Source organism: Streptomyces sp. NPDC017520 (assembly GCF_044329855.1).
Taxonomy (GTDB): domain Bacteria; phylum Actinomycetota; class Actinomycetes; order Streptomycetales; family Streptomycetaceae; genus Streptomyces.
Window position 1 is genome coordinate 305,654 of the sequence record NZ_JBIRKB010000004.1, and the last position, 57,671, is coordinate 363,324.

Sequence of the window (57,671 nt, forward strand, 5' to 3'; positions counted from 1 at the left end):
ACCCCCCCCCCCCCCCCCCCCCCCCCGCCGGCGCCCCCCCCCCCCCCCGGGCGGGGGGGGGGGGGGCCGCCGGGGGGGGGGGGGGGGGCCCCCCGCCCCCCCCCCCCCCCCGGCCCCGGCCGGTGCGGTCCTGCCGTGGCCCTCGCGGGGCCCGGTGGATCAGAACCCGTGGACCGGCTCCACCTCGTTCGCGGGCGGCGCGAACGGCCCCCAGACGAAGGCCGGCATCCAGGTCACCGACGGGTCCCCGGACCAGCGCAGGTCCTCGATCTGGTGCCGCGTGCGGCGGCCGGTCAGCGACCGGAACACGTCGAAGGCCGGGCCGTGGACCGTGGCGACGGGCTCCCCCTCTCCCACCACCCAGTTCCGCTCCGGGGTGTCGATCCGCAGCGCCGGCAGGTTCTCGCCGTGCAACGCCAGGCCGAAGCCCATGGTGGCCAGATCCAGCGCGCCGGGGAACGCCGGATGGCCGGACGGCGCGACCGTCTCGCCCAGACCGACGCGCAGGTCCATCTCGTGCGAGAACACGTCGAGCAACAGGATGCGCCGCCGCAGTTCGGGGGTGCGGTCCAGTGCCTCGCGCAACTCGCTGTCCAGGACGTCCCACCGGTCCAGCAGGCCGGGCAGGTCAACGCCCTCCGACGGGCGCAGATCTATCTGGTTGTCCTCCAGGGCGACGAACGACTCGCATATGTGGACCAGGTGCCCGATCAGGTCGCGCACGGTCCAGTCGGGGCACGCGGGCACACCGGCGGCGGCCGTGTCCGGCGTCCGGGTGACCAGACCGGTGATGTTTCTCCTGGTCCGCCGGTAGGCGTGGTACTGCTCGGCCGGATCGTGTCCGGTCCCCGCCGCCGTCATGACCCGCTCCGCTCGCCCGCGGTACCGGCCTGGCGCCGCGTCAGCAGGCCGGCCCGCCGGAGCCAGTGAGCGGTGTCGGCCATCGTCGTCGCGACGGGCCGCGCTGTGAGGACGTCGGCCGTAGCGGCCCGGGCCACCGGCACCGCGTGCACGCAGGTGTAGGCGGCGCCGAACTCGGCGGGTATGTGCCACGGCCACCACCGCTGGACCTCATCGGCGACCCGAGCGGCGGGAAGCATGGCCCGCCCCGGCAGCCGCAGAGTCGTGAGCCTGCGGCCGGTCGCCGCGCGGAGCTCCGTCAGGTAGTCGGCCGTCGTCACGTACCGGTTGGGCCCGAAGACCCGTACCGGCTTGTCCGGCGGCGGGCCGAGGGTCAGTTCCCCGAGTACCGCGGCGGTGTCACGCACGTCGCCCAGCGGGAAGCCGCCGGTGGGCCACAGCGGCATCAGGCCGCGCAGCGCATCGCGCAGCCGACCGGTCTGGTCACCGAGCCTCGGGTCGTCCGGGCCCAGCAGCGCCGGGGGGTAGACGATGTGGACCGGCGCCCCGTCGTCCTGGTGCCGCCGGGCGAGCGTCTCGCAGGCCGCCTTGCTCGCCAGGTAGGGCTCGTCGGGCTCCCCCACCGGGCTTTCGGCGCGCAGTTCGGATTCGGTGGTGGGAATCAGCGCGCCAACGGTCGAGACGTACAGCACCATGCCGGTCCCGGCCCGGACCGCCGCCTTCAGGACCGCTTCGGTGCCCGCCACATTGGTGCGGGTGATGTCGTCACGGCGCCGGCGGTCGAAGGAATAGACCGATCCCAGGTGGAGCACGGCGTCGGCGCCGCGTACCGCGCGGGCCGCCGCCGCCTCGTCGGCGACGTCGCCGGTGACGGCTTCCACCGTGTCCGGGTCGATGCCGAGCGGACCGAGCGCGGGCGCCAGCCGTGACGGGTCGCGCACCAGCAGCCGGATCCGTGCTCCACCGGCCGCTAGGGCGGCGACCGTGTGCGAGCCGAGGAAGCCGGTGCCTCCTGTCACACAGACCAACATGTCGTTCCTCCTTTTCCGTCCCCTGCTCGACGTGCCGCTTCGCCCGCCGGCGCGGCCGGCCCGCAGGCGTGCACAGTCGGTCCGGCAGGAGCTGTCGGGTGATGTCCGCCATGCGGCGGATCGTGCCGTCCGGCCCGGGCCACACGAGGGCGCGTACGGGCGACCGCTGACCGTGCGGGGGGGGCGGCGGGGCCGGCACGGATCTCAGGCGGCCCACCCGCCGGAGGGGCCGTTCTCGCGGCGCTCGGAGTCCGCTTGGACGTCCTTGGCGAAGGAGGCCATGAGTACGGGAACCGCCTCGGCCTGGAAGTCGACCTCGGAGTCGAACTCCTTGATCATTCCTTCCAGCACCAGCAGCGACAGCAGCGGAAAGGCGAACTCGGCAGCGGCGAAGACGCCGTAATCCTTCTGGAGCTTGAACAGCCGCGGAGCGAACGCCCCGAGGTCGAAGTCCTTCGACAGCGCCCCGGCCACCTCGTCCACCAGCTCCGTCACCGCGCTGCGGAAGCCGTCCCGGTCCATGTCCGCGGGGAGCCGCGCGGCGCTGTCGAGCACGATGTCCGCACACTTCGGGCCGTTGCCCTGGGCCATGTTGAGGAAGAAGCCGGCGAAGGAGCGCCGCACCGCGTCGGGCAGCTGCACCACGAAGCCGGCGTCCAGCACCACGACCCGTCCCTCACCGTCCAGGCATAGGTTGCCCGGATGCAGGTCGCAGTGCACCACGCCGTCCACGAAGAGCATCCGGTAGACCGCCCGGAGCACGTCTCGGACCACCTCCTGGCGGCGGGCCATCGACATGCCGTGGGGCCTGAACCGGCCGATGTCCGGGACGAACTCCATGGTGAGCACCGTCGGTCCGCACAGTCCCTCGACGGGCGCGGGGATGCGCAGTTCGGTGTGGTCGGAGAGGTTCCCGCGCAGCGCGAGCAGGGAATCGTGTTCGGCGGTGAAGTCGAGCTGGCGCAGGACGGCGCCGCCGAGCTGTCCGATCATCTCCTCGGCGGGCAGGTCCCGCATGCTCGGCAGCAGCCGGCCGGCCCGCGCGCCGAGCAGGGCCAGCCGCAGATCGGCCTCCAGCACCGGGCGGATGCCGTACCGCTGCACCTTGACGGCGACCTCGGTGCCGTCGGCGAGCCGTGCGCGGTGCACACTGGCGATACTGCCGCAGGCCACCGGCTCCCAGTCGAACTCGGCGAAGGCATCAGAGAATCCGGCCTCGGCGAGGGTGCGTGCCACCGCCGCCCGTCTCGGCTGCCGCACCTCGTCGGCCAGTTCGCCCAACGCGTCGCACCAGCGTTCGGGGACCAGGTCACGGCGCGTGCTGAGCAGTTGCCCGGCCTTGACGAAGAACGGCCCCAGCGCGGTCAGGAGCCGGGGAGCGCGGTGCGCCAGCCTGGCCCGGCCGCCGCGGGTCATCGCGTGCGGCACTGCGGCGATCAGATGTCCGGTGACGATCAGGACGGTGGCACAGGCGCGCTTCGGCAGCAGCCACCAGCTGGTCCGTTGTTCTCGCACGGCAACCCCAGATCCCTCGTGTCGGGCGGACCGAAGAAGGCCCGCCAGCTAAGAAAGCAGCCCCCGGGCCGTGAGCTGTACGTCAAGTTGCTCACTGCGGTGCCCGGCCCGTGCCAGGCGGTCCGACGTAGGACTGTGCGATGTCCAGCCAGTGGCCGGCCTCCGTCCCGACCCCTGTCAGCGCGAGGTCGTCGCGGTGTCTGCGCCGGGTGACGAGCAGGCAGAAGTCCTGGGCCGGGCCGGCGATCCGCTGCCCGGCCTCCGGCGGGCCGAAGGCCCACAACTCCCCGGACGGGGCCGTCAGCTCGAAACGGAACGGTTCGGCCGGAGGCCGCAGACCCCGGGCTCGGTAGGCCAGGTCCCGGGTGCGGGTCCCGAGGAAGACGATGTGGCCGATCCGGTCGGTGAGCACGCGCGGACGCCCGAGGGCGTCGCGGATGTCCTGGCCGTGCGCGAACAGCTCCGTCAGCGCGACCGCAGCGAGCACACTGGCCGACAGCGGCCCGGCCGGCCACGGCACCGGGTCATGGCGCTCCAGTGCGTACAGCCCCTTCTCGGCGGCAGCCCGTTCCTCGGCCCAGCGACGCAGTAGACGGGGGACCGGCTCCGCGACGTACTCGGCGAGCCCGGCATCCATCCCGGACTGGAAGTCCTCCCGGACCTGCGCGGTCTCGGCCGCGAAGGCTTCCTCGTCGCTCACCGCGAGCCGTACCAGACGGGAGACGTACGCCAGGTGAGCCACCTGGTGACGGACCGTCCAGGAGGCGGCGGGGGTCTCCGCCGCCCATTCCTCGGGACTCAGTCCTGACACGAGATCACCGAGTTCGGTGCCCTCCACAGCCAGATCGGCGTACACGTCCTGCATCGCGGTCACGTGGCCATTCCTTTCGACGCGCCGAAGAACGCAGCGGGCGAACCGCGTCCATCCTCCGGGCGCGGGCGGACCGCCGCTTCTTCGCACGTGCTCTCCGCGCCACCTTCGACGCCCTGGAAGTGACGGACTGATTTGTCCTCCACGGCGAGGCGCCGCAGCGCGAGCAGCACCGGTTCCAGCAGGAGAATCACCAGCACGGCGCGTTCGGCGGCCTCCCCGGGCCCCCAGTCGCCGTTCAGCTGCTCGATGTCCAGCTCCGATGCGCGGTCCGCCAATCGCGCGTACGGCAGCAGCGTCCGCCAGTCGATCCCCGTACCCAGCTCCGACAGGGCGTGCAGAATCTCGCCGAGACTCCGGGCGGCGGCGGTACCGGTGTCGACGTCCCAGCCCATCTCGGTAATCAGCCTCCGCGCGCCGGCGACGCCCGGAGCCTTCGCCCGCTCGTGGTCCCCGTCCGGCGACTCTGGCCCGGCGTCGATCGGCGTTCCGAGGATCCGGTGCGCATCCGGCTGCCGCGCCATGGTGCCGAGAACCCTCTTGGCCGCCACGACCGACAGCCGGCGCACACCTATCAGCGCCCTAATCAACCGCAGTCGGTGAAGGTGCGCCTCGCCGTACTCGGCGCGGGTCGCGGTGACACGCCTGCCCGGGGACAGCAGCCCTTCCCGGAGGTAGTACTTGATCGTCGCGGCCGGCACCCCGCTGAGGCTGCTGAGTTCCGCCAACGTCATGGGGGCCCCGCCGATCTGCCGCGATGCCGCCGGAGCGCCGGGTCCCGTCCTCACGTACAGACTCCCCCGGCTGCCGCCGGGCTCCTCGGCGAGGTGGTGCGGGCGTGATGGCGTGGGCGGCTGCCGCCGCTCGTCGTCCGGACCGGGCGGCGGTCCGGTGCCCTCACCCTCGGCCACCGGATCCGCGCATGCCTGAAGTGGTTTCGTCAAAGGGGGTCCCTCCTCGGAGAACGCGTGCCTGACCAGGCCGGTCGACGCGGCGGAACGAGTCTCTCGCCGGACCCGGCGATCTGTCTTCTCGTCCGTTGCTCGGTGCGGATCATCTCCACATCGGTGCGGAACCGACCGGCAGTCACGAAGGAGCGCGCTCTCCGGGGCACGGACGGCTGAGGCGCCCTGCGTTTCTCGGACAGCGACTTCGAGGGATTCCTATGCTGGGACCTGCAACTGTTCTGTCAAACGAGCGGTGTAGCCAGGTGGTTGGGGTTACTGGCGGGCTGCGGAGAGCCGGCCGTCGAAGGTGATGTCGAAGGCGTTCAGGGCGGTCTTCCAGCGCATGGTCCAGCGGGCCTGGCCGTTGCCGGTGGGGTCCAGGGCCATGATGGCCGTGTAGACGCACTTCAAGGCGGAGGTCTCGTTCGGGAAGTGCCCACGGGCCTTGACCGCCCGCCGGATCCTGGCGCTCACGGACTCGATCGCGTTCGTGGTGCAGAAGATGCGGCGGATCTCGGTGTCGAAGCGGAGGAACGGGGTGAACTCCTCCCACGCGTTCTCCCGGAGCCGGACAATCGCCGGGTACTTCTTGCCCCAGGCATCGGCGAACTCGGCGAACCGCTCGGGCGCGGCCTCTTCGGCTCACTCTCCAGGCGCACCCCGCATCGCTCGGCGGCCTGGTCGAGCAGGGCGGTGCCGGCCAGAGCCCAGCCGTGGACGGGTGGCGGCCTCGACGGAGGCACTCGGGACCGTGCGGCCCCGGAGCGTTTCCCGCAGGAACTGACGCAGGAGGTGAGCGAGACAGCAGCAGGGCGGGCAGGCCGGTGAGAGCGAGCTGGACGGCGGTCTGCGGTGAGCAAACTCTTTGGCAGGCCACCGCGTTCCCTGGTCTCTTCCGCGACATCTGACGGGCGGGGTGTTGTGCCCCTCGGGGGCACGGGGCGATGCCCCTGGCCGGCCACGTGCGATGGCGTCACCGACAGACCGACGGATCAAGGCAAGGACACGAGACGCCGGTCAGTCAGCCCAAGGGACAGATCTGTCGGTGACGCCATGAACCATCATCAATGTCCGCCCAGCACTTCAGACCAGCAGCGGCGAGGGCGCCGATGATTCCGTGGGTGCGGGCGGCGGCCAGGTCGTGGGTTGCTCCGGGCAGCGCGGGCGAAGCCCACAACAGACGCCCGAAGGGGTCGGTCAGGACCTGGACGTTCATGCTTCATGGCCTCGGCCAGGGGTCGGCGCGAGGGCGGCAAGTACCTTGACGGCCTCGCGTATGTAGCGGAACACGGTCGCGACTCCGATGCCGAACTCTGCGGCGAGCTGGGCGTACGTATCGCCGCACCGCAGGTGGGCCAGGACCAGCAGTGCCTGGCGGCCCGTCGGCAGACGGCACCACCGCGTCCCGATCTCTTGCCGCCGGGCCGGAATGACCGCGTACGGGCCTCAGGGCAGTATCGTGAACAGCTTCTCGCGTACGGCGATCAACTCCGGAACCGGAATCGGCTCGAAATGCCAGAAGGGACATATCGGTGGTAACGCTTTCAGAGATCATAGCTCTGTTGGGCGAGCCCCGGTTCAACTGGCCGGATCCAGCACCATGGATCGAACTGGAGCGGGACATCGGTGCCGAGTTCCCGGCAGACTTTCGCGAGATCGTGAACGCCTACGGTTCGATCGAGATCAATGGACAGCTGTATCTCAAGCACCCCGCCAGCCATCTACTGCACGACCTCGGGAGATTCATCAGGGAGTATGTCGAGCTCTGGCGCGATGAGGACATGGCAGAATTCCTGCCCAGTCCGGTAGGGGCGAACCCCGGCGAGCTGATCCCGGTGGCGACGGCAACAACAGGGGAAGCGGTATTCCTTCGCGTTCCCGATAGCTCTTCGCCGTCCTGGCGCGTCGTCGTCCAGGAGTTCGACAGTCCGGCCTGGACTCTTTACGAGATGACGTTCAGCGAATGGCTGCTGGATTACCTCAAGGGGCAGGACGTGACGTTGTGCTCTCGCGACCGCGCGCCTGAAGGCCCGTCCTGGGAATTCCTTCCCTGAAAACGAACGCGGCGGCATCTGCTGTTTTGACGAAAGGAGATGCCACCGCGTTCCGTAGCTTCGCATCGAACGCTTCGGGCGACCCTTTCCGCTGATGGCGGGCGATCGACGGCAATGCGGTCGAGTCGCGCATGCGTCCAGCAGCTCACCCCCGGGACGGACTGCTGATTTTCCACGCCGTGACCAGCCCGGCGAGGGCGTCGGCGGCCTCCTCGGTGTCACGGCCTCCTTCCGCGCGGGCGTGCCGGGCCAGTTCGACGTGGACGAAGCCGGCGTGTTCGCGCTGCGCCGAGCGGCCCTGGACGTTGTTCCTGCCCTCCAGCGGGCAGCGTGCCTCCCAGGCCCGGCAGACCCGCAGCCCGTCGTCGTCCATGCGGTCGGCCAAGGCGACCACCTCGGCGGACGCGGTCTCGACGGCGCCGGTGGAGACGACGGCGTCGTAGGGGCGGTCGGAGGAGTCGGTGAAGCCGTGCAGTTGGACGCCGGGCACCCCGCGCTTCTGCAACTCCACGACGACCGCATGGAAGGCGCTGTCCTCGCGGTGGGCGACATCGGCCGCGTCGCCTTCGCCGGCCCGACGGTGCGCGCCGGCAAGGACGAGGGCGCCGCCGGGATTCTGCTCCAGGAGCCGGATGCCGAGGGCCTCCGTGTCGCGGTCGGCGACGGGGTGCGGGACCTGGACGTTCCAGCGGACGGTGGAGTCGGCGTTCAGATACAGGCGGCCCCAGCCGGTGCTCTCGCCGGTGCCGGTGGCGGCGATCTCGTCGTAGCGGCGGCCCGTGTCGGTGTCGGTGAGGCGGGTGATGCCGAGGCCGAGCGGGGCAAGCTGCCCTTCCGCTCTCCGGGTATCGCCCGACAACAGGCTCCCGACAGCCTTCGCGAGCCGCGCACGCTGTGCCCGGCCGGGCGGGGTGTAGGAGGAGTCGGCCTGGAACTTCGCCGTGTACCCGAGGATGCGGCTGCGCACGTCGACCAGCTCCCGGGCGCGCGGAACGGGGTCCTCCGGGGTCGGGGACGTATCGGCCTGGCAAGCGACCAGGGTCAGGAGCAAACCCGCTGGTAGGCAACCGCGCAGAAAGCGTGACCATCCCGTGACGGCGATTGCATGGTCGCTTTTGAGGTTCATGCAAGTATGGATCGGTGACATTCCGTAAGTCTCTCGGTATAGGTCGTTCACTGGCGGTCCTGGCGGTAACCGTTGGCCTGACCGTCTCGTGTGGTTCCGAGGCCGCGCCGCCCCAGGCCAAGGCCGCCGGCCGCAGTTTCACCGTTGCCGCGGCCGGCGACGTCCTCATCCACCCGGAACTCGTGGATCAGGCCGCCAAGGATGCCAAGAAGAGCGGGCAAGGACAGGCCGGACTGGACTTCGGGCCGCTGCTCGCCGGGGTGAAGCCCGTGATCAGCAAGGCCGACCTTTCGATCTGCCACATGGAGACGCCCGTCGGGAAGCCCGGTGGGCCGTTTCAGGGGTACCCGGAGTTCCTGGTTCCGCCGCAGATCCTGACCGCCCTGAAGGACGTGGGGTACGACACCTGCTCGACGGCCTCCAATCACACCTTCGATCACGGACTCAAAGCGGTGCGGCGCACGCTGAACGCCATGGACGAGGTCGGCCTCGGGCACAGCGGGTCGGCGCGGACCCCGGAGGAAGCAGAGCAGATCGACATCCGTGACGTCAACGGCGTCAAGGTCGCCCACCTCTCGTACTCCTGGGAGTCCTTCCTCAACCCCACGCCCGAGAAGCAGCGCTGGGCCTTCAACCGGTCCAGTACGGACGAGGTCAAGAAGGCTGAGAAGCTGGCCCGCGACAAGGGTGCCGAGGTGGTGCTCCTCTCCCTGCACTGGGGGCTGGAACATTACAACGAGCCGAGCGTCCCCCAGTTGGACATGGGCCGGCGGATCACCGAGGAGACCGGGATCGACCTGGTGATCGGGCACCACGCCCACGTCGTGCAGCCGATCCAGAAGGTCAACGGCACCTGGATCGCGTACGGCCTCGGCAATCAGGTGGCCCGGCACTCCTCGCCGACCGGTCTCACCGAGGAGGGGGCCATCGGCTGGTTCGAGTTCCGTGAGACCGACGACGGCTGGGACGTCTCCGCCCGCTACCGCACCACGCAGATGGACATCCCGCCCGAGATCGAGGCCGGGGAGAAGGCGCCCGAGGGTGCGGTCGAGGACCTCAGACTGGTGGACGTCCAGCAGGCGCTGGAGGACCCCGAAGGGCTTTCCGACGACCGAATCGCACGTTACCGGCTGGCCGAGGACCGCACACGCGGCTTCCTCTACAACCGTGGCGCGCCAGGCGGTGACGGCCTGAAGCGGCTGTCACTGGAGAAGTGACCAGGCCCACACACCTCCGCATGCCGACGGACACAACCTTGGCGCCGTTTATCAGTCTCTGCTGTGACGGCGTCTCAAAGCCACGCGACAGCGGTGCTTCCTCCGGGCACTGAGCACCCGCAGCGACCAAGGAAGAAGACCGGTGACATCGACTCCTGCCGCGCCCCTCGTGCCGAGAGGCAGGCGGCGCAGCCGCAGACGCGCGGACATGCCGCTGCTGGGCGGCATCCGGCCCCCGATCGCGCTGCTGTGCGTCCTGCTCCTCGCCCTTGCCGGCCTCACGGCCAAGGTGCTGGGCCCGGACACCGAGCCGGTCGCGTCGAAGGCGGTGCTCTCCTCCCAGGAGTACTTCGCCCAGGACGGCGCCATCGCCCTGCGCGCCTCGATCGACGAGCGGGTCACCGACCTCGAACGCACCGCCACCGCACTGACCGCGGGCGGTCCGGCAGATCCCGAGCGCGTGCTGTCGGACCTGAGCAAGGCGTACCAGAAGTGGACCGGCACGACAGTGCTGGACCTGGGGAGCGGCAAGGTGCTCGCCGCTCGTGGAGAGCGCATCCCGCTCGCCTGGCTGGACGAGGACGTCCTCACCGGTGACAAGGCGCTCACCCCGCGCATGGTGCGGCTGGAGACCGGCGACGTGCGCCTGATGACGATGGCCGTGCTGGACGGGAAAGAAGGGGCGCAGCAACTGCTGATCGCCTCCAACAGCCTCTCGGTGCCCTCCATCAACCTGGGCCCGTTCCGCAGCATGGCCGTCGTCGCGCAGGGTGGCGAGATCCTCGCCACCGCCGGCTTCGAGCAGTCCGAGGCGCTCAACTCGGACGCGGAGCGCAAGGAACTCACCTTCCTGCAGAAGCAGATGACCCGGCTGTCCGACCGAGCCGCCAAGGAGACCGAGCAGAACCCCATCAGCGCCCGGGAGCCCGGGTCCCGCGGCTACCCCGGCGTCAGCGGGACCCTGCTGGGCGAGGACTACAACGGCCGCGTAGCCACCGCGGGATACGCCTCCCTCGCCGCCTCGGACCCGGAGGACGGGGAGAGCGTCGCCGCCGGCCTCGGCCTCACGGTCGTCGCCATGCTTCCCGTGGTCCAGCAGCAGACCGTCACCGAGGACGGACGGCAGCTCTTCGGCCTGCTCGCGGCGGGCGCCCTGGTCCTGCTGGGGCTCCTCGCGGTCGCCGTGCTGTGGATGACCGTGCAGCGTCCGCTGCTCGGGCTGTTCCTGGAATCCCGCCGGCTCGCCCGCGGCGACCTGATCCGCCCTGTCACGGTGCCCCGCTGGGGGGAGGCCGCCCGCATCGGCGCCGCCCTTGAGCGCACCCGCTGCCAGCTCGGCGTGAGCGCCCCGGACGGTGGCGCCGACGCCCGCCCGGCCCGCAAGTTCCGGGGCGGTGCTCGTGGGCCGCTGGTGCTGACGGCGGTGCTCCTGCTGCTGTGGTGCATCCCCGTCGGATTCCTGCTCAACCGCACGGACGGGACCGTCAGCATCCCCGCCGTCATGGTCAACGACCAGCGCGACCGTACCGACCTGGTCGCCGACCGGGCCCGCCGGGCGCTGAACGAGGCCCAGGCGGACCTCGTCTCCATCTCACGTCTGATCGACATCGAGAACCCCGCCGCCACCGAGGCGGTACTGAAGGACGCCCTGCGCGAGCACACCCGCTACCAGGCGCTGTACGTCGTGGGTGAGGGCGGCGGCGTCATCGCCCGGGCCGGCGACGACCCCCACGACTGGAGCGCGGAGAAGGACCTGTCACTGGTCCGTGTCTCCGGCAGGGGCGAGAAGAAGCCCGTCGTCCAGGCCGGGACGCCCGTGCCGGAGCACAAGGGCATGGTCCTCGTCGGCGAGGTGCGGGTGGAGTTCCTCAACTCGCTGCTGAAGCGGCCCGGCCTCGGCGAGGTCCGGATCGTGAACGCCGACGCGCGGACGCTCGCCGCCAGCGACGGTTTCCTCGCCTTCGAGGGGCTGCCGAACGATACGCTGCCCGACCTGGTGCGCGCCGCCAATGTGCAGGTGGGTGCCGGGCCCGTGGAGAACGGCCTGCTCATCCGGGACGGTGGCGCCGTCACCGTGGCCGCGGCGGCGCCGTTCACCGGTGGCGGCGTCGCGTCCGACCTCGGCTGGACCATCGTGAGCTGGCAGGACGCCGGCCACTTCCAGATCACCGCCTACGAGCGCGAGGACCGCAGTGTGCTCGCCAGTCTGCTCGGCATCGCCCTGATCGTTGTCTGCCTGGGCTGGATCCACCTCGTCGTCGTACGGCCCCTGCGGGCCCTGGCGGCCGGTGCCGAGAAGCTCGCCGCGGGCGACCTGAAGACCGTGCACTACCCCCGCTACCAGGACGAGGTCGGCGCTGTCGTGCGGAGCCTCGAACTGATCCGCCAGCAGTTGCAGGCCCGCCGGCAGGACCAGGTGCGCCGGCCCGCCGAGTCCCGGCCCGGCGCCGGAGGAAGGTGACCAAGCGTGCTCTACCTCTACTTCGTCCTGTCCATAGGCAGTCTGTTCCTGCTCGTCGCGGGCATCGTGGAACAGCGTCGGCACTACGCCGCGCTGCACACCATCCCCTCGCGGGTGCTCGTCAACGGCATCCGCGGCAAGTCCTCCATCACCCGGCTCTGTGCGGGCGCGCTGCGGGGCGGTGACCTGATCACCGTCGCCAAGACGACCGGGACGGCGGCCCGCTTCATCCACCCCGACGCCACCGAGGAGCCGGTCTACCGCAAGTTCGGCATCGCCAACGTGGTGGAGCAGATCGGCATCGTCCGCCGGGCCGCCACCTACCGGCCCGACGCGCTCGTCATCGAGTGCATGGCCGTGATGCCGGCGCTCCAGGAGGTCAACCAGAGCAAGCTGATCCGCTCCACCATCGGCGTACTGTGCAATGTCCGCGAAGACCACCTTGCCGAGATGGGCCCCACCCTCGACGACGTGGCCCGCTCGCTGTGCCGCTCGATGCCCCACGACGGCATCTGCGTCACCGCCGAGAAGGAGCGCTTCGACATCCTCCAGGAGGAGGCGGACGCCCGGAACTGCCAGTTGGTGTACGCCGACCCGGAGATGGTCAGCGACGATGAGCTGCGCGGCTTCAGCTGGTTCACCTTCAAGGAGAACGTGGCGATCGCCCTGGTCGTCGCCGATCTGCTCGGCGTGGAGCGCGACGTCGCCCTCCAGGGCATGTACGACGCCCCGCCGGACCCGGGCGTGCTCTCCGTGGAGCGCTACGTGGCCCCCGACGGCAACCGGCTCGCGTTCGCCAACGTCTTCGCGGCCAACGACCCCGAGTCGACGCTGATGAACATCAACCAGCTCCTCGACCTCGGTGCCATCCGCCGCCCTCTGAACGTGGTGATCAACTGCCGCCCCGACCGCGTGGAGCGCAACGGGCAGATGGGCGAGATCATCCCCGACCTCCAGCCCGAGCACGTCTTCGTCATCGGCACTCCCACCAAGAGCGCCATCGACGCCATCCCCGCCGAGTGGCGGGACCGGGCGGTCGACCTGGGCGGCGAGAAGCGGTCCGCCGAGGAGTTCATGCCGACTCTGCTCGGCCGCATGTCCGACGGTGCCTCTCTGGTGGCCATCGGCAACATCCACGGCCAGGGCGAGGAGCTGTTGGAGTACCTCGCCGAACTTCCCGCCGACGAGAGTGACACGGACGAGGAGACACCGGGCCCCGCCACCGCGGCGACCCCGGCACAGGCTCCCCGCCTGGACCCGTTCGCCTCGTACCCCCCGGCGTACGAGGAGCGCTACCAGGCTTCGCAGACGCAGGAGATACCTGTGGTCCGCATCCCGCCCCAGGGGTCAGGGCCGTCCTGGCAGCAGCACGAGCCGCAGGAGCGGTACGCACAGCAGGACCAGTACACACGGCAGGACCAGTACGCACAGACGGACCAGTACGCACAGCAAGAGCAGTACGCACGGCGGGACCAGTACGCACAGCAAGAGCAGTACGCACAGCAGGACCAGTACGAGCCCTCCGGGCGGAACGCCGACGCGCCGTGGCAGCAGCCGTATGAATCCGCCCAGCAGACCTGGCCGCCCTACGAAGAGCCGCACGACGACGCCCGGAGACCCCGTTGACCACCGCCGCACTGACCCCCGAGATGGCCGCCCTGGGTATCGCCATAGGGCTGTTCTTCTCGCTGGTGTGCTACCTCACCACCAACCTCTCCCCCGGCGGCATGATCACTCCCGGGTGGCTCGCGCTGACACTGATCGAGGACGTCCAGCGCGCGGCCATGGTGGTGGGTGTCACCGCTCTCACCTACGGCGGCACCAAGATCATGCAGCGGCTGATGATCCTCTACGGCAAGCGGCTGTTCGCCTCGGTGGTGCTGCTCGGCGTGCTGCTCCAGAGCACGGTGATGATCCTGCTGTCGCTGGAGTTCCCGCTGCTCTACGGCAACCAGACCCTCGGCTTCATCGTGCCCGGCCTGATCGCCTACCAGCTGGTGCGACAGCCGAAGGGCCCCACCCTGCTGGCCACCGGCACGGTCTCGCTCATGGCCTACATCGTCGTCGCCGCCGGGCTGTTGCTCGGCATCATGCCCGTTGTCTGACAAGCCGACCAGAACGACCGAGGAGTAACCGATGGCAGGGAAGAAAAAGTCGCGGCCCGTCGTCTCGGGTCTGGTGGTGCTGGTGCTGGTCGCGACCTCCGGCTACCTCACCTTGGAACTGCGCAAGCAGGAGGCGCCCGGGGTGACGGAGGTCCGCAACGTGGGCGTCCTGGACGGCGGCGAGAGCTCCGCCGCCGCGGACGAGAGCGAGGCCAAGTGGTCCCGACTGGAGAACCCGGCGCGGTCGGTGCTGCGCGGCGCCGACGGCCAGATCAAGGCGGTGTTCACCGACGGGGCGCGCCTGGCCACACTCACCGGCCCGGCCCGCACCTTCGCCGAACCGGCCTCGACCTCGTCCAAGGTCTCCACCACGGACTGGGTGCGGCTGATGCCCGAGTCCTGGGAGAAGGGCGCCGAGAAGGAGAAGTGGTTCACCGAGTGGTACGCCGAGTACGGGGACAGCAAGGAGGACGACCTCTTCGCCACCTCCTTCCAGTACGTGACCGGCGCCCCACAGAAGAAGGACGAACAGGGCCTCGCCTACGCCGGTGACGCCAACTTCGGACCGCTGAACACCAGCGGCGCGGAGGGCGGCGACCTGCGCCTGGAGCAGTCCGACTTCTACGACTACCTCGGCACGCCCTACCCCTTCCGGGACGGCCGGACGGGTACCCCTGAGCCCATGCGCGCCAAGTCCCTGGACTGCTCGGGCTTCATACGGATGGTGCTCGGCTACCGCACCCGCTACCCGCTGATGTCCTCGGACACCTCGGGCGACGGACTGCCGCGCACCGCCAACGGCATGGCCCGCTCCGACGAGGGCGTCGATGTGCTCCCGCTGACCGGGGTGACGCCCGACGACCGGCCGTCCGCCATCGACCAGCTCCAGCCCGGCGACCTCGTCTTCTTCAAGCTGGACGCCCGCACCAAGGACCGGCTCGACCACGTCGGCATAGTCCTCGGCTACGACACCGAGGGGCACCTGATCTTCGTCTCCAGCCGCGAGGAGGTCAACGGCCCGACCATCGGCAACGTCGGCGGGGTCTCCCGGCTCGACGGCAACGGTTACTACGCCAAGACGCTGCGCAGCGCCAAGCGGCTGTGACCGTGCTGCGGGCCGGCGTCCCCCGGGCCCGCAGCACGTGTGGTCGGCAGAGAAGAGCCGGGGCCCTCCTTCATGGGAGGGCCCCGGCTGCCTGCGTGAGGCGTGCGCGCGTGGCGCTCGCTAACGGCTGGAGTCCTCTACGGGTGGAGCACCTTGCCGATGCGCGCGGCCGCCGGAGTGCCCAGTTCGGTGAGGCCGTAGAAAACGCCCGAGGTGGTGACGATGCCCGATGTGCTGCTGTTGTCGAGCTGGAGGACGGTGCCGTTGCCGGAGTCCTCGCCCTCGGCGCCGATCGCCACGTCCGCCCGGCTGTACCCGGACAGGTCGGTCAGCGAGACCGCCGAGCCGAAGCGGTCGTCCTTCTCGGACGTGCCCGGCACACCCTTGGTGTCCTGCGAGTGGATGACGGCGCCCGTGCCGGTAGGTCCGGTGGAGGTGGAGCGCAGCAGCAGCGTCGAGCCGGCGTTGACATACGAGACGTCGCTGCGGGTCACGTTCTCGCCGGGCAGGCCGGCCAGGATGTCGGCGTACCCGTCGAGGTCGACGTCACCGATGGAGACGGACGCACCCATGTCGTCGCCGCTCTCGCCGAGGCCGGGAACGTTGGTTGTGTCCTGGTGCACGGTCTTGGTCCCCGTGGAGGTGAGCCCCGTCGACGAACCGAAGACCGCGGTGACGGCACCGCCCACGGCGGTGTGACCCGACTCGGCGGCGGACGGCTGTCCGACGGCGAGGTCGGTGTAGCCGTCGCCGTTGAGGTCGCCCGAGGCCAGCGAACGGCCGCCGGGCGCAGTCAGCATGCCGACCCGCTGCAGACCGGTCGGTGAGCCCTTCAGCCACACCAGGCGGCCCTTGCCCTCCGTGTCACGGAACGAGACCGCCACGTCGGCGTAACCGTCACCGTTGAAGTCGCCGCTCGACGCCGAGGAGTAGGAGACGCGGCCCGTGTACGACGTGGCCGTGTTCAGATAGTCCCTCGTACCGACGCCGGTCGCGGAGTCCCAGGCGTACCAGCGGCCCGGCGCGCCCGGTGCGACGGAGAAGATGTCCGCCTTGCCGTCGGCGTTGAAGTCGCCGGACGCGACGGTCGTGCCGAGCCCCTCGTCCGCGGTCCGGGTGTCCGAGTTGGTCCAGTACAGCTTGCCCGTGGTGAGCGCGGGGCCGTACAGCGCGGTGACGGAACCGGTGTTGGCCTGCCCGGTCACCCCGTTCTCACCGGGGGCGCCGACGATCAGGTCGGCGAAACCGTCACCGTTCAGGTCGCCGTACGCCGTGGAGGAACCGAACCGGTCGTCGCTCTCGGAGGTACCCGGCACACCCGTGCTGCTCTGGTCAAGCGTGCGGCGCGCCGCGGCGACGGGGCCGTCCGTGCCGCCGGGCAGGATGTGGACGCTGCCGTCGCTGCTCGCGGCCTTCGGCGTACCGATGACGAGGTCGGTGATGCCGTCACGGTTGAAGTCGGCCGTCGGGATCGCGGAGTTGCGGCCCGCGCCGGACGCGAACTTACGGATCGCCGGCAGCTTGCTGTAGAGGTTCACGCCGGGGCAGAGAGTGGCGAAGCCGTCGCGGTGACCCGAGATGGTGTTCAGCGTGGCCTTCTCGCCGGCCTCGTACTTGCCGGTGTCGGCTGCCGCGGTCAGCGTCACCGTGCCGCTGGGGCTGACACCGTACTGGCCGAGCTTCCAGGCGGCGACGCGCGCGGCCGAGTCCAGGGCGGCCCGGCTGGGCTTGCCCGTCTCGAAGTTGCCGAGCAGCGCGACGCTCGTGGAGTAGGAGTTGAAGCCGTAGGTGTGCGCGCCGAGGACGGGCAGGTCGGCGCCGCCCTCACGGCCCTCGAAGATCTGGCCGCACTTGTCGACGAGGAAGTTGTAGCCGATGTCCTTCCAGCCCTCGTAACCCGGGCGGGGCGTCACGTGGTACGCGTAGAGCGCGCGGACCATCGCCGGGGACTCGGAGCAGCTGTAGTTGTTCGAGTCGACCGTGTGGTGAACGAAGACAGCCTGGATCCTGTCGATGTACTCCGGGTCGCTGTAGTTCGTGGCCAGCGACTTGTCCGGGCCCCAACTGGTACGCAGCGTCATGGGCGGCCGCGTCACCGTGGAAGGTGGCGCGGTCGGGGTGGTGGTCGGAGTGACCGTATCCGTCGGCGTGGCGCTCGTGCTCGCCGTCTGCGTGGCCGCGTCCGTGGGCGTCGGGGACGCGGTTTCCGTCTCCGTGGCGGCTGCGGCCGGCGCAGGCGCCGCTGTCTCTTCGAGGGCGTACGCCGCCGGCTGCGCGTCCGCGCCCCGCGCCTTGGCCTCCTTGGCCGTGACACCCGGGTCCACCAGGGTCAGTTCCAGCCCCTTGGGCAGACCGGCGCTCGACGTACCGTCCGCGCTCAGTACGCGTCCCTGAACGGCGTCGGACGGCCCGACCCACAGCGGCTCCGACATGCCGGGCAGATCGGCCTTGGCGTCCCGCTTCTCGGCGAGGTGCTGGTCGAGGTGCACCTCCAGCCAGTCGCCCCACTCGCCGGTCTCGCGGTTGCGCGTACGCACCTCCGCCGTGCCTTCGATTTCCGCGTCCGGGTTCGCCCAGGTGACACCGACAAGTGAGAACGGCTCGGTGCTGGTGCGCGGCACATCGCGCTTCTCACTGCCCGTCCCCTTGAAGTCGAGCGAGTGCACCTCGGCCCTGCGTGGCTTCAGCCCGTCCCCCACCGGGTCCGTGCCGGGACTGGCCACAGCGGTTGTGACGACCCCCGCACCACCGAGCACGACGGCCCCGACGACCCCGACGGTCAGCCAGGCGCGGCGTTTCATGCTCAGCGGTCTGTAGGCATGCGACTTTCGTGAACTCAAATCCCTTACCCCTTATTGGAGTTCTGTTTCGGCTCACCCCCGAAAAGAGGCGTGCCCCTATACCCAGCGCCCCACTCTCCTGAAACGTCACACTGGAGGCCGGGCGGACGGTCAACCGATGGCGCTGCGCGGCCGGCCGGCCGGTGCGACCCCGCCCGTGATCCGGTCCATGGTCGAACGCGGTGAGGAGAACGAACACCCGTCGGCCGTCGACGTGACGCCCGTCGAGCCCTCCGGGGGTGTCAGTCGTATGCCGCTCGGTAGCGGCTCAGATGCCGGAGTCGTCGACCGCCGGTGCGCAGTGCACCATGCCCTGCGCGCATTGCCGAACACACCGATACGTCTACGCCGGCGACGCGGGAAACACGACCACCGAGCCGTCCTTGTCGCGGGCGATAGCAATCGCCACGTCTGTCGTACGACGATTGACGGTGACGCCACGGCCCAGCTGGTGAATCCGGTGCGTCGCGCTCATGAGGCGATCCACTTCACCGGTCGTGAAGACGGGCGCCCGCAAGCCGCTCGGGCGTGCCAGCTCCAGTGCCGACAGGCGCACCAGGACACCGGCGATGCTCGACTCCAAATCATCGAGGCGCTGCTGATCACGCCTGAGTTCGCGGGTGAAGTTCTCGAACGGATTGCCGTCGTTGCTCTGTGCGTGCTCTACGGCCTGGAGGACAACCACCCGCCGCTTCAGCGCGATGGCCAGGAAAGCGAGTTCGATGTGGGTGCGGAACGTGCCGCCATGGTCATCGACTCCGGGGAACGCCTTGGTCAGCGTGCCGAGTTCGACGGCCTCGCCCTCGCGCAGTCCGTCGAGCGCGCCTTGCCACCGGGTAGAGCGGCCGTCGGCCTTGCTCAGCGCCGTGTCGATGGCATGCACCGCCGAGTCGAGCCCCAGGGAAACACCGAGCTTGCCCTGGTCGAGCAGGATGGCCGTGGCTTTGTCGATGGCGCCACGACAGCCGTCGAGTGTGCTGCGCTCGTCGTCGAGCTTCTCCTCGTGAAGTCGCTCAAGCAGTTCCGTGATGTGTTCGACGGCCTGTTGGCGCCTGCGATCGGCGTGCGCGCTCACTCCCACCGCCACGGCCATGAGTACGAGCGGAGCGGCCACGGTGAGCGCCGTGCCGCCGGCGGCCGCGGCACCGGCGGTCGCACCGGCTCCGCCGACCGTGCCCGCCGCTGCCGCGCCTCCGACCGGCACGAACGTCGCTTTGGAGGCGATCCTGCCCGTCGAATCCACGAGCTCACCGTAGATGCCGCCGACCGCCCCCCTCGGCACCATCGAGCAAACGGTGCCCTGCCCGAACTGGGCGGCGACCTTCGCCGGGACCACCATGCGATACAGATTCTCGCCGGAAGCGGTCGCTCTGGCCGCCGTCAGGGAACTCCGCGTCGATTGCGTGATGAACTGCGACAGGTGCTGCGCCAGGGGACTCGCGGCGTCGAGCGGGATGCCACGGCCTCGGGCGATCTTGTCGGGCAGCGGGTGTACCTCAAGGGTGACGATCGGCTCGTCGGCCAGAGCGGCCAGCGCTCCGCGCAGTTCAGCCAGGCGTTCAGCGGTCATCGACTCGCCCGCGGTCAATCCCGGCACTCGGACGTCAGCGGTCGCCAGCGTCCACACCGGCACGGTCGTCTTGCGGTCGTCAGTCATCGTCTCCCCCTTGTTCCCGACAGCAGCCTACGTCTGACATCGAACGCGACGGTCCCGACCCGCGAATCCGCCCATCCGTCCCCCTCCGGACGCCGGACCAACCGGCTCTCCTGCCGGCCCCGCAACAGCCGCTGCCGGGCGCGGGTGATCATGACCTGGTACGCCCCATGCGCAGGGTCGCGGCCGTGGGCGAGGCCGACGCGTTCCAGGAGCCGCATCAAGTCGGCTCGGGCGCCTGGTGGAGCGAGACAGCAGCAGGGCGGGCCGGCCGGTGAGGGCGAGGCGAACGGCGCGGTCCGCGGTGAGCAGCTCCTTGGCAGGCCCTCGCGCTCTCCGGTCTCCTTCCCGACAGGTGAGTCGAGGTGGTACGCGTCCTGGGCCCGGATGTGCTGGAGTCCGCCCACACGTGTCCGGCAGTTGCTGAACGCCGGACTGTTTCGCCGAGGGTGGCCGGGCCCCGTCCCTGGCCGGCGGATCACCGCGTCGCCGGCCAGGGGCGGGGCCCGGCCTACCTGCTGATCCTGCTCTTCGCCTTCGCGATGTCCTGGGTGGGAGCGGCGATCGGGCTGCTGGCCCGCAGTGTCGAGGTCGCGCAGAGCGCGGGGCTGATCTGGCTCTTCCCGGTCACGTTCGTCTCCTCGGCCTTCGTCTCCACGCACACCATGCCCGGCCCGCTGCGGACGATCGCGGAGTGGAACCCCCTGCCCTTGACCTCTTCGTGAGCCTCGCCCGGACGAGGTGCACGGCAACCCTAGAGCCCGTTGACGATGTCAACACGATCGTGTCATGCTGGCGATCAGGTCAAGGTATACGCTCCCCGGGGGTATGTCTGCCTCGTGTGCGACAGGTGAAGAAAAGGGGGAGGCGCGGTGAGCCTGGAGAGGGTCGACGCACGGTTCCGGATCACGGGAATCGTCGGGCGCGGGAACATGGGCGAGGTCCACAGGGCCGAGGACCTCCGGGCGGCGCCCGACTCCCCGCACCGGGAGGTCGCGGTCAAGACGGTGTTGCGCGGCCGGACCGGGATCGCCGTCAACGCCTCGGAATCCTCCGGGGAGTTCGACCGCTTCCGCCGCGAAGTGCGGATCATGCGCATGCTCTCCCAGGGCCACCCGAACCTCACCCTGCTCATCGACGGGGGCATCGACGGGGACATCGACGGCACCCCGGGCGGCAGCGGCCTGCCGTATCTCGCCATGGAACTGCTGGACGGCCACCCGCTCGCCGACCTCATCGACGAGGAACCCCAGCTCCCCGTCTCCTGGGTCGCCGCCATCGGCGCGCAGATCGCCGCCGGGCTCACCGCCGCGCACACGGCCGGGGTCGTCCACCGTGATCTGAAACCCGCCAACGTCATGCTGACCGGGGACGGCACCGTCAAGATCCTCGACTTCGGCATGGGCACGATCGTCGACGACCCCGACCAGACGCGGCTGACGAGCACGGGCGTCAGCGTCGGCACAGCTCGTTACATGGCACCCGAGCAGTTCCGGGCCGAGCGCGTCTCCGGTCTCGCCGATCTGTACGCCCTTGGCTGCATCCTGTACGAACTGCTGGTCGGGCAGCCGCCGTTCTCCGCCAGGACCCCGTACGAACTCTCCGAACAGCACCAGCACGCCCAGCCGCCCCTCCTGACGCTGGTACGTCCGGACCTCCCCGCCGAGCTGGTCCGCCTGGTGGACCGTCTGCTGGAGAAGAAGGCCGAGCTGCGGCCCGAGAACGCGGCCCTGCTCCGTGACGTACTGGTACCGCTCGCGCTGGCGCCGGACGACACGGCGGCCCTGCTGGCGCCGCACTGGGTGGTGATGGACCCGGTGGCGCGGCTGCGGGCCCTGCTCCCGGAGCGCGTCCCGGCCGCACCGGTGCCCGTGCCGCGCAGGGAGCCGCGGCTGCCCGAGACCATGGACGTCTTCGGCATCCATGCCGACCTGATCAGCGAGTACGAGGACTTCACCAAAAGCGCGACGGTCTTCCGGGACGCCCGGATCGAGGCGTTCGTCAAGGACGACCTGGCGGCGAAGTCGCAGTGGCCCGACCCGTGGCTCTCGCTGAACCCCTTCTTCGCCGACGGGGGCAAGGTCACCGACCTCGTCCAGGAAGGTCTGCTGCACCCGAAGTGTGCGGAGATCTTCCAGGCGGGCAAGAAGGAGAGTTCGCGACGCCCGGACGGGCGGCCGCTGACCTTCCACCTCCACCAGCGGCAGGCGATCGAGGCCGCCGGGGCGGGCGACTCCTACGTGCTGACCACCGGTACGGGTTCCGGCAAGTCCCTGGCGTACATCGTCCCGATCGTGAACCACGTCCTGAAGGAGCGTCAGGCGGCGAGCCTGCGCGCGGGAGGGGACAGCACGGGAGGGGCCGGCTCGGGGGGCCGGGTCCGTGCGATCGTCGTCTACCCGATGAACGCCCTGGCCAACTCGCAGCTGATGGAGCTGGAGAAGTACCTGCGCCACGGGTTCGGCGCGGGGCGGGAGCCGGTCACCTTCGCCCGTTACACCGGCCAGGAGTCCGAGGAGCGGCGCAAGGAGCTGCGCAGGAACCCGCCGGACATCCTGCTGACGAACTACGTGATGCTGGAGCTCATGCTGACCCGGCCGGACGACCGGTCGAGCCTGATCCGTCAGGCCGAGGGCCTGCAGTTCCTCGTCTTCGACGAGCTGCACACCTATCGGGGCCGGCAGGGCGCGGACGTGGCGTTCCTGATCCGCCGGGTCCGTGAGGCCTGTGGCGCCTCGGACTCCCTCCAGTGCGTCGGCACGTCGGCGACCATGTCCACCGAGGGTTCCTGGGAGGAGCAGCAGCGCGAGGTGGCCGCGGTCGCCGGCCGGCTGTTCGGTACGCGGGTGCTGCCGAAGCGTGTCATCGGCGAGACCCTCGTCCGGGCGACCGACGAGGCGCCGGTGACCGTGTCCGCCGAGCGCCTGCGGGTTCCGGCGGCGCCCCGTTCCTACGAGGCGCTCACGAAGGACCCGCTGGCGCGTTGGGTGGAGTCGCGGTTCGGCCTGGAGCGTGAGGAGGACACGGGGCGGCTGCGCCGCTGTCCCCCGGGCACGGTCGAGGACGCGGCGGCCGAGCTGGCTTCACATTCCGGGGTGGCCGAGGAGCGCGCCCGCGAGGCGATCCGCACCACCTTGGAGGCGGGTTCGCAGGCGAAGCACCCGGTGACGGAGCGGCCGTTGTTCGCCTTCCGCCTGCACCAGTTCCTCTCCAAGGGCGACACCGTCTACACGACGCTGGAGGATCCGCTCAGCCGGCCCCTCACCCGCACCTACCAGCTGGAGCAGCCGAACAGCGACGGCAAGCCGCTGTTCCCGCTGGCGTTCTGCCGTGAGTGCGGCCAGGAGTATCTGACCGTCTGGCGCACCGAGGAGAACGGTTCGTTCCGTTACGAGCCCCGCCGGGACACGTCCGCCTCGGGCGGCCGGGCCGGCGAGGGCTATCTGTATCTCGGTGTGCCGGGCGAGGACTACGAGTGGCCGGCGGATCCGCAGACGGCCGTGGACGACCGGCGGCTGCCGGAGTCGTGGCTGGAGTCGGACGCCCAGGGCGTGACCGTCGTCAGGAAGTCCTACCGTCCCCGGGTTCCCCGGCATGTCGTCGTGGACGGCTTCGGGAACGAGTCGGGCGAGGGACTGGCGGCTGCGTTCGTCCCCGCACCGTTCCTGTTCTGCGTGCACTGCCAGGTCTCCTACGAGCAGACCCGCGGGCGGGACTTCGCCAAGCTGGCCACGCTGGACCAGGAGGGCCGGTCCTCGGCGACTTCCCTGATCTCCGCGTCGATCGTGAAGTCTTTGCGGGCGGTGCCCGAGGACAGTCTCGGCAAGGAGGCCCGCAAGCTGCTCACCTTCGTCGACAACCGTCAGGACGCCTCGCTCCAGGCGGGCCACTTCAACGACTTCGCCCAGGTGACGCAGTTGCGCGGCGCCCTTTACCAGGCCGCGCTGCGGGCCGGTGAGGAGGGGCTGCACCACGACGACCTCGCCGAGGCGGTGACCGAGGTCATGGGGCTGTCGACGCGCGATTACACCGGGGGCGCCTCGCTGGCTCCCTCCATGGAGCGGCGCGCGACGAAGGCCTTCCGCGATGTCGTCGGGTACCGGCTCTACCGGGACCTGGAGCGCGGGTGGCGCATCACCATGCCGAACCTGGAGCAGACGGGCCTGCTGCGGATCGACTACGAGGACCTGCGCTGGATCGCCGCCGCACCGGACCGCTGGGACGCCACTCATGCCGTGCTGCGCGACGCGGACCCGGCGCTGCGCGAGGAGATCGCCCGGACCCTGCTCGACTTCATGCGGCGTGCGCTCGCCATCGACGTGCAGTACTTCCGCGACGACTTCGACACGCTTCAGCGTGCCAGCGAGGAGCGGCTGACCGGGCCGTGGGTGCTGAGCGAGAACGACCGGCCGGACGTGGGTACCGCCTACCCGTACGGTTCGAGGCCCGGCATGGAACGCTCCGCGCTGTTCGTGTCGGCCCGGGGCAAGTTCGGGAAGTACCTGCGGCGGAACATGCCCGAGCTGCGCGGTCTTCCGCAGGACGACGTCCAGACCGTCATCGAGGACCTGCTGAAGGTGCTGCTCGCGGCGGAACTCGTACGCGAGGTGGACGGGGCCCCCGAGCGCTCCGGCCCCGCGTTCCGTCGCCGGGCGGCCCAGAAGCGTACCGGCTACCGGGTGTCGGCGGCCGCCCTGGTCTGGCGGGCCGGGAGCGGCGAGCGGGGCGCGGTCGACCCGCTGGCCCGCACGTACAACAGCGGTGAGGGTCCCCGCGTCAACCCGTTCTTCCGCGACCTGTACCGGACGGCGTCGGCCGAGCTGGCCGGCCTGTTCGCCCGGGAGCACACCGCGCAGGTCACTCCGGAGGACCGGCTGGAGCGCGAAGGCCAGTTCCGCACGGCGGAGCTGCCCCTGCTGTACTGCTCGCCGACGATGGAGCTGGGTGTCGACATCTCGTCGCTCAACGCCGTGATGATGCGCAATGTGCCGCCGACCCCGGCGAACTACGCGCAGCGTTCGGGGCGGGCGGGCCGCTCCGGTCAGCCGGCGCTGGTGACCACGTACTGCGCCACGGGCAACAGCCACGACCAGTACTACTTCCGCCGGTCCCAGGACATGGTGGCCGGACAGGTCGCCCCGCCGCGCCTGGACCTCGCCAACGAGGACCTCGTCCGCTCCCACCTTCAGGGCATCTGGCTGGCGGAGACGGGGATGAAGCTGGGTGTCGCGGTCCCGGACGTCGTCGACGTGGCCTACGACCCGGACGGCAGCGACCGTCCTGATCCGGACATGCCCCTGCCGCTGCACTCCCACATCCGCGACCGCTCGCTCGACGAGGGCGCCCGCCGTCGCGCGGTCGTGGCCGCCCGGGCGGTCCTCGAACCGCTGAGGACGGAGTTCGCCGCCACCACCTGGTGGTACGACGAGTGGATCGAGGACCGGATCGAGCGGGCCCCGCAGCGTTTCGACGCGTCCTTCGAGCGGTGGCGGGACCTGTTCCGCGCGGCCGTCGTCGACCAGTACGAGCAGAACAAGCGCGTCGTCGACCACACGCTGTCGCAGGGGCAGCAGGTCCAGGCCCGTACCCGGCGCCGCGAGGCGGAGACTCAGACGAACCTGCTGCTGAACCGCTCCTCCGACAGCAAGTCGGTGATGAGCGACTTCAACCCGTACCGCTATCTGGCGTCCGAGGGGTTCCTGCCCGGCTACAGCTTCCCCCGGCTGCCCCTGGCCGCGTACATCCCCCGTTCCGGCAACCGCCGCAACGCCGACGGCGACTACCTGCAGCGTCCCCGGTTCCTCGCGATCCGGGAGTTCGGCCCCGGCGCGCTCATCTACCACGAGGGCGCCCGCTACCAGGTCACCCGTGTGCAGCTGCCGCCGGACGCCTCGGGTGATCTGGCGACGGCGGAGGCGCGGCGCTGTGACGGCTGCGGGTACCACCACGGCGTCAGGGCCGGCGTGGACCGGTGCACGATGTGCTTCGAGGAGCTGCGGAACAAGCGCACCGGTCTGCTCCATCTGCACACCGTGTACACCACTCCGCGCGAGCGGATCTCCTCCGACGAGGAGGAGCGCCGCCGGGCCGGTTTCCGTCTGGAGACCTCGTACGCGTTCCAGGACCACGGAGCCCGCAAGGGCCGCCTCACCTCGCGGGTCACCGACGCCGACGGTCTGCCCGTCCTCGCCGTGGACTACGGCGATTCGGCGACCGTGCGCATCACCAACCTCGGCCGGGTCCGTGACAAGGAGGGCGAGCCGGACGGCTACTGGCTCGACCTCGGCGACGGCCGCTGGCTCAACGACCGGGCCGCGGCGGACGCCATCGAGGGCACCGGCATGCCGTCGCCCGTAGGCGGCATGCCGGTGGTCGACGACGACGGCAACGAGAAGCGCCGTAAGAAGCGGGTCCTGCCGTACGTGGAGGACCGCCGCAACATCCTCGTGGTCACACTCGACGAGCCGGAGCCCGAGCCGGTGGCGCTGTCGTTCCTGTACGCGCTGGAGCGGGGGATCGAGGCGGCGTTCGAGCTGGAGGACTCCGAGCTGACCGCCGAGCTGCTGCCCCCGGACGACGGCCCCCGGCGTCGCATCCTGTTCACGGAGGCCGCCGAAGGGGGCGCCGGTGTGCTGCGGCGCATCCAGCAGGACAGGCGGGCGCTCGCCAAGGCCGCCCGGACCGCCCTGGAGATCTGCCACTTCGACGCGGAGACCGGCACGGACGAGGGCGAGCTGGTCGGCGGCGAGGGGTGTGCCCGCGGCTGCTACGCCTGCCTGCTGACGTACGCCAACCAGACGCACCACCGCAAGCTGAGCCGGCACGCCGCGCGGCCGCTGCTCCAGCGGCTGGCCGGCGCCCTCACGGAGCGGGAGGACCGCGGCGAGTCCCGCAGCGAACAGTTCCGCAGGCTGGCCCCCGCCGCCGCGCAAAACCCCACCGGTGACGCGGCGGAGGAGCCGCCTGTGCCCTCTCCCACCCCGCTGGAGGCGGATCTCGGGGCCCTCGTCGCGAGCGGCGACCTGCTCGGCTGGCTCCGGGCGAAGGGCTACCGGCTGCCGGACGAGGTCAGGAGCCTCGTCCCGGAGGCGGGCGCCTGCCCCGATCTCGTCTTCCGGCTGGACGGCGCCAACCTCGCGGTGTTCGTCGACGGCCCCGGCCGGCCGGCCGACTCGACGCGGGACATCGAGGCGGGCTACCGCCTGGAGGACGCCGGCTGGGACGTCGTGCGCTTCCCGACGGACGCCGACTGGGACGCCATCACCCAGCACAACGCCGCCTACTTCCACCTGCGTTGACCGCCCGCCTCCACCCTCTTCCACTAACAGGAACTGAGACGATCATGAGCCTCACGTACACAGCCGGCTCCCTGGTGGCCGCCCGTGGCCGGGAATGGGTGGTGCTGCCCGAGAGCGCCGCCGACATGCTGGTGCTGCGCCCCCTGGGCGGGAGCGAGGACGACATCGCGGCCGTCTTCCCGGCCTTCGAGGAGGTGCGCCCGGCGGAGTTCGCGGCGCCGAGCCCGTCCGACGTGGGCGACCAGAGGTCCGCCGGTCTGCTGCGGACGGCGCTGCGCATCGGGTTCCGTTCCGGCGCGGGCCCGTTCCGCTCGCTGGCCTCGATCGCCGTGGAGCCGAGGGCCTACCAGCTGGTCCCGTTGCTGATGGCGCTGCGGCAGCGGACCGTACGGCTGCTGATCTCGGACGACGTCGGCATCGGCAAGACGATCGAGGCCGGGCTGATCGCCAAGGAACTGCTCGCGCAGGGCGAGGCGACCCGGCTGACGGTGCTGTGCTCCCCCTCGCTGGCCGAGCAGTGGCAGTCCGAGCTGCGGGAGAAGTTCGGCATCGAGGCCGAACTGGTCCTGGCCTCCACGGTGTCCCGCCTGGAGCGGGGCCTGGATCTCGGCCAGTCCCTGTTCGACAAGCACCCGTACACGATCATCTCGACGGACTTCATCAAGTCGACCCGGCACCGCGAGGACTTCGTACGCCACTGTCCCGACCTGGTGATCGTCGACGAGGCCCACTCCTGTGTGACCGCCGACGACGCCGGGCAGGGGGCGGCGTCCGGTACGAACCAGCTCCGGCACGAACTGCTGCGCAGGGTCTCCGCGGACGCGAACCGGCATCTGCTGCTGCTGACCGCCACCCCGCACTCGGGCAAGGAGTCGGCGTTCCGCAACCTGCTCGGCCTGGTGCGGCCCGAACTCGCCTCCCTGGACCTGGAGTCCCCGGCGGGCCGGGCGAGGCTCGCCGAGCATTTCGTGGCCCGTAAGCGCGCCGACGTCCGCGAGTACCTCACGAAGGAGGACGGTCTCGCCGACGACTCCCTGGTGCAGCGGACGGCCTTCCCCTCCGACCGCTGGACGAAGGACGAGCCGTACAAACTGACGCCCGCATACCGGGCGTTGCTCGACGACGCCATCGCCTACGCCCGGGACCGCGTCGCCGCCGCGGGCGAGCAGGGCAGGCGTGAGGCCCGGATCGCCTGGTGGTCGGTGATCGCCCTGCTGCGCTCGATGGTGTCCTCGCCCGCCGCCGCCGCGCAGACCCTGAGGACCCGCTCCGAGTCCGCGACCGCCCGCACCGCGCAGGAGGCGGACGCGCTGGGCTCCCCGGTGGCCGCCGACTCCGCCGACAGCGACCGGCTCGAAGGCATGGACGTGGCGCCGGGGGCCGCCGAGTCGGAGGAGGCGGGCGCCCGGCTGCTCGAACTTGCCGAGCGGGCCGCCGAGCTCGTCGGCCCGGCCGGCGACGCGAAGCTGAAGGCGCTCACCCGGCATCTGAAGGGCCTCATCGCCGACGGCTACAGCCCGATCGTCTTCTGCCGCTACATCCCCACCGCCGAGTACCTCGCCACGCAGCTGGAGGGCAAGCTCGGCCGGCGGACGAAGATCGCCGCGGTGACCGGGACGCTCTCCCCGCAGCAGCGTCTGGAGCGCATCGAGCAGCTCGCCGCCGAAGCCGCCGGGGAGGCCGGGGGCGCCGGGTCCGGCGGGGAGGCCCCCGGTCCGGCGGCCCGGCGGGTCCTGATCGCCACCGACTGCCTCTCCGAGGGGGTCAACCTCCAGCATCACTTCGACGCCGTCGTCCACTACGACCTGGCGTGGAACCCCACCCGGCACGACCAGCGCGAGGGCCGTGTCGACCGCTACGGGCAGAAGCGCGACCAGGTCCGCGTCATCACCATGTTCGGCGAGGACAACGGCATCGACGGCAAGGTCCTGGAGGTGCTGTTCATGAAGCACCGGCAGATCATGAAGGACCTCGGCATCTCCGTGTCCGTGCCCGACGAGACCGCCTCCGGCGTCACCGACGCGGTGGTGGAGTGGCTGCTGCTGCACGGGCGGCAGGGCAGCCAGGAGAGCCTGTTCGACCTGGACGGCCACCAGGAGTCGCTGGACCGTATCGAGCGCGAGTGGAACTCCGCCGCCGAGCGGGAGAAGACGTCCCGTTCCAAGTACGCCCAGCGCGCGATCCACCCCGAGGAGGTGGCGCGCGAGGTCGCCGCCGTCCGGGCCGCGCTCGGCGGCGCCGAGGAGGTCCGCGACTTCGCCGTGGAGGCGCTGCGCGACCTGGACGCGCTGGTACGCGACGCGGGAGACGGCACCGGTGACTTCACCGCCCAGGCCGGCGGGGCCCCGGCCGGTCTGCGGGACGCGCTCGCCGCGACGCTCGGCGGGCGGCTGGTCGAGGAGGACCGGCAGATCCCCTTCCGCACCACACCGGCGATCGGCCGCGGCGAGGCGGCGCTGGTCCGCACCGACCCGGCGATCGGCACCATCGCCTCGTACGTGCTCGACTCGGCGCTCGACGCGGACACCCCCGGCCCCCGGCCGGCCCGCCGCTGCGGTGTGGTCACCACGGACGCGGTCACCGTGCGCACCACGCTCCTGCTGGTCCGCTACCGCTTCCACCTGACGCTCCCGTCCCGCACCGGCGAACGGCAGCTCGTCGCCGAGGACGCCCGCCTCCTCGCCTACGAGGGGATGCCGTCGCGCGCCCGCTGGCTCGACGACGACGCGACCGCCGCCCTGCTCACGGCCCGCGCCACCGGCAACACCCACGAGCAGCTGGTCCGCAACCAGATCGCCCGGGACCTGGGCGCGCTGCCGGACCTGGCCGGGCACCTCACCGAGTACGGCACCCGTCTGGCCTCCGAGCTCGACGCCTCGCACCGCCGGGTCCGCAAGGCGAACGAGGAGATCGTCCGCGGTCTCAAGGTCGTCCCGCAGGAGCCCGCCGACGTCCTCGGCGTCTACGTCTACCTGCCGCAGCAGCCCGCCGCCGTGCCCGCTTCTACCGTCTCCGGAGCCGAAGCCTGATGTCCGCCGCCACCCGCACCGCCCTGGCCTTCACCTCGATCACCACGGTCGGCGGTCTGCTCCCCGCCGACATGCTGCTGCGCGTCGCCGAGGCACGGAACCTGCCGGGCACCCGGCCCGCCGACTACGGCCTGCCCGCCTCCGTACCCGTGCGCGACGAGGCCGAGCGGGCCTGGGAGTACCTCAAGCCGCTCTGGCGCGAGCTGCGCGCCGCGCTGCCGTCGGACCCGAAGACCGGCGTGCCCGCCGCCGACCCGACGGGCCGGGCCGGCACCGACTGGCTCGCGCAGCTCTTCCGCAAACTGGACTTCGGCGCGCTGACGGAGATCGGCGCGGCGGGCGTCGCCGCCGACTCCGAACCGGACAAGCGGTTCCGGATCTCCCACCGCCACGGCCCCGCGCTCGTCCACCAGGTCGCCTGGAACCAGGAGCTCGACAAGCGCCCGGCCCCCGGCCAGGTGCCGCCGCAGTCCCTGGTCCAGGACTGCCTCAACCGCACCGAAACCCACCTGTGGGCGATCGTCACCAACGGCCGCCACCTGCGGCTGCTCCGCGACTCCTCGTCGTTCTCCACGGCGGCCTACGTCGAGTTCGACCTGGAGGCGTTGTTCGACGGTGAGCTGTTCAGCGAGTTCGTCCTGCTGTACAGCCTGCTGCACGCCTCCCGGTTCACGGTGGCGGAGGGCACGGCGGCTTCGGGGTGCTGGCTGGAGAAGTGGCGTGCCGAGGCCGTCACCTCGGGCACCCGCGCCCTGGACCAGCTGCGCCTGGGCGTGCAGAACGCCCTGACCGTCCTCGGCACCGGCTTCCTGCGCCACCCGGACAACGCCGCGCTGCGGGAGGAGACCGACCCCAAGGCGCTGCGGGACGCCCTGCTGCGCCTCGTCTACCGGCTGCTGTTCGTGTTCGTCGCCGAGGACCGCGGTGCGCTGCTCGACGGGGAGCCCGACGACCCGCGGCGCACGGCGTACGAGCGGTACTTCTCCTCCGCCCGGCTGCGCGAGCGCGCCCGCCGCCGCCAGGGCACGGCCCACGGCGACCAGTACGAGGCGCTGCGCATCGTCCTCGACGCGCTGGGCGCCGAGGGCGGCCGTCCCGAGCTGGCGCTGCCCGGCCTCGGCGGCCTGTTCTCCCGCACCGACGCGGACAGCCCGCTGGACGGCCTGAAGCTGTCCAACGAGTCGCTGCTCGCCGCCGTCCGCCACCTCGCCCAGGTCCGCGACCCCGGCGCCCGCCGGTGGCGGCCGGTGGACTACCGCCACCTGGACGCCGAGGAACTGGGCTCGGTCTACGAGTCCCTCCTGGAGCTGGAGCCGAAGCACTCCGCCGCCGACCGCTCCTTCGAGCTGGTGGAGGTGGCGGGCAACACCCGTAAGACGACGGGCAGTTACTACACCCCGTCGTCCCTCATCGAGTGCCTGCTGGACACCACCCTCACCCCGGTCATAGACGACGCCGTCAAGCGGGGCGAACAGCGGGCCACGACGGCCGGCCGGCCGGACCCGGCCGACGACATCGTCGCCGAACTGCTGTCCCTGACGGTCTGCGACCCGGCCTGCGGCTCCGGCCACTTCCTCGTCGCCTCGGCCCGCCGCATCGCCAAGCGCGTGGCCTCGGTCCGCGAGCGTAACCCCGAGCCGACGGCCGGCGCGATGCGCCACGCCCTGCGCGAGGTCGTCTCCCGCTGCATCTACGGCGTCGACCTGAATCCGATGGCCGTGGAGCTGGCCAAGGTGTCGCTGTGGCTGGAGGCCATGGAACCGGGCCGGGCGCTCGGGTTCCTGGACGCGCACGTCAAGCGTGGCAACGGCCTGATCGGCACGACACCGAAGCTGCTCGGGGAGGGCGTCCCCGACGACGCGTTCAAGCCGATCGAGGGCGACGACCGAAAGCACGCCTCGGCGCTGGTCAAGCGCAACAAGGCCCAGCGGGGCGGCCAGGACGAGCTTCTGTTCGACACGGAGACCCTGCCGGGCAACGAGCGGTACGCGATGGAGCTGGCCCGCATCACGCTGGCCGCCTCGGACCGCCTGGAGGACGTGCGGGCGCAGGAGTCCGCGTACCGGGCGTACATGGAGTCGGCGGCGTACGTCCACGACCTCCACGCCGCCGACGCGTGGTGCGCGGCGTTCGTGTGGCCGAAGTACGCGGGCGCGCCGGAGGCCCCGACGGACCAGGTGTTCCGGGCGCTGCGGAGTCGAGACCAGTCGGCGGTGCCGGACGCGACGCACAAGGAAATCCTGGAGCTGCGGGACCGCTACTGCTTCTTCCACTGGCACCTGGAGTTCCCGGAGGTGTTCGCCGTCCCGGAGTCGGGGGCGGGCGTGCAGCCGGGGACGGGGTGGGCGGGTGGGTTCGACGCAGTGGTGGGGAATCCGCCGTGGGAGCGGGTCGAGATGGTGGAGCACGAGTTCTTCGCCCAGCGGGACCCGCGCATCGCCGGGGCCAAGAACTCCGCTGCGCGGAAACGGCTTATCGCCGAGCTGCGGGATGACCGCGACGGGGCGCGTTTGTACGCCGAATTCGAGGCTGCGAAGCGACGCGCGGAGGGGGAGAGCCACTTCCTGCGGAGCAGCGACCGCTTCCCGCTGACGGGGCGGGGGCGGATCAACACTTACGCCGTTTTCGCGGAGACGGACCGCGCGTTGACGGGACCGAGGGGACGAACGGGTGTAATCGTCCCGTCGGGGATCGCGACGGATGCGACGACACAGTTCTTCTTCAAGGACATCGTTACCAGGGGGCAGCTCGTCGCCCTCTACGACTTCGAAAACGAAGACAAGGTCTTCCCCGAGGTACACAACCAGCTCCGGTTCTGTCTGTTCATGCTGCGAGGGGCGGGCACCCTACGTGAGCCGATCCAGATGGTCTTCAAGGTGCGACAGCCTCAGCAGATCACCGATCGGAGCTACCTGCTGACGGGCGAGGACATCCTGGCCATGAACCCGAACACCGGTACCTGCCCCGTGTTCAGCAGTCAGCGAGACGCAGAAATCACCCGGGGCATCTACCGCCGCGTTCCGGTGCTTTTCAACGAGACGAAGAAGGCGGGCGGGAATCCTTGGGGCATCTCATTCACGCAAGGCTTGTTCAATATGGCGAGCGACTCGTCTCTGTTCCGCCCCGCCGCGCAGAGCAATGAGACCCTCGATGATTTGCTCAAGACGGGTTGGACCCTCATCGGCAACGTGCTCGTGCGCGGTGAGGAGCGCCTGCTCCCGCTGTACGAGGCGAAGATGCTGCACCACTACGACCATCGCTTCTCCACCTACGAGAACGCCACGGAACAGCAGCTCAACAAGGGCACCCTCCCGCGCTTCACGGCGGAGTGGCATCAGGACCCCTCCGCCGTACCTCTACCTCGCTACTGGGTGCCAGAGCATGATGTCCCGACCGGAGAGGTCGACAAAAACGACAAGCCGATCATGGAGTTCGGCGTTCGCAGTCGTCTGGCCGCCAAAGGATGGGACCGGGAATGGGTCTTCGGTTGGCGTGACGTCTGCCGAGCCAGCGACGAGCGCACGCTGATCGCGGCTGCCGCTCCGGCCCACGGCTTCGGTCACAAGTACCTGCTGGCGCTGGCCCCGCAGGCAGCACTACTCGCGGCGATCTGGTCCTCGTTCGTGGTCGACTACGTAGCTCGCCAGTCCGTCGGCGGCACCTCAATGAGCTACTTTGTCGTCCGGCAGGTGGCAATCCCTACCCCTGGGCAGGTAGCGCCCCACTCGAAGTTCATCACGGGCCGCCTACTTGAACTCACCTACACCGCAAATGACATGCATCCGTTCGCCCGCGACCTCGGCGACACCGGCGCCCCCTTCCGCTGGGACCCCGACCGCCGTGCCGTGATCCGCGCCGAGCTGGACGCCCTCTTCTTCCACCTCTACGGCATCACCCGCGACGACACCGCGTACATCCTGGACACCTTCAACGTCACCCGGGACAACGACGTGAAGGCGCACGGCGAGTACCGCACCAAGAACCTGATCCTCGCCGAATACGACCGCATGGCCGCCGCCGGTCTGACGCTGGAGAACCCGCTCACCGAGGGCGAGTCCGGAACCTACCGCTCCACCCTCACTCCGCCCCCCGGCCACGGCCCCCGCCACGCCTGATCCAGCCCGAGGAGCTGAACACTCCGTGGTACGCCTCAACCAGAGCAGCAACCCGCGCACATCCGTCGTCCTGTCGGCCGGCGCGGACTGGCGTACGCGCGCCGCCGGGCAGCGCCGGGTCAGCGGGGCCGAGTTCCCGATGCCCCGGCGGCCGGCGGCGAGGCTCAAGGCGTTGCGGCAGTGCCTCGGGGTGATTCGTACGGCGATCAACACCAAGCACTGGGCGCAGGCACGCCACGGTCTCAGCCGGGCCCGGGCTCTCGTCAACGCTCTGCCCGCCGACCTGACCGCCAAGGAGCGCGAACAGCTGTCGCTGCTCCGGAAGAGGTTCGAGGCGCGGGGCACCACGGCCGCCAAGAAGAGCGCGGCCAAGAAGAAGAAGGCCGCTCCGAAGCCCGCAGCCAAGAAGGCCGCACCCAAGAAGAAGGCCGCACCCGGGAAAGCCACGCCGCAACCGGTGCCCGACCTCGGTGACCGGCTCCTCAACCGTGCCGCACTCGGCTACGGTCCCGCCGGCGACGCCTGAGGCGTACCACCTCACGTCGCACATCTCTGGGAAAGGACCACCTATGGAACCACGCGGATACCGCATGGTGGTGTCGACCGAATCGGACTACGTGGAAACCTGCGCGATAGCCGAGCGGGAGTTAGTCGAATGGCTCAAGTCCAAGCGGTACGATCCGTCCGGGCTTGACGACGGACGGACCGAGCTCGCGGCCCACGCGACCCTCGACCGCGACTCCGAATCGGGCAGGAACGGCGCGCACAGCCGGTGGCGCATGCGCGAGACGCGCTCCGCCACCTCCGGCACCTGGCAGTCGACGCTCATCGTGCGCTCCGGGCTCCCCGAGGACGAGGGCCGCACCTGGGTGCAGGTCGACATCGAGCACCAGCCCGCCCGGGCCGACGAGTTCCCCACCCGCGCCAACACCCCGGGCATCGCCCGGTCCCTCCTCGATGCGCTCGAAGCGCGTGACGGCCAGGCCGACGTCACTACCTCGCCGGCCTTCATCGAAGCCGACGAGGTCGACGACCTGGTCGAAGAACTCTGCGACGCCAACCGCCGGTTGCCGGTCGTCATCGCCACCGTGCCGTACGGCAAGAACCCGGACGACTGGTCGCGCTCGGTCGTCGAACCGCTGTTCCGCAATCTCCACGGCCTGGCCGTGCTGTACGTCCTCACACCGGGGGCGCAGACAGCCTTCAACGCCGCGCTGGAGTACCACCCCGTGTTCGGCGGGGGCGTCCGCACCTACCTGCCGGGCCTCGATCCGGCCTGGAAGCCGGACTCCCAGCGGCATCCCGTGATGTCCCGCCGGACGATCGAGGCCGGCGTCCACCGGGCAGCCGCGATCCTCGCCGTTCTCCCGCAACGGATCTCCTCGCGCCACCTGCTGCCCCCCGCACTGCTGAGCGTTTCGCTCCAGCGGATGCGCCTTCGGCCGAGCCCGGCCGGCACGGACATCACCCAGCTCCGGAGCGAGAACACCGCGTTGGTCTCCCTCCTGGGCGAGGCGGAACAGGCGGAGGCGGTGCGCGTCAAGGAGATCAACGATCTGTACGTGGAACTCGGAAACGCGGAGCGGGGAAGCGACGAGCTGCGGGGTGAGAACGAGGAGCTGTACGACAAGTTCCAGGAGTCCCAGCGGCTCATCCGCTTCCTGCGCGAACGTCTCGAAGAGGCCGGACAGTTCGCCACGGCCTACGGCGCGGCCGACGCTCCGGCCATCACCTATCCGGAGACCTTCGCCGATCTGCTCGACCGGCTGAAGGATCTTCCCTTCATCGCGTTCACGGGCAACGCCAAGACCACCCGGGGGCTCGACAGCCAGTCGGTGGACAACTGGCTGTCCGTGGCCTGGGACGGCCTCCTGGCCCTCAACCGCTTTGCTCAGGCCTCGGCCGAGGGCCAAGCCGCCGGTGACTTCCTGAGCTGGTGCAAGTCCGAGGCGTCCGGCGACTTCCCCTTCCCCGCCGCCAAGGTGGCCATGCGGGAGTCCGACGCCGTCGCCAAGAACGGAAAACTGCGCGGCGAGCGCATGCTTCCCGTGCCCCGGGCGGTCGACCCGAACGGCAAGGTCTTCATGCAGGCCCACTTGAAGATCGGCGGGGGCAACACCGTCGCCCCGCGCCTCCACTTCTACGAGGACGGGCCCCGGTCGGGGAAGGTCTACGTCGGCTACCTGGGCCCGCACCTGCGCAACACGCTCACCTGAGGGACGGGCGGTGCGCCGCTGTAAGCGCGGGGCCAACAGCGGCACACCGGTCGGTCAGTCCCCCGCGACGAACCGCACGAAGGGTGCCCACTCCGCGCGCCCCACCTCGAAGGCCGGACGGGCCAGGTTCTTCGAGTCCCGTACCTGAACGGCCTGTTCGGCCATCGCGACCTCCACGCAGCTGTCGCCCTGGGTGCCGCTGTAGCTGGACTTGAACCAGGCGAGTCCCGTCGTGCCGCTGCTCACAGCTCTCCTCGCAAGCGCTTCAGCAGGCCCCGGGATTCCTTGGGGTTCAGAGCCTGCGAGCGCAGTGATTCACAGCGCTGACAGAGCAGGCGCACCTCCTTCAGGTCGGTGGTGGGCCGCCCGTTCTGCTGCCCTTCGGAGTAGCCGAGTCGCTGGCCCTCCGGAGTCTCCAGAAGCTGCGCCGGCCCGTCCAGGCGCGCGTGGAACTCCAGCTCCAACGGCACCACTGGGAGGATCACGTTGTGCGGCTCCGTCAGCTCAAGCACGTGGCCCGACATGCCCGCCTGCACCTGCGCCCCACCTAGCCTGCGCCGGAACACCGACTCCTCCACGATGAAGCCGAACGGTACGGTCGGCCGCTCCCGCAGCATGCTCTGCCGCGCCATCCGTGCGGCCAGCTGGGTCTCGGTCTGCCCATCCGTCAGCAGCGGGATGCCGTTGCCGAAACACCGCCCGCGCGTACCCCTCCGACTGCAACAGTCCCGGCACCAGTCGGCACTCGTACGTGGTCAGGCTCACCGCCTCCCGCTCCAGCCGGGCCCAGCGCCGGAACCAGGCGGCGAAGACGACCTCGCCGCGGCTGAGGTGGGGGCGGCCCGCCGCAGCGCGCCCGTGTTGCCGAGGGCCGACTCCGCACGCTCGACGAAGCCCTCGTCCGGCATGCGGCGGCCCAGCTCGACGGACTCCACCGTGTGCTTGGAGAACCGGACGATGTCCGCCAGCTCCGCACGGCTGATCCCGGTGTGTTCACGTAACCCGTGGACGACCGCGCCGAACGTGCGCAGACCGTCCGACGGGTGGGGTTCGCGCTCCCCTCCCCGCCGACACCGTCCGGGCCTCGGCCGCCCCGGCCGCCCCTCCTCCTCGGAGATGCTCATCCGCTGCCCCTTTCCGGCTGCTCACCGTCTCGGCGCTGCGCTCCTGGGACGCACCGCCGGATCTCACGGAGCGTGCCGAGCTGGCCGCCAACCCGGTGGTCCACGGATGCGTGCGGGGCCGCGCGACTTCCGGCTCGCGCTCGACTTCGACCTGGTGGCCGGTGCGCTCCGCACGGAGGTCACCGACGCCCGGGGCGACCGGCTCCCCTTCCTGCCCCCGGCGCCGGGCGCGGGAGGGGCGCCATCAGGCCTGCTCCCCGCCTCCGGGTACGGGCTCGCCCTCGTCGCCGCGCTCGCCGAGAGCTGGGAGACCGTTCCGTATCCGCCCAGCGGCAAGACCGTCCGGGCCCTGTTGACGCCTCCGGCGCGGAGTCACCGTCCGGACCGGCCGAACGCGTCATCTCAAGGCGACTTCACGCCAAGATCCATGACCTCGTATCAGTCGCGTTGACACCGCCAACACGCCTCCATACGGTGGCCTTCCGTACATGGGGGATCAAGGGGGCGGCAGCGCGTGCTGATGGAGGAGACCGGTGGAGCCGACCGGGCCATCACGGCGGACTCCCTGCTGGATGCCGCCGAGCAGGCTTTCCTGCGCGCCGAGTTCGACGTCGTACGACCGCTTCTGCAGCGGCTCCGCACCGAGTTCGGGGCACCTGACGCCTTCCCGGCCGCCGTGCGGTACGACGCTCTCCTCGGCGCACTGGCCGGACGGGCGGGCAACTGGCCCGAAGCGGTCCGGCTGTGTCCGGACGAACCTGCAAGGGCCAAGGCCGGGGTCGTTCACTCGCTCGCCGTCAGCGCACTCCGTGAGCTGGCGCGCGAGGGGCGGCACACCGATGCCGGTGTCGCGGCGATCGTGGTCGTGCTGTGGGCATACCTCCTGAACGCGGAGGACCCTGGCGGCTTCCGCGCGCTGCTCACCGAACGGCGAGGCGCACCCGTGCCCGACGCCCTGTGGGAGCAGGGCCTCGGGCAGCTGCGCGGGCGCGTCTCCGACCTGTTGCACGCCTTGGACGTACGGGCCGGGCGGGACGTCCTCTCCGCCTGGAGCACGGCCTGGGAGGCCGAGTGCAAGGACGCTACGGTCATCTTCGCCGACGTTCCCACGGACGCCGGACCGCATGCCCTGATCTCTCTCGAAGAAGCCGCCTGGTATCTCGTCGACTACCACCGGGGCGCGGACTTCCTGGCCGCCTATGGGGCCCGCCACCCAGAGGCCGACGGGTGGCCGGCCGCTGTGCCTGGCCATGACGCGCTCACCGCTCCGCTGGCCCGGGCGATCGCGAACCGCGGGAGGGAACTGGTGCTGGCCGGCGAGTGGAGCGAGGCGCTCGCCGAACTCGACGCGGCAGTATGGCTCGGGCACACGCTCGTGGCAGACGAACGGGCGGCCGTCCATGAGGCGGGGAAGAACATCGGCCGGAGCCGGACCGGGCACGGCGACTCCCCGGCCGTACGGATCGCCGGTCTCGAACAGGCCCACCGTCTGCTGCCCGGGGACGCCACGCTGGCCGCCGAACTCACCGCCGTACTCGTGGCGGAGGGCCAGAGAAGAGCCCTCTCCGACCCGGCCCGAAGCCGGAGCGTCTTCGCGCGTGCCCTGGAGGTGACAGCCGGGGACCCGGACGCCCGCGCGGGCCTCGACCGCCACCTGAGAGCGGACCTGGTCAAGGTCCTCGACGGTACGCACACGGGGGGCGAGCTGTCCGTCGACGAGGTCCTGGATCTGCTCGCGCGGGAACCGGGCTGTGCGGAGGCACGGTCATGGCTGGGAGACCACTACCGGGATCAGGCGGTGGCCGCCGGCGCTCGCGGGTGCGGGGACGAGGCGCTGAGCGCCGTCCGCGAGAGCCTCCGGTACGGCGAGCCGGCCCGGTCGCGCGGCGGGCCGGGAGTGGACGAGCTGCTCTCGGATCTTCTGGTCGTCGCGGCCCGGCGCTCCGACTCCGGCACCCGCGCCGACCTGGAACGCCGCGTCGAACTGCTGCACACGGCCTCGGCGGTCACACCCCAGCACCCGGACCTCTTCGGTGAGGACCTCGAAACGGCTCTCCTCGACCTCGCCGAGCACCTGGAGACCACCGGCACCCCGACCGACGTCATCCAGCTGTTCCTGCGGGACCGGATGCCGACCGGGGTCAGCGCCCGCTTCGACCAGATCGTCGAAGCCGCCTATCGGGACCGTGCCCGCACCCGCGAGCGTGCGGGCGATCCCGGCGGGGCGCTGCGCGATCACGCCTGCGCGAAGCGGGTCGGCGCCGGGCTGCCTGCCCAGGGCTTCCTCTTCGGCCCCGGCCCCGCTCCCCTTAGGCCCCGGCGGGCCCCCGACGAACAGGACACCCTCTTTTGACCACCGGCAGACCCTCCCCGATGACCACGGACTCCGGACCTCCACCGCTCCCCTGGGTCGGGCCGACGCTCCACGAACTCCTGCCCGGCACGCCACTGGGAAGCACGCCCCTGACCCTGCGCGGACAGGCCGGCCGCGCTGTTGCCGCCGCGGGCCGACAGGACCCGGTCCGGCGCGAACTGGTCCGCCAGGCCGATCGGAACTCCCATACCCCCGTGGCCGCGCTCATCGCCGAGATGCTCACGCCGCCCCTGCCCCGTCACCACACCGAGGAGTGCCCGTGACCGGCCCCGGTCCCACCGCCTCCGCCGACGGCCCGCCGTCCGAGCTCGACAAGCTGCGGCGCAGGGTCGCAGCCCTGTCCGCCAAGCGCGACGAGGCCGAGGCCCGGTTGCACACCCTGCTGGGCTCGCTGCTGCCGCTGGACGACCTGCTGGCCGACACCCGCCGGCGGGCCGACGCCCTGCACACGGCGCGGACCGCCCGCGAGACGGCGTCGGCCGCCCTGGCGCTGGGGGAACAGGTCGAGGCGGCCCAGCTGATGCTGCGCGGCGAGTTCGCCCGCAACGACGTCAGCCCGATGGACGTCTTGGGCAGGCCGGCCGACCCCGCCGAGATGCGAGTCATCGGCACGGAACCGCATCCCACCCGTCCGGAGGGGACCGTGCTGCACGAGAGGGTCACCGGCTTCCGGCTCGGTTCCGCCACTCTGCGGCCCGCGCAGGTGGTCGTCTCGGTGCCGGGGCCCGCACCGGACCCCGCACCCACGCCCGTACCGGAACCGGCTTCCGTACCCCCGGCCGGAGGTGGCCGGGCCCAGCCCCGGCGTACGACGCGGTCCCAGCGGCGCCTGCCCCGCAAGCCGTCGGCCCCACGCCGCCGTTCCCGCCGCGGCTGACCTGTAAGCCGTACGCCTTCGCCTCACCCGACAATCAGGAAGCGCCCAGCATGCACCGGACACTCGGTATCGACCTCGGCACCACCAACTCCGTCACGGCCTGGATGCGTGACGGCGTTCCGGTCGTCCTGCCCAACCGTGACGGAGGCCGGTCCACTCCGTCGGCCGTCGGGATCGACGCCACCGGCGCTCTGCTCGTCGGACAGGAGGCACTCAACTGGCGTAAGGGCGACCCCCGTGCCGTGATCACTGAGGTCAAGCGGCTGATCGGGCGGCGCTGGGACGACGAGTTGGTCAAGCAGGCACTGGCTTCGCGGCCCCAGGACGCCCCGCCCGTCCGGGAGGGCTCCGACGGGTCGGTGGAGATCCGGCTCGGCGCGCACTACCTCTCCCCCGTCCAGGTCTCCGCGATTCTGCTCCGCCGGCTGAGGAAGGACGCCGAGGACACGGCGGGGGTGCCGTTCCGGCGCGCGGTGATCACTGTGCCCGCGTACTTCGCCGAGCCGCAGTTCGACGCGGTGCGCGAAGCGGGGCGGCTCGCCGGGTTCCATGTGTCGCGGATCGTGCAGGAACCGACCGCCGCCGCACACGCCTTCGGCGTCCGGCCGGGCGAGGACGGCCTCAAGGACCATGCCAACCTGCTCGTCTTCGACCTGGGCGGCGGCACCTTCGACGTGTCCCTCCTGGCGCTCGGCCCCGGCTACTTCTCGGTGGCCGCACTGGGCGGGGACAACCTGCTCGGAGGTGCCGACTTCGACGCGCTGCTCGACGGTCACCTGCGGGAGCGGTTCGACGGCCGGGATCACGACGGTGACGGCGACGCCTTCCGCATCCGGAACGCGGCCGAGCGCGCGAAGGTCGAACTGTCCGCGCAGGACTTCTCCGACGTGGTCCTCTCCCCGCTCGGCCGCCAGGGCGGATCCTGGTCCGGAGCGGTGCACCGCGCCGACTTCGAGGAACTTCTCGCCAAGCACCTGACAAGGATGCGCGAGACCGTCAGGACCGTGCTGAACGAGTACAGCGCGACTCCCGAGGACGTCCAACGGGTCCTCCTGGTCGGCGGGTCCACGTTCATTCCCGCCGTCCGGCGCGGCCTCCACGACGTCTTCGGCGAGGAAAGGGTGTCGGACGCGATCGACCCCATGACGGCCGTCGCCCACGGCGCGGCGGTGGAGGCCGGCCTCCTCGACACGCTCGACTGCCCGTCCGGAAACTGTGGCGCCGAGAGCATCCCCGTGGGCTCCGACGCGTGCCCGGACTGTGCCACCACCCTGCTCGGCCCGGCCACGGTCGACTGCCCGGGCTGTCACGTACCCGCCCCCGAGCTCACCTCCGCCTGCCCGGTGTGCGCCACGGACCTGTCCGGGCTGCGCGCGGACGCCCCGGCCACCGCCCTCGCCGAGTGCGGGGAATGCGGCCGTGACGACAACCCGGCCACCGCCGCCGTCTGCCTCGACTGCGACGCCCAGCTCGACACGGGCGGGCTGAAGTGCCCCGGCTGCTCCATGGTCAACGCCCCCGGCCTCAGCGCCTGCTCGTTCTGCGACGGCGACTTCGGCACGGCCCTCCCCCAGCAGATCACCGCCCAGGACATCGGCATCCAACTGGCCGACCACAGCATGGAGGTCCTCTTCCCCGGAGGCACCCCGTACCCGACCCCCTGGGAGCGGATCGACCACCTCATGGTCCGTGGCGCCCACGGCAGCTCGGTGTCGTTCACCCTCTGGGAAGGGCCTCATTCGAGGTCCGCCCAGCGCAACGAGTTCTGCGGTAGCTACCTCGACGAGCACCCGGACGGTCTCCGCGGCGATGTGCCGCTCGCCCTGGAAGTGCGGCTCGACGCCGACCGGACCGTCGATCTGCGGTACCGCATCGGATCCGGTGACCTGCGCAGCGCCCGCCTCCAGCGCCATACGCTCATCGCCGTGGGCCGTAGGGCTGCCACGCTCCGGAACGACTACGCCGAATTCCTGAAGACCTGGGAGCATGAGCTGACCCACGCCGAACACGACGCGCTCGGCGAGATCTCGGCCGACCTCGCGGCCCTCGGCCGAGGCGAGAGCGTGGGCCGTTCCTTCGACGGGCTGCTGGACTCCGCCCGCGAGACCCTGGAGCTGTGCCGGCGGGCTCGCAGCGCTCAGGCCGGAGCCGGGATCTTCTCCGAGGGCGGACGCGGACTGCTGCCGCCGCCGCTCCTGAAGGATCTGCGACGTGGGGCCGAGGCCGTCAGGGACGCACGTGAGGCGATGGACACCGAGGCGATGCTGTCGAGCACGGAAGAGGTGGACGACCTCCTGAGCGGGATCGACCCGGCGGTCCGTACCGCGCTCTACACCATCCGCCTCGCCGAACAGGGCGCCTACCCCGCCACTCTGCGCAAGGAGGTCATCGAGGCCCGAGACGGCCTGCGCGGTGCCGTGGGACGCGGCGACCAGGCCGCTCAGGACGCGCGGCTCGTGCTGCTCGGGCGGCTGGGCGCGCAGGGCCGGGGGCAGATGGTGGCAGGAACCGACCCCGGAGCCGACGCGCTCGTCCTGCCGTCCCGGCGGTGAGGCAGGGCCGGCCCCCGCGGCGGTGGCCGGCCTTCACCCCGTTCCGACGAGCCCGCCCATCTGCTCCAGGTGACGGGGCGGCCGACCTCCCTGCCAGCCCAGGACGACCTCCTCGCGGGCGCGGGTGATCATGACGTAGTAGGTCATGCGGAGGGCGGCGGCCGTGGGGTCGCACGCCGCGTCGGACTCGGCGTCGGGGATGAAGACGGCGTCGAAGTCCAGGCCCTTGGCGCTGGCCCGGTGGACCAGGACGACACCGGGACGGGCGAGGTCGAGGTCCCGGTAGCGACCGGAGACGGCCATCGAGCTGTACAACTGCGGCTCCTGGGCGAGCCCGGCGCGCTCCAGGCGTCCCATGAGGTCGGCCCCGGTGCGCGCGGAGGCGACGATCACGCCGATGCGGTGCCCGGGTCGCCGGGCGGCCAGGGTGACAATGTCGTCGACGACGGCCTGGGGGCCGGTGTACTGGCGGACGAGGGGGAGTTTTCCCCTGCGCCCGGGCGGCTCCGGGAGGGGGCCGCCGGTGCGGAAGTGTTCGGCCAGGGCGAAGATCTCACGGGTGTTGCGGTGGTTCCCGGCGACCTCGACGTGGCGTGTGGCCCGGCCGAGGGCGGTGGTGATCTCGGTGAGCGTGGAGTGCGTCTCGGTGAGGCGCTGACACTCGTCGGCGAAGACGGAGACCGTGGTGCCCAGGAGGCGGGCCAGTCGGTAGAAGTCGGGAGGCAGGTCCTGCCCCTCGTCGACGACGAGGTGCGGCGTGGCCGGATCGTCGTTCCTGAAGGTGTCGGCCGCCCGGTTGATGAGAGCCGGCCAGTCGAACCAGCCGTCTTCGTTGCTCCGGGCGTCCCGCCCGAAGTGGCGTTGGATCCAGCTGTGGACGGTGGCCGCGACCGCGGGGACGCCGGGGACGGTGAGGCCCTGGAGCGTGCCGTCCAGAAGCTGGCGGAGCAGGTTGGAGCGCGACAGGAGGAGCGTCGGGCGGCCGGTGAGGGCCAGGTGGACCGTGCGGTGTGCGGCGAGCAGGCTCTTGCCGCTGCCGGGCGGGCCGCTCACCACGTGGTGGCCCGCCAGCGGCAGTGCGTCGAGGCAGTCACGCTGGGCCTGGGTGAGGTCCGGATGGAGGACGGGGGCCGGGCCGGTGGCCATGGCCTTCGTCCCGGGGCCGTCGGTCACGGGCTTCGTCCCGGGGCCGTGGTTCACGGGCGTCCTCCCAGAGCCGTGGCGGCCGCGTACTCGCGGCTCGCGGTGAGGACGTCGGCGAAGTAGCCGGGTACGCGGGCCGAACCGACGAGCAGGGCACGGTCCAGGAGGGTGTTCCCGGTCTGGCAGCTCGTCTCGGGCAGCAGGGTGCAGGCGTGGCAGGCGGCCCTGTTGAGGTTCCCGAATCCCTGGCCCGTGTGCTCCGCGCACAAGGGGTCGGCGGAGCACCAGGCCGCCGCTTCCAGCATCCGGATCAGCGTCTCCGGGAAGTGCGGCTTCTCGCCCTGCCGGACCAAGCCTCCCAGGGTGCCTTCGGCGTCGCCGGCGGCCGTGTAGATCAGCAGCCCCCGCTGGCCGTACTCGGGACGGCCGTAGACCCGTTCGCGCAGGCTCGCGGTGGTGTATCCGGAGTCGAAGGAGAGCTGGCGGATGAGCAGGTGGGCCAGTGTGTGCAGGAGAAGGAAGCGTGGGGAGAGTTCCTTCCCGACGGTCTCGGCGAGCTGTTCGTCGCGGAAGGAGGCGTCGAGGTCCGCGCGGACCCCGTGCACATGGGCCCGGACGCGGGGGTCGTTCTCCCAGTCGGTGAGGCGCTGCTCGCCGAGGGTGAGGACGATGCCCTCGCCGTACACCTCGGTCGCCGGCAGCCAGCGCAGCCGTGCGCCGGTGTCGGCGGGAACGAGCGTGCCGTTCACCGAGTGACGGCGGAACCCGGTGAGGGCGCGCACCTCGCGGAGGCGGTCGACGAGGACCACTCCGCCGACGTGGGCGTCGAGGGTGGACCAGGGCTCCTCGGTCTCGCCGTCGAGGCCGAGGCCACCGCGGCGTACGGCGAACTCCTCCGTGGCTTCGGGGAGCTGGTCGGCGTCGAAGGCGTACCACTCGTCGCGGCTCAGGTCGAGCTTCGAGGGACCCGGTCGGGGGGCCGCCGACGACGCCGGCGCACCCGTCGCCTCGGCTGCCAGCTGGTCGATGAGGATGTCGGGCGCCTCGGTGTCGCTCCTGATCATCGTGCGGAACACCTCTTCCCGGTCCGTGCCCAGCGCGCCGAGGAAGACGGTCCAGAGTCCGTGCCCGAGGACGGACTCCACCGCGTCGCGTTCGGCGCGCGGGGGTTCGGCGGACCGCGGGATGTCGAGCGCCGAGTACACGACCGGGTAGTAGACGTTGCCGGCGGTGCGCTGGACGTTGTGGACCTGCTGGCCGCAGGGGGCGCGTTCGTCCCAGCGCTGCCAGGGGTTGCGGCCGGAGCAGCGGCCGGCCTGCGGCCCCAGGAGGTCGAGGAGGTCGCGCTCCGCGCCACAGGTACGGCCGGTCGCTCCGATCGCTCCGCAGCTCACCGTGAGCGCTTCGAGGCCGGAGGCGCGGTCGGCGACACGGAAGGCCAGCCGTCGGGCCTGCCACGCCCGTTGCCCCTCGGAGCACCCGGCCCGCTGTTCGGGGGTGAGGCCGGAGTGGGCCCAGTACCACCAGTCGATGTCGTCCAGGTGTCCGTCCGGGCAGATGCGGACGAAGCGCATCGGAGTGAGCCGGGGAGCGGCGGCGCACGACGCGCAGACGGGTGGTTCGCCGGGCTTCTCATCCGCACGCAGGAAACGGACCATGGTCCGGCAGGATCCGCAGAACAGCCAGCCGGGGAAGCGGACATAGGGGACGCCGGGGTGGTCGGCATCGTCGTACCGGTCGTTGAGGGTGTGGGGGGCCGCGAAGAAGCCGGTGACACCGAGGCGGGTGGCGAGGCGCTCGGATGCCACGGCGGTCTTGGTCCCCGGCCAGCTTCCGATGCCGGCGGCCACGAAGGACTCGCCCTGGACGTCGAGGACGGCTCCGACGCCGAACGGCAGTACGGTCTGCGCCTGGCGGACCCGGAGTTTACGCTTCACTTTCCCGCTCCCGTCACGGTGATCTGGCACTCCCGGTCGACGCTGCGCATCGAGTTGAGGGTCTCCCACAGGCCGTAGCGCTGCTCGAACCCCTTGAGCAGGTTGTAGTGGCCCTTGCCCTGGCCTCGGTAGTAGAGGTCCTTGCCCTCCGCCCCGGCCAGCGCGGCCTGCCGGTACCAGTCGTCCAGCAGATATCCGAGTTCGGTGCGGACGTCGGCACGCAGCGCGTCCGCGGCGCGTCCCGTGGCTCCGCTCTCGGCGATCGCCGCCCGTCCGGCGAGAGCGTCGGCGATGCTCTCGGCCTCCTTCCGGTGGCCGGTGATGTGTCCGGCCCGGTTCTCGGCGGCCAGACCGATCCGGTGGCGGACCAGGATGACGAGCGCGGCGTGCAGGGCCCGGCGGCGGGCCGGTACGGACCAAGGGGTGACGCTGGCGGGTTCGACGTACCGGTAGAGCGCACGGTGGTAGTCGATGAAGGTCTCGTAGTGGGAACGGTCGCGCGGGCGGGTGGCGTTGAAGTAGGTGAGGACGAGTCCGGGCACGTGGTGGCGGCCCACGCGGCTGGTGGCCTGGATGTATTCGGCGGTGGTCTTGGGCTGGCCCTGCATGAGCATGTAGGCGAGCCGCTTCACGTCGACGCCCACGGAGAGCATGTTGGTGCACGGCAGGAAGGAGATGGCCTGGGAATCCTTCCAGGGCTTCTCCAGCCGGTCGAGGAGGATCGGCTGATCGGCGCGGGCGACCGTGCTGTCCAGCTGCTGGACGTCACCGCTGCCGAGCGGGCGGACGCCCGCGCCCTCGTCGAGTGCGCGGAGCTGGGCGGGAATGTCGTCGCCCGCCGCGGTGACGGTCCTGCCGAGTTCCCTCAGGCTGTGGTGGTAGGCGACGAGCGTCCAGTAGTCGTCCCGGTGCTCCTCCGGCAGTTGGTGCACGCCTTGCAGCATGGCGGCCGTGGTGGCGACGGCCCCGCGGCCCGCGGTGTGGCCCTGCGCCATCACACCGAGGTAGAGGCGGCCCGGCCGGCCGGTGTCCGGAACGGCGAAGAAGCTGTCGTCGGCGTCGAGGCCGGGCGGGGGGAACAGCTGGACGTCCTGGTGGTGCAGCGCGCGGACCTGCTCGGCCGAGCGGCGGATGGTGGCCGTCGCCGCGACGATCTTCGGCGGGCGACCGTCCGGCCCGGTGCACAGTTCGAGGATGGCCGCCTCGTACAGCCCCACGGTGGTGCCGAGCGGCCCGGTCAGCAGGTGCAGCTCGTCCTGGATGATCAGGGACGGGGGCGGATGGGGGGTGCCGGCGCCGAACAGCCGCCCGGAGAGGGGTTGCCAGGCGAGCTGGGCGAACTTGTCGACCGTTCCGAGGACGAAGGTGGGCGGCTGCTCGTACAGGTGCTGATCGACCACGGCGACGGGCAGGACGTCGTGGAAGGCGCACGCGTCGCGGACACAGTTGAAGGCGAAGGCGTCCGGGTCGGCCTTGATCCCGTAGTCGGACCGGACGGTGGACCGGGTCGGCGGCAGAATGCGGGTGCCGCACCAGGGGCAGCGATCGAGAATGAACACGTCCCCGGGGTGGCTGGCCTCACGCTGCTCGTCGAAGGCGGTCCCGGCCGCCTCGAAGCTGTTCGGCGTGGTGGTGTCGCCCACCCACAGGCCGACGGTGATCGGGTCGGCTCCGAGCCCCAGCTCCGGTTCGCGGCGGCGGAGGTACTCCAGCGCGCAGGCCGTCGTCGCGGCCCGCTGGAACTGCTGTGTGGTCAGCAGGCTCAGGGTAACGAAGGCCGACGCCAGCCAGTCCCGTACGCAGCCTGCGGCGCTGCTCCTCGGTGCCGAGCCCGAGCCGCTCGGCCTCCCTCTCGAAAACCGCCCGGCTGATGACGCCATCACTTGAGGCGCAACTCCGCAGTCGCCGGATCACATCAGGCAACTCAGCTGCGATCAGACGCCGTTCGGCCTCGGACATGGCCGACTCCCCGTTCATACCGCCCCCACCCCACGACCGCGCACTCCTTCCATCCGGAAGTGCCGTGGCCGTGCCCTCACCTTAGCCTAGTGTGTTTACACCGCCAACACATCCGTAGAATCTGTGTACTGGCCAGTACGAGTGGCTTGACAGTGTCAACAGCTAGGCTGTGCGGTGTTCGGCAAGGCCCGCCCCGGAAGGTGATTCATGACGCAACCCCAACACCTCCCCGGTGCACCGGAGTTCCACATCAGACTCCCCAAGGACGGAGCACTGGCGCTCGGCCGCCTCCTGGTTGAGTTCGGCGGCAACGGCACGCACAAGTTCCTGCTGCGCGAGGGCTCGTCGGTCGCCGCCGAGGCATGGCCGGGCCTGGGCCGCCACGCGCGCCAGTCGCGCGCGGAGCTCCGTGCGAGTGGCGCCCTCGCCGACGCCCCGGCGACGCACGGCACGCCGGGTGCGCCGCCGCGCTGGGTGACGACCCGGGACATCACGTGCAACTCCTCGTCCGCGGCGGCCGGGCTGGTCTACGGATACGACGCCTCCGGGCCCGAATCCTGGCGCACCGCCGAGGGCCACCCGCTCGCCGACTACCTCTCCACCGGGTGGCGGGCGCCGAGGAAGGCCTGGCTGGTGCGCGGTTCCAACGTGTCGGGACACAATCTGGTGCGGCATCTGTGGCTGCAGGGAGGGTTCGTCTCCCTCTCCGGGGCCCATCTGCCGCCGCTGGACGAGAGCGACCCGACCAAGAGCGCGCTGCGCCGCTTCGTGGAGGACGGCTACGAGGGCGCCGCCTCGTACAACCAGAAGCGCGGCCTCGTCGACGAACTCCACGGCTTCCTCACCCAGATGCGGGTGGGCGACACGGTGGCCACCATAAGCGAAGGGCAGTTGTACCTCGGGCGGATCGACGGGGAGGCCGTGCAGACCGCGTCCCCGGGCGGGCTGTCGAATCTGCGGCGTGCGGCCTCCTGGAGGCCTGACGGTCTGGCGTACGAGGAGCTTCCCGAAGCCGTGCAGCAGAAGCTGTCCGTGCAGCACGACATCGTCGACCTGACCGTCGTCCTGGACACGCTGGACGCACTGACCGGGCCCGCCGGGCCGGACGAGGACGGCGCATCCGACCTGCCGGCCTCCGCCGAGATGAGGGAGCTGGTCCTGCCGGAGGTGACGGACGTCCTGGCGGACAAGCTGCTCGTGCACGACCGGGCCTGGCTGGACGAGGTGCGTGAACTCCTCGCCGACGAACGGCAGATGGTGCTGTACGGACCGCCGGGCACCGGAAAGACCTATCTGGCCATGAAGCTGGCGGAGCACTTCGGCGGCGGCCCGGAACAGGTCAAGATCGTCCAGTTCCACCCGTCCTACGCCTACGAGGACTTCTTCGAGGGGTTCCGGCCCGTGGAGGACCCGGAGACGCGCGAGGCCGCGTTCCGGCTGACGGCGGGACCCCTCCGGGAGCTGGCGGACCTCGCCTCCCGCGAGGGCAACACCCACGTCCCCCACTTCCTGATCATCGACGAGATGAACCGCGCCAACCTCGCGAAGGTCTTCGGTGAGCTGTACTTCCTGCTCGAATACCGCGAGCGGTCCGTCCGGCTCACCTACTCGGGGGACGACTTCGGGCTGCCGCCCAATCTCTTCGTGATCGGCACCATGAACACCGCCGACCGGTCCATCGCCCTGATGGACGCGGCCATGCGGCGCCGGTTCGCCTTCGTGGAACTGTCTCCCCGCACCGAGCCCACCGCCGGTCTTCTGGCGCGCTGGCTGGAGCGCGAGGGCAAGGGCGACGAACCCGCCCGCCTCCTGGACGCGCTCAACGCCCTCATCGACGACCCCGAGTTCTCCGTCGGCCCGTCGTATCTGATGAAGCCGGGCGTCTACCGCGACGGGGGCCTCGGCCGGACCTGGCGTACGAAGATCCTGCCGCTCCTGGAGGAGCACCACTACGGTGAGGGACTCGACGTCGCCGCCCGTTACGGCCTCGACGCGCTGCGGGCAAGGCTCCCGTGAGCCCGCGGGAGGTGTCGCTGCGCGAGTACGGCCCCGCCGTCTCCGTGCCCTTGCCCGTCGAGGCCGGCCGGGCCCTCGCCCGCGCCGGCTTTCTGCGGAGCGCCACCCCCGATCCCGGCCGGGAGGGGCACTGGCTCCTGCGGGCGGGAAACAGCGTCGGCGCGGTAAGCGTCCCCGGCGGCCCCGTCGTGCGCATCATGCCCAAGACGCCCGTGGCCAGGCTCTTCTTCCTGCTCGGATTCAGTCTCGACCCGGCCAGGGCCTGGCGGGACAGCCAGGAGGGGAACATCGACACCGGGGGCCACGAGGACATCGTCCCCGCGCTCGCGCACGCCGTGGAGCGACAGATCGACGTGGCTCTGCGGCAGGGCGTTCTCCAGGGCTACCGGACCGTGGAGGAGTCCGCGTTGTTCGTGCGTGGTCGCATACGGGAAGCCGACCAGGTCCGGCGGCGCTTCGGCCGGACACCGCCGGTCGAGATCAGTTACGACGCGTACACCGCCGACACCGCCGAGAACCGCATCCTGCGTGCCGCCGTCGAACGGCTGCTCCGGCTGCCCGGGGTGACCGCGCCCGTGCGGCGGCTCCTCGCCCGCCAACGTCTCCGCCTCGCCGACGCCCTGCCTCTGGTCCGGGGCCGGGAACTGCCCCTCTGGCAGCCGTCGCGCCTCAACTCCCGCTACCGGCCGGCCTTGCGACTGGCCGAGGCCGTCCTGCGCGGCACGTCCCCGGAACACCGGCCGGCCGGAGCCGACCCGCTCTCCATCCATGGCTTCCTCCTCGACATGAACAAGCTGTTCGAGGACTTCGTCACCGTCGGGCTGCGGGAGGCCGTGCGGGAGCACGGACTGACCGCCCGCTTGCAGGACGCCCACCACCTCGACGCCGCCAAACGCGTGGGCATACGTCCGGACCTCGTCGTGCGCGGCGGCGACGGCCGCGCCCCGGTCGCCGTCGTGGACGCCAAATACAAGGTCGAGAAGGCCGATGGCCTCCTCAACGCCGACCTCTACCAGGCGCTCGCCTACGCGACCGTCCTCGGGCTGCCCGAGGCACACCTCGTCTACGCGGCCGGCCGGGAACCGGTACGCGTCCATGAGGTGCGCGGGGCCGGAATCCGGCTCTTCCAGCACAGCCTCGACCTCTCGCTTCCACCGGCGGCGCTCCTGGCAGCGCTGGAGCGCATCGCCGGGCAGCTGGCCGGGGCGCGGCCGTCGCCGCCGCCACGCACACGAACCTGAACCACCGTCAGGCACACACGGGAGGACCCCATGCCCCGGCTCGCTTTCGCCCAGAGTTTCTGGGACGGCTACGAGACCCTGGAGAAGCCGGTTCGCGCCGGTGTACGCAAGGCCATGGCCAAGTTCCAGGCTCTGAGCCCCGCCGAGTTGAACGCGGACAAGGGACTGCATCTGGAGTCCGTGGAGAAGGCGCGCGACGGACGGATGCGGACCATCCGCATCACCGACTTCTGGCGGGGCGTCGTCCTCGCGCCCGACGACGGCAGCGACGTCTTCCTCCTGGTCAACGTGTTGCCGCACGACGACGCCTACACCTGGGCCGCGAAGCGCCTGTACAGCGCGAACTCCGCGACCCGGGCGCTGGAGGTGCGCAACGCCGTCGCCCTGGACGAGCTGACACCGGTGTACGAGACCGCCGCACGCCAGGCCCCTCGGCTGCTGTTCGCGAAGGTGTCCGACGGCACGCTGCGCGAGCTGGGCATCGACGACCAGGTCCTGCGCGCCGCCCGCTCCATGGTCGACAAGCAGCAGCTCGACGCCTTCGCCACGCTCCTGCCCGAGGACCAGCTGGAGGTCCTCCAGTACCTCGCGCTGAACTTCAGCCCTGACGAGGTGTACCGGGACGTCGTGGCGGTCCGCCGTCCCGCGGACGCGCCGGCCGACCCGGTCGAGGACCTGGCGACGGTGATCGCCAACACGACCGCGCGTATCCGCCTGGTCACCGGACCGCAGGAACTGGAGGAGGCCCTGGAGAAGCCCTTCGAGGCCTGGCGGGTCTTCCTCCACCCCTCCCAGCGGCGCGTCGCCTACCGCACCTCGTACGGCGGTCCCGTCCAGGTCACCGGCGGACCCGGCACCGGGAAGACGGTGGCCGCCCTGCACCGGGTACGGCATCTCCTGGGCCGGTCCCCGGACAGCCGCATCCTGCTGACCACGTACACGAACGCGCTCGCGGCCGGACTGCGCTCCATGCTCGGCCTGCTCCTCGACCAGGACGGGAAGGCGCTCGCGCGCGTGGACGTGACGACGGTCGACGCCTTCGCGAACGGCGTCCACCGGGCGGCGTCGGCGACCACGCCCACGCCGATCGGGGACCGGGAGCAACGACAGCTGTGGGAGAAGACGGTCAAGCAGCTCGGTCTGCCGTTCACCGCGCAGTTCCTCGCGCAGGAGTACCGGCACATCGTTCTCGGCCAGGACCTGCGCGGTCTCGACGCGTACCTCGGCGCGAGCCGTCGCGGCCGCGGCACCGGCCTCGGCCCCGCGCGCCGGCGCGAGGTGTGGAGCGCGGTGGAGCGTTTCGAACAGTTGCTGCGCGACCGGGGAGAAACCACTCACCTGCGGATCTGCTCACGCGCGGCCGAGCTGCTGGAGGGCGGGCCGGCCCCGTACGCCCACGTCGTGGTCGACGAGGCGCAGGACCTGCATCCCGCGCAGTGGCGGGTGCTGCGGGCCGCCGTCGCCCCGGGCCCCGACGACCTGTTCCTCACCGGTGACCCGCACCAGCGGATCTACGACTCCCGGGTGTCCCTCGGCTCCCTGGGCATCGCCACGTCGGGCCGCAGCTTCCGGTTGCGCGTCAACTACCGCTCCACCGAGGAGATCCTCACCTGGTCGGCCGGGCTGCTCTCCCCTGTCACGGTCGGCGCGCTGGAGGGCGAGGGAACGGACTCCCTCGACGGATACCGCTCTCTCCTGCGCGGGAGCCGTCCGCTGCTGGCGGGGCACGCCACGCGCGCGGACGAGGGTGAGGCCCTGGTGGACCGGGTCCGGTCGTGGGTCGCCGAAGGGCTCCAGCCGCACGAGATCGGCGTCTGCGCGCGCTTCAACCTCGCCCTGGACACGGCGGAGGAGAAGCTGCGGGCCGCCGGCATACCTATCGTGCGGGTCAAGGGCCAGGTGCCGCACGGGTCCGGGGGCGTTCGTCTGGCCACCATGCATGCGATGAAGGGGCTGGAGTTCCGCGCGGTCTCGGTCCTCGGCGTCAGCGACGGCACCGTACCGTTCGCCCGCGGGGTCACCGCCCGGGAGTCGGACCCGCTGCAGCACGAGGCCGATCTGCTCCGGGAACGCTGTCTGCTCTTCGTCGCCTGCACGCGCGCCCGCGAGGCCCTGTCCGTCACGTGGAGCGGGGAGCCGAGCCCCTTCCTGTCTCCGGCACCGGCCCCCCGTTCCGTCTGACCGGTCCCCGAACGGGCCGGGGCGGAGCCCGGACGCGGCCCCGCGCGACCACTCAGTCCTCGGGCACCAGTCCACCGGTGGCCAGACCGTCCCGTGCGAGATCGGCGAGCCGTCTGCTCAGCTCGCCGATCTCGCGCGCGTCCTGCTCGAACGCGGACAGGGAGCGGAAGGCGGAGCCGTAGCGGCGCTGCTCCTCGATGCCCATCCTGGGCAGACGCGCGCCCCGCGTGTCGAGGCGGTGGGTCCCGCTGGCACTCGTGGAGCGACGGGTGTTCGCGGAGCTGCGGAGAAACCCCCGCAAGTAGTCCGTGTCGAGCTGGTCACTCGCCGAGACGGGCTCCGAGTCCTCGTAGCCGACCAGCCCGGCCCGGGCGAGGTCGGCGATGCTCGTGGTCGCGCCGTCCAGCGATCCCGGCTCACCGCCCTCGGCCAACTCGGGCAGGAGGGCGACCAGTCGGGTGATTCGTTTCTCCACTTCCTCGCGCAGGGTCGCGTACTCCTCGGGGAAGTCGCGGTGACGGGGCCGCAGGTGCGTGCCGGGGGTGAGATCGACGGTGTCGTCGAGAAGTTCGATCAAGGGCACTTCCGCGACCTGGTCCGGGCCAGGGTCCAGGCCGTCGTCCGGGCCGTTGCCCGTCAGGTCGACCATGCGCACGGCCTGCCGGGCGTCCGCGTCCTCGGTGCCGTGGGGACGTCTGAGGCACCAGATGTGCACAGGCAGGGAGTGCGAGGTCGCCACTCCCGGTGGCAGGGCGACCACTTGACGCAGAATGCCGCGGCGTACGAGCTCCGCCCGGATGCGACGCCCCGCCTTGCGGTAGGCCACCGAGGCCGGCATGACCATCAGGACGTGGCCGCCCGGAACGGTATGCGCGTAAGCGTGTTGCAGCCACGCCAGCTCGCCCTCGGCCTTGGACGGTGTGCCCAGCTCCCAGCGGGCGTCGAGCAGCAGCTCCTCCCGCCCCCACTCGGTGACGCCGGCCGGCGGATCGCAGACCACGAGATCGGCCCTGAGGTCGGGCCACGCGTCGGCGCGCAGGGAATCCCCTGCCACGACGGTGACCCGGCCGCACTCCAGGAGATCGGCACGGAGCTGGGCGAAACGAGCGCTGTCGGCATCCGACTCCTGACCGCAGCAGCGCGCGTCGGTCCCCGAGGCGACCGCCAGGAACAGCAGTCCGATGCCGCAGGCGGGGTCGAAGACCGTCGCGTCCGCGGGGAGTGCGGGGGCGAAGTGGCTCACGGCCCGCACGATGCGTTCAGGGGTCACCTGGTCCGATCCCGCCCGCCGCGCCGAGTCCACGAACCGCTCGGTCAGGCCGTTGACCAGGTCGACGGGCGCTTCACTCCCGGCCAGGCGCCGCACTCGGTCCATCACCTCGTCGGGCAGGCCGGGTGAGGGGTTCCCGGTCAAAGCGGCGGCCACCTCCGCCAGGCCCGCGACCAGCTGTTCTCCGTAGACGGACCGCAGCGCCTGCCACAGCTCGACCTCGGGCGAGATCTCCTGGCCCTTGCGCTGCTTGTCCAGCCAGGCCTGGACCTCGACGAGCGAGAAGAGCGGGCTGTTGGCGGCGCCTCCCCCCGGCGCGGGGAAGTCGTCATAGCGCCGACGCCAATTGGAGACTGCCGCCCGGGTGACACCGGCCAACCGAGCGATCTCGGCTCCGGTGACCAGGGCGCCGACCGATGCAGCGGCATTCTCTGTCATCTCCCCAGCGTACACGGGTGCCACTATCACGGCGGAGCGCATGTCGTTGACACCGCGCACAGGCATATGTCGGCATTCGATGATGCACAGCCCGTCTTGGCCGCGTTCGCGCAGACACGGCCAACGCCGTCCACCACGAGGCCGTCCGCCTGGCCGCCCAACAGGTGTGTGCGCGTGAACAGTTGGCAGAGAGGCACTGGCCGGCGATCGAGTCGGGGATCGGGGCCACCGCCCGCACCGCGCACAACGTGGCGCACATCCTGGCGGAGCCGCTCGACGACGTGACCCGCGACTCGCCCCCGGACGAGCAGGCCGGGGTCGTCGCCTGGCGGCTGCGGGGCCGGGCGGTCGTGCAGATCGTCGACGAGCAGGCCGTGCTCGGCCTCGCCGTCCCGCACGCTCCACAGCCGCCGGGTCAGCGGGGCCCAGGGCATCCCCGGGGCGACGCACCCGGCCTCCCTCGACTCATCCCGCCCCGACGCGGTGCCCGTTCAGCGCTTCCGGAAGGCGGCGTCCAGGTTGGGGACCTCGACGGAGGCGTGCAGGGTCACGCCGTCGGCCGGCTCGACCCGGGCCGCGATCAGATCGAGTACGGCGTCCGCGAGGCGGGTCTTGGCCTCGTCGGTGCGGCCGTGGAGCAGGCGTATCTCGATGTGCAGGACGGCGTGGCCGTCTGCCCGGTCGCCGATGACGAAGTCGTCGACGCGGCGGAAGCGGGTCTTGCAACCCTCCGGGCGGGCGTCGACGGTGGCGGCGACGATCGGATGCAGGGCGAGCGCGAAGGCCTGACGGTCGAAGGCCGCGGCGAGCGTGCCGGAGTAGTCGACGGTGATCTGCGGCATGGGGGCAACTCCTCGGAGAACAGCGTGGGGTGAAGACGTCCGCTCGTACGGAGGGAACGGTAGCCGAACGCGCGTGCAGGTCGGAGCTCGCCTGACGTCCATGCGGAGGGCTCGCCCACCGTCCCGGCCGGCGCCTGATCCGGTCGACGCCCGATCCGGTCGGCACCTGATCCGGTCAACGCCCGATCCCGTCGGCGCCTGATCCCGTCGGCGCCGCCCGCACTCCACACCCGGGCCCCCGGGGGCGCTATTCGCACACCTGCTCGAATAGCGCTACGCTCTCCTCATGGCCGTACACCTGCAAAGCTCGCTTTTCGACCAGGGGACCGAGGTCGAAACCGCCCCCCTGAGCGGACTGCGGCGTACCGACCTGGGACACGGGGCCTGGATCGACGTCCTGCCGCAGTGGCTCCGGGGCGCGGACACCCTGTTCGAGTCGCTGGTCCGCGAGGTCGACTGGCGGGCCGAGCAGCGCGTCATGTACGAGCGCGTGGTGGCGGTCCCCCGGCTGCTGGCCTTCTTCGGCCGCCGCGACCCCCTTCCGCACCCGGCCCTGGAAGCCGCCCGCGCCGGGCTGGGCGAGCACTACGCGGCCGAGCTGGGCGAACCGTTCACCACGGCGGGGCTGTGCTTCTACCGGGACGGGCAGGACGGGGTGGCCTGGCACGGGGACACCATCGGCCGGGGAAGCGCGGAGGACACGATGGTCGCGATCCTCTCGCTGGGAGCCCCCCGGCACCTCGCGCTGCGGCCTCGCCATCCGGGCCCCGCTCCCCTCCGCAGGACGCTCGGGCACGGCGACCTGATCGTCATGGGCGGCAGCTGCCAGCGCACGTGGGAGCACGCGATCCCCAAGACCGCGCGGGCCGTCGGACCGCGCATCAGTGTGCAGTTCCGGCCCGACGGGGTGCGCTGAGCCCGGCCCGCGGCGGGCGCGGCCCAGGTCACCGCGGTCGCGCCGGCCTCGGACAGGGCGGACCCCGAGGGTGAGGAACCGGGCTTACGAACCGGGTTCGGCACCGCCCTCGGCGCCGCGGGTCAACAGCCCCCGCCGACAGCGCCGTTGTTGACAACCCCACAGACATTAACTTAGGCCCCCGCACCTCGGCCGCGACGCCCACCGTCACGGCGGCGGCTCCACCACCGGGGGCTCCGGCTCCACCGGCACGGCCGACGGCTCCGGCGCGTCCGGTGGCACCGGCTCCACGGTCAGCGGCGGCACCTCAGCCGTCACCACGTCCGCCGGCGGCGGCCTGGCCGCCACCGGGGTCA

At 71.2% G+C, this 57,671-nt stretch carries 35 protein-coding genes and 4 pseudogenes; 21 read left to right on the top strand and 18 right to left on the bottom strand.

Features of this window, described 5'->3' with window-relative positions:
• Positions 1-159: 159 nt before the first annotated feature.
• The 7 genes and pseudogenes from ACH4KB_RS12055 to ACH4KB_RS12085 all read right to left on the bottom strand — a co-directional run.
• Entirely contained in the window at positions 160-861 is a 702-nt protein-coding gene (locus ACH4KB_RS12055) for a maleylpyruvate isomerase family mycothiol-dependent enzyme (RefSeq protein WP_398065852.1), read from the bottom strand.
• Entirely contained in the window at positions 858-1,892 is a 1,035-nt protein-coding gene (locus tag ACH4KB_RS12060; RefSeq protein ID WP_398065853.1) for an SDR family NAD(P)-dependent oxidoreductase, read from the bottom strand. Before ACH4KB_RS12060 ends, ACH4KB_RS12055 begins: the two co-directional genes overlap by 4 nt.
• A gap of 204 nt (positions 1,893-2,096) precedes the next feature.
• Entirely contained in the window at positions 2,097-3,407 is a 1,311-nt protein-coding gene (locus ACH4KB_RS12065) for an ABC1 kinase family protein (RefSeq protein WP_398065854.1), read from the bottom strand.
• Positions 3,408-3,498: 91 nt separating this feature from the next.
• Positions 3,499-4,272, bottom strand: coding sequence for a TIGR03084 family metal-binding protein (locus tag ACH4KB_RS12070; RefSeq protein ID WP_398066062.1), 774 nt, complete (start codon positions 4,270-4,272; stop codon positions 3,499-3,501).
• A gap of 5 nt (positions 4,273-4,277) precedes the next feature.
• The gene (locus ACH4KB_RS12075) at positions 4,278-5,222 is read right to left on the bottom strand and encodes a MerR family transcriptional regulator (RefSeq protein ID WP_398065855.1); all 945 of its coding nucleotides are present in this window, start codon (positions 5,220-5,222) and stop codon (positions 4,278-4,280) included.
• 276 nt (positions 5,223-5,498) lie between these two features.
• A pseudogene (locus ACH4KB_RS12080) lies at positions 5,499-5,861 on the bottom strand (transposase); the annotation flags it as partial.
• A 433-nt stretch (positions 5,862-6,294) separates the two neighbouring features.
• A pseudogene (locus ACH4KB_RS12085) lies at positions 6,295-6,659 on the bottom strand (transposase family protein); the annotation flags it as partial.
• 128 nt (positions 6,660-6,787) lie between these two features.
• Here ACH4KB_RS12085 and ACH4KB_RS12090 point away from each other — a divergent pair.
• The gene (locus ACH4KB_RS12090; RefSeq protein WP_398065856.1) at positions 6,788-7,279 is read left to right on the top strand and encodes an SMI1/KNR4 family protein; all 492 of its coding nucleotides are present in this window, start codon (positions 6,788-6,790) and stop codon (positions 7,277-7,279) included.
• Positions 7,280-7,424: 145 nt separating this feature from the next.
• On the opposite strand, the gene ACH4KB_RS12095 is transcribed toward ACH4KB_RS12090, so the two are convergent.
• A complete protein-coding gene (locus ACH4KB_RS12095; protein ID WP_398065857.1) occupies positions 7,425-8,426 on the bottom strand; it encodes a hypothetical protein in 1,002 nt (333 codons plus the stop codon).
• On the opposite strand from ACH4KB_RS12095, the gene ACH4KB_RS12100 reads away from it, so the two are divergent.
• The 5 genes from ACH4KB_RS12100 to ACH4KB_RS12120 all read left to right on the top strand — a co-directional run bounded on the left by ACH4KB_RS12100 (position 8,420) and on the right by ACH4KB_RS12120 (position 15,293).
• Positions 8,420-9,622 carry a CapA family protein gene (locus tag ACH4KB_RS12100; protein ID WP_398065858.1) on the top strand — a complete coding sequence of 401 codons (1,203 nt, stop codon included), beginning with the start codon at positions 8,420-8,422 and terminating at the stop codon, positions 9,620-9,622. The genes ACH4KB_RS12095 and ACH4KB_RS12100 overlap by 7 nt on opposite strands.
• Before the next feature lie 208 nt (positions 9,623-9,830).
• Positions 9,831-12,083 carry a HAMP domain-containing protein gene (locus tag ACH4KB_RS12105; RefSeq protein ID WP_398066063.1) on the top strand — a complete coding sequence of 751 codons (2,253 nt, stop codon included), beginning with the start codon at positions 9,831-9,833 and terminating at the stop codon, positions 12,081-12,083.
• Between the two features lie 6 nt (positions 12,084-12,089).
• Positions 12,090-13,709: a poly-gamma-glutamate synthase PgsB gene (pgsB, locus tag ACH4KB_RS12110; protein WP_398065859.1), complete on the top strand. Its 1,620-nt coding sequence runs from the start codon at positions 12,090-12,092 to the stop codon at positions 13,707-13,709.
• Entirely contained in the window at positions 13,706-14,188 is a 483-nt protein-coding gene (locus ACH4KB_RS12115) for a poly-gamma-glutamate biosynthesis protein PgsC/CapC (protein ID WP_398065860.1), read from the top strand. Before pgsB ends, ACH4KB_RS12115 begins: the two co-directional genes overlap by 4 nt.
• 31 nt (positions 14,189-14,219) lie before the next feature.
• Positions 14,220-15,293: a C40 family peptidase gene (locus ACH4KB_RS12120; protein WP_398065861.1), complete on the top strand. Its 1,074-nt coding sequence runs from the start codon at positions 14,220-14,222 to the stop codon at positions 15,291-15,293.
• Positions 15,294-15,430: 137 nt separating this feature from the next.
• Here ACH4KB_RS12120 and ACH4KB_RS12125 read toward each other — a convergent pair whose 3' ends face one another.
• Complete coding sequence (locus tag ACH4KB_RS12125) at positions 15,431-18,094, bottom strand: FG-GAP-like repeat-containing protein (RefSeq protein WP_398065862.1); 2,664 nt, start codon at positions 18,092-18,094, stop codon at positions 15,431-15,433.
• A gap of 382 nt (positions 18,095-18,476) precedes the next feature.
• A complete protein-coding gene (locus tag ACH4KB_RS12130; RefSeq protein ID WP_398065863.1) occupies positions 18,477-19,790 on the bottom strand; it encodes a hypothetical protein in 1,314 nt (437 codons plus the stop codon).
• Between the two features lie 506 nt (positions 19,791-20,296).
• On the opposite strand from ACH4KB_RS12130, the pseudogene ACH4KB_RS12135 reads away from it, so the two are divergent.
• The 6 genes and pseudogenes from ACH4KB_RS12135 to ACH4KB_RS12160 all read left to right on the top strand — a co-directional run.
• Positions 20,297-20,509 (top strand): annotated as a pseudogene (locus tag ACH4KB_RS12135) (ABC transporter permease); the annotation flags it as partial.
• 150 nt (positions 20,510-20,659) lie between these two features.
• Complete coding sequence (locus ACH4KB_RS12140) at positions 20,660-27,085, top strand: protein kinase (RefSeq protein ID WP_398065864.1); 6,426 nt, start codon at positions 20,660-20,662, stop codon at positions 27,083-27,085.
• A gap of 44 nt (positions 27,086-27,129) precedes the next feature.
• On the top strand, positions 27,130-30,114 hold the full coding sequence (locus ACH4KB_RS12145; protein ID WP_398065865.1) for a DEAD/DEAH box helicase: 2,985 nt from the start codon (positions 27,130-27,132) through the stop codon (positions 30,112-30,114).
• On the top strand, positions 30,114-34,229 hold the full coding sequence (locus tag ACH4KB_RS12150) for an Eco57I restriction-modification methylase domain-containing protein (RefSeq protein ID WP_398065866.1): 4,116 nt from the start codon (positions 30,114-30,116) through the stop codon (positions 34,227-34,229). Before ACH4KB_RS12145 ends, ACH4KB_RS12150 begins: the two co-directional genes overlap by 1 nt.
• Before the next feature lie 25 nt (positions 34,230-34,254).
• Positions 34,255-34,755 (top strand): hypothetical protein, encoded by a 501-nt coding sequence (locus tag ACH4KB_RS12155; protein WP_398065867.1) that lies wholly within the window; start codon positions 34,255-34,257, stop codon positions 34,753-34,755.
• 43 nt (positions 34,756-34,798) lie between these two features.
• Positions 34,799-36,445, top strand: coding sequence for a hypothetical protein (locus ACH4KB_RS12160; protein ID WP_398065868.1), 1,647 nt, complete (start codon positions 34,799-34,801; stop codon positions 36,443-36,445).
• Positions 36,446-36,499: 54 nt separating this feature from the next.
• Here the strand turns inward: ACH4KB_RS12160 and ACH4KB_RS12165 are convergent, their stop codons facing one another.
• Positions 36,500-36,691 (bottom strand): DUF397 domain-containing protein, encoded by a 192-nt coding sequence (locus tag ACH4KB_RS12165; RefSeq protein WP_398065869.1) that lies wholly within the window; start codon positions 36,689-36,691, stop codon positions 36,500-36,502.
• Positions 36,688-37,519, bottom strand: a pseudogene (locus tag ACH4KB_RS12170) (helix-turn-helix domain-containing protein). The gene ACH4KB_RS12165 and the pseudogene ACH4KB_RS12170 overlap by 4 nt, the downstream one beginning before the upstream one ends.
• A 156-nt stretch (positions 37,520-37,675) precedes the next feature.
• Between ACH4KB_RS12170 and ACH4KB_RS12175 the strand changes: the two are divergent.
• From ACH4KB_RS12175 to ACH4KB_RS12195, 5 genes are all read left to right on the top strand, one after another.
• On the top strand, positions 37,676-38,020 hold the full coding sequence (locus ACH4KB_RS12175; protein ID WP_398065870.1) for an ATP-binding protein: 345 nt from the start codon (positions 37,676-37,678) through the stop codon (positions 38,018-38,020).
• A gap of 63 nt (positions 38,021-38,083) precedes the next feature.
• Positions 38,084-39,922, top strand: coding sequence for a hypothetical protein (locus tag ACH4KB_RS12180; RefSeq protein WP_398065871.1), 1,839 nt, complete (start codon positions 38,084-38,086; stop codon positions 39,920-39,922).
• A gap of 20 nt (positions 39,923-39,942) precedes the next feature.
• The gene (locus ACH4KB_RS12185; protein WP_398065872.1) at positions 39,943-40,206 is read left to right on the top strand and encodes a hypothetical protein; all 264 of its coding nucleotides are present in this window, start codon (positions 39,943-39,945) and stop codon (positions 40,204-40,206) included.
• Positions 40,203-40,820: a nucleotide exchange factor GrpE gene (locus ACH4KB_RS12190; RefSeq protein ID WP_398065873.1), complete on the top strand. Its 618-nt coding sequence runs from the start codon at positions 40,203-40,205 to the stop codon at positions 40,818-40,820. The genes ACH4KB_RS12185 and ACH4KB_RS12190 overlap by 4 nt, the downstream gene beginning before the upstream one ends.
• A 50-nt stretch (positions 40,821-40,870) precedes the next feature.
• The gene (locus tag ACH4KB_RS12195; RefSeq protein WP_398065874.1) at positions 40,871-43,372 is read left to right on the top strand and encodes an Hsp70 family protein; all 2,502 of its coding nucleotides are present in this window, start codon (positions 40,871-40,873) and stop codon (positions 43,370-43,372) included.
• Between the two features lie 33 nt (positions 43,373-43,405).
• Here the strand turns inward: ACH4KB_RS12195 and ACH4KB_RS12200 are convergent, their stop codons facing one another.
• From ACH4KB_RS12200 to ACH4KB_RS12210, 3 genes are read right to left on the bottom strand one after another with little or no spacing between them, the layout of a single operon-like run.
• The gene (locus ACH4KB_RS12200; protein WP_398065875.1) at positions 43,406-44,572 is read right to left on the bottom strand and encodes a hypothetical protein; all 1,167 of its coding nucleotides are present in this window, start codon (positions 44,570-44,572) and stop codon (positions 43,406-43,408) included.
• Complete coding sequence (gene drmB, locus ACH4KB_RS12205; protein WP_398065876.1) at positions 44,569-46,452, bottom strand: DrmB family protein; 1,884 nt, start codon at positions 46,450-46,452, stop codon at positions 44,569-44,571. The genes ACH4KB_RS12200 and drmB overlap by 4 nt, the downstream gene beginning before the upstream one ends.
• Positions 46,449-48,332: a helicase-related protein gene (locus ACH4KB_RS12210; RefSeq protein WP_398065877.1), complete on the bottom strand. Its 1,884-nt coding sequence runs from the start codon at positions 48,330-48,332 to the stop codon at positions 46,449-46,451. The genes drmB and ACH4KB_RS12210 overlap by 4 nt, the downstream gene beginning before the upstream one ends.
• Before the next feature lie 286 nt (positions 48,333-48,618).
• On the opposite strand from ACH4KB_RS12210, the gene ACH4KB_RS12215 reads away from it, so the two are divergent.
• Genes ACH4KB_RS12215 through ACH4KB_RS12225 form a run of 3 tightly spaced genes read left to right on the top strand, consistent with a single transcriptional unit; the run spans position 48,619 to position 53,849 of the window.
• The gene (locus tag ACH4KB_RS12215) at positions 48,619-50,427 is read left to right on the top strand and encodes an AAA family ATPase (RefSeq protein WP_398065878.1); all 1,809 of its coding nucleotides are present in this window, start codon (positions 48,619-48,621) and stop codon (positions 50,425-50,427) included.
• Complete coding sequence (locus ACH4KB_RS12220; RefSeq protein WP_398065879.1) at positions 50,424-51,668, top strand: McrC family protein; 1,245 nt, start codon at positions 50,424-50,426, stop codon at positions 51,666-51,668. The genes ACH4KB_RS12215 and ACH4KB_RS12220 overlap by 4 nt, the downstream gene beginning before the upstream one ends.
• Positions 51,669-51,698: 30 nt before the next feature.
• Positions 51,699-53,849 carry a UvrD-helicase domain-containing protein gene (locus ACH4KB_RS12225; RefSeq protein WP_398065880.1) on the top strand — a complete coding sequence of 717 codons (2,151 nt, stop codon included), beginning with the start codon at positions 51,699-51,701 and terminating at the stop codon, positions 53,847-53,849.
• Positions 53,850-53,901: 52 nt separating this feature from the next.
• Here the strand turns inward: ACH4KB_RS12225 and ACH4KB_RS12230 are convergent, their stop codons facing one another.
• Together ACH4KB_RS12230 and ACH4KB_RS12235 are read right to left on the bottom strand one after the other, a co-directional pair.
• Positions 53,902-55,557 carry an N-6 DNA methylase gene (locus ACH4KB_RS12230; RefSeq protein ID WP_398065881.1) on the bottom strand — a complete coding sequence of 552 codons (1,656 nt, stop codon included), beginning with the start codon at positions 55,555-55,557 and terminating at the stop codon, positions 53,902-53,904.
• Positions 55,558-56,048: 491 nt separating this feature from the next.
• Complete coding sequence (locus tag ACH4KB_RS12235; RefSeq protein WP_398065882.1) at positions 56,049-56,399, bottom strand: 5-carboxymethyl-2-hydroxymuconate Delta-isomerase; 351 nt, start codon at positions 56,397-56,399, stop codon at positions 56,049-56,051.
• A 286-nt stretch (positions 56,400-56,685) separates the two neighbouring features.
• On the opposite strand from ACH4KB_RS12235, the gene ACH4KB_RS12240 reads away from it, so the two are divergent.
• Complete coding sequence (locus ACH4KB_RS12240) at positions 56,686-57,315, top strand: alpha-ketoglutarate-dependent dioxygenase AlkB (protein ID WP_398065883.1); 630 nt, start codon at positions 56,686-56,688, stop codon at positions 57,313-57,315.
• Positions 57,316-57,522: 207 nt separating this feature from the next.
• On the opposite strand, the gene ACH4KB_RS12245 is transcribed toward ACH4KB_RS12240, so the two are convergent.
• On the bottom strand, positions 57,523-57,663 hold the full coding sequence (locus tag ACH4KB_RS12245; protein ID WP_398065884.1) for a hypothetical protein: 141 nt from the start codon (positions 57,661-57,663) through the stop codon (positions 57,523-57,525).
• Positions 57,664-57,671 lie beyond the last annotated feature (8 nt).

Excerpts from the sequence above, each read along its gene's own strand:
- ACH4KB_RS12105 (WP_398066063.1), top strand. The coding sequence starts at position 9,831 with ATGCCGCTGCTGGGCGGCATCCGGCCCCCGATCGCGCTGCTGTGCGTC.
- ACH4KB_RS12095 (WP_398065857.1), bottom strand. The coding sequence starts at position 8,426 with ATGTCACCGATCCATACTTGCATGAACCTCAAAAGCGACCATGCAATC.
- ACH4KB_RS12070 (WP_398066062.1), bottom strand. The coding sequence starts at position 4,272 with ATGCAGGACGTGTACGCCGATCTGGCTGTGGAGGGCACCGAACTCGGT.
- ACH4KB_RS12185 (WP_398065872.1), top strand. The coding sequence starts at position 39,943 with ATGACCACGGACTCCGGACCTCCACCGCTCCCCTGGGTCGGGCCGACG.
- ACH4KB_RS12150 (WP_398065866.1), top strand. The coding sequence starts at position 30,114 with ATGTCCGCCGCCACCCGCACCGCCCTGGCCTTCACCTCGATCACCACG.
- ACH4KB_RS12175 (WP_398065870.1), top strand. The coding sequence starts at position 37,676 with ATGCGTGCGGGGCCGCGCGACTTCCGGCTCGCGCTCGACTTCGACCTG.
- ACH4KB_RS12055 (WP_398065852.1), bottom strand. The coding sequence starts at position 861 with ATGACGGCGGCGGGGACCGGACACGATCCGGCCGAGCAGTACCACGCC.
- ACH4KB_RS12225 (WP_398065880.1), top strand. The coding sequence starts at position 51,699 with ATGCCCCGGCTCGCTTTCGCCCAGAGTTTCTGGGACGGCTACGAGACC.
- ACH4KB_RS12210 (WP_398065877.1), bottom strand. The coding sequence starts at position 48,332 with ATGGCGTCATCAGCCGGGCGGTTTTCGAGAGGGAGGCCGAGCGGCTCG.
- ACH4KB_RS12195 (WP_398065874.1), top strand. The coding sequence starts at position 40,871 with ATGCACCGGACACTCGGTATCGACCTCGGCACCACCAACTCCGTCACG.
- ACH4KB_RS12160 (WP_398065868.1), top strand. The coding sequence starts at position 34,799 with ATGGAACCACGCGGATACCGCATGGTGGTGTCGACCGAATCGGACTAC.
- ACH4KB_RS12120 (WP_398065861.1), top strand. The coding sequence starts at position 14,220 with ATGGCAGGGAAGAAAAAGTCGCGGCCCGTCGTCTCGGGTCTGGTGGTG.
- ACH4KB_RS12130 (WP_398065863.1), bottom strand. The coding sequence starts at position 19,790 with ATGACTGACGACCGCAAGACGACCGTGCCGGTGTGGACGCTGGCGACC.
- ACH4KB_RS12145 (WP_398065865.1), top strand. The coding sequence starts at position 27,130 with ATGAGCCTCACGTACACAGCCGGCTCCCTGGTGGCCGCCCGTGGCCGG.
- ACH4KB_RS12230 (WP_398065881.1), bottom strand. The coding sequence starts at position 55,557 with ATGACAGAGAATGCCGCTGCATCGGTCGGCGCCCTGGTCACCGGAGCC.
- ACH4KB_RS12060 (WP_398065853.1), bottom strand. The coding sequence starts at position 1,892 with ATGTTGGTCTGTGTGACAGGAGGCACCGGCTTCCTCGGCTCGCACACG.
- ACH4KB_RS12240 (WP_398065883.1), top strand. The coding sequence starts at position 56,686 with ATGGCCGTACACCTGCAAAGCTCGCTTTTCGACCAGGGGACCGAGGTC.
- ACH4KB_RS12125 (WP_398065862.1), bottom strand. The coding sequence starts at position 18,094 with ATGAAACGCCGCGCCTGGCTGACCGTCGGGGTCGTCGGGGCCGTCGTG.
- ACH4KB_RS12215 (WP_398065878.1), top strand. The coding sequence starts at position 48,619 with ATGACGCAACCCCAACACCTCCCCGGTGCACCGGAGTTCCACATCAGA.
- ACH4KB_RS12235 (WP_398065882.1), bottom strand. The coding sequence starts at position 56,399 with ATGCCGCAGATCACCGTCGACTACTCCGGCACGCTCGCCGCGGCCTTC.